The organism is Hymenobacter daeguensis, from assembly GCF_054780555.1.
In genome coordinates this window covers 1-41600 of sequence record NZ_BAAGWC010000035.1, presented here as the reverse complement: position 1 = coordinate 41600, position 41600 = coordinate 1, and the positions used below count along the sequence as shown (strand labels likewise).

The window sequence follows — 41600 nt, the reverse complement described above, 5'->3', positions numbered from 1 at the left end:
GGCGGGGCTGCGCACGGTGGCGTTTCGCAGTGCGGCGTGGGCGGTGGCGGCGCAGCTGTCGGCGCCGCCGGCGCTGGCAGCCGGGCGCGAGCCAGCCACGGCTGATGATAAATAGGGCGGCGGCTGCAACTAAGGTCCTGCTTGCATTCGTACCTCTAGCGCAGCCGGTGTGGCGTTGGTATCGGTGCTGCTGATTTCTGTCTTTCCCCGCGTTCCGGGTTTCGGGGCGCAATTCCCTTTTCCGAATGGCCAAGTCAACCACCAAAAAAAGCACCGAGCCCGAGCTGTTTACCACCACCGAGCCCGACGCCATACCGAATGCTGACCCCATCAGCGCCCCCGTGCCCACGCCCGCCAGGGCTACAAAGTCCGGCAAGGCCCCGCGGGCCAAAAGCAAAAAGGACAAGACCCCGCCCGCCGCGCCCGCGCCCCAGGAGGCAAGCCACACCGGCGCCACCGCCACCAACGACCACCCCACCGCCGAAGCCGGCTCGCCGGTAGCGCCCCCGCCCGACCGCCTCGACCAGATTTTCGAAGGCCTGAAGCAGAAGTCCACCGCCAAGCAGGCCATCTACCGCAACACCCAGGCGGCGTTCGACTGCCTGCGGCTGGTGTCGCAGGAGCTGGTGGTGGAGCTCACGCGCCGCCTCACGCCCCTCGATTCGAGCGTGGTGATTGAGTACCGCTCCATCAACGACATGGAGTTTCACATCCGGTTTTCGGGCGATTTGCTGGTGTTCGTGATGCACTCCAACATCGTCACCTTCCCCGACGAGTACGGCCCCATGCCCAGCAAGTACGTGGAGGCCGACTTCCGCCGCCGCTTCTTCGGCCACATCATGGCCTACAACTTCATGGCCGACAGCATCAAGTACCAGCGCCTGAACGACCCCGGCTACCTGGTGGGCCGCCTGCTGGTCAACATCGAAAACCACTACTTCCTCGAAGGCGTGCAGCAGCTGGAGCTGCCCGACAACGACATGTCCGACAACCTCATCACGCCCAGCGCCATGCGCCTCTTCGTGGAAAGCGCCATGATTGCGGCCGTCAACAACGACTTGGTGGCCCCGCTGCTGCCCGAAATCCAGAAAATCAGCGTCAAGCAAAAGCTCGAAAACCAGCAGGTGAGCCGGGGCAGCAAAGTGGGCTTCAGCTTCTCGGCCCAGCAGCAGCAGGTGTTTTAAATGATTAATGCCGAAGGGTTAATGATGAATGACCAGGCCTTTGTGTCATTCATCATCAACCTTTAGGCATTAATCATTCTTTTCCGTAGCCCACTTTCTGCCGCACTTTGGCCAATACGCCGGCGCCGTATGCCTGCGCCCGCTTCGCCCCGACAGCCAATCGGGCATCCAGCTCCGGCAGGTTGTTCATGTAGAAATTGAACTGCTCGCGCTCCGTGGCAAAGCGGCGCAGAATCAGCTCGTACAGCTCCTTTTTGGCGTGGCCGTAGCCGTAGCCGCCGGCCAGGTAGTGCTGGCGCATCGTCTCAACTTCGGCCGGCGAGGCCAGCAGCGAATACAGCTTGAACGTCACATCCGTGTCCGGATTCTTGGGCGCTTCGAGCGGGGTGCTGTCCGAAATAATGGTTTTGATGGCCTTCAGCAGGTCTTTTTCGGGCAGGAAGACGTCGATGATGTTGCCGTAGCTCTTGCTCATCTTGGCCCCGTCGGTGCCGGGAATGGTCATCAGCTGCTCATCGACGCGGGCCTTGGGCAGCACCAGCGTGTCGCCGTAGCGGTTGTTGAAGGCGCTGGCAATGTCGCGGGCAATTTCGAGGTGCTGAATCTGGTCTTTGCCCACGGGCACAAACTCGGCATCGTAGAGCAGGATGTCGGCCGCCATCAGCACCGGGTAGGTGAAGAGGCCGGCATTCACGTCCGAGAGCTTGTCCGATTTATCCTTGAAGCTGTGCGCGTTGGCCAGCATGGGATAGGGCGTGAAGCAGCTCAGATACCACGTCAGCTCGGTCACCTGCGGCACGTCGGACTGCCGGTAAAACAGGTTTTTCTCGGTGTCGAAGCCGCAGGCCAGCCACGCGGCGGCCACGGCGTAGGTATTGGCGCGCAGCACGGCGGGGTCGCGCACGGTGGTGAGCGAGTGCAGGTCGGCAATGAAGTACAGCGAGTCGTTCTGCGGGTTTTTCGACAGCTCGATGGCGGGCAGGATGGCGCCGAGCAGGTTGCCCAGGTGCGGGCGGCCGGTGCTCTGGATGCCGGTGAGAATGCGGGACATGGGAAATACGTAAGGTTTCAGCCGTGGGCTATTGTGGGCGTGCACAGCACGCGGCACTGGCGACGGGTTGCCGCTCCACCAGGAAGGCAAAGGGGCAGAGCGGCTGCAAAGGTATCAGGAGCCAGCTGCAAATCGAAACCGGCCCGCAGACATCAATCAGCCCCCTGGGCCGATGACTGGGCGCTGAAAGGAGTGTTGCTATTCAGCGCATGGATAACGGCCGGCAGGTCGTCGCTGGTAATGCGTTTCTCGTCCAGCAGGGTCACCAAATCCGGGCGTGAAGCGAGGTAGGGCCGCACCGATTCCCGAAATTGCTTGCCGCCACCCGTATAAAAGCTGCCCTGCACGGCCGTGGCTTCGGCATCGCCGGGCCGGCTTAGCAAATAGGCATTGTATTCGGAAGCCCCGCCATAGCTCATGCCGCCACCGGCACCCATCGACATGGGCGCGCCCACGCTGTACTTGTAATTCAGCAGTACCACCTGGCCACTATCGAGTTGCTCCGCAAAGCCGGCGTCTACATCAGCCCCGCCAAGCCCGCCTTTTACGTGGAAATTGCGTGCTACCACGTATTTATGACTGTTGGTTCGAAAGGTAACAACTTGCTCGGGGTTGAATTTCAAGGTTTTGCCATCTGCCGTTTTCACCAGCAGTTTGGAACCGCTCTGCAATTTGAGCTGGCCCTGCTGGCGCACATTTCGGCTGTCACTCAGCACATAAGAGCCGCTTTCAAATTTGTTACCGCCAAACAGCTGCGCCCAGCAAAGTCCCGGCAACAACATCGTAATAGTCAGCAAGAAGGCGCGCATTGTAAAAACAGAAAGGAGAAATTAAACGCTCAGGTTTTCCACGGCTTCTTCCTGCAGCTCCGTGGTTTCTTCCTTGCCAAGGTACTTGTCAATCAGAAAATGCGCCACATAGAGCACCGGCGTGAGCAGAATCGCCGCCGCGAACTTATACCAGTAGTTGGTATTGGCCACCGAAATAACCTGGTCGAAAGTCCAGTTGCCGAACACATAAAACGCCACGTAAAGCACCACAAACGAGTCGACCAGCTGCGAAACCAGCGTGGAGCCCGTGGCCCGCAGCCAGATGTAGCGCCCGCCCGTAGCCTTGCGCAAGGCCGCGAAAATGGTGGCATCGAGCACCTGCCCCACCGCAAACGCTACAATGGAGCCCGTGATGATGCCCAGCCCCTGCCGGAAAATGCTCTGGTAGGCAAAATCGATGTTGAACGGCCGGCCCAGGTTGTCCGTCTTGTTCACATCGAGCCAGAACGCGGCCGGCGGCAGCTTGGTGGTGAGGTAGATAACGCCGAAGGCAAACAGAATGAGCGCCATGGTGAGGTAGCTCACGCGCAGCACCCCGGCTTTGCCGAAGTATTCGTTGATGATGTCCGTGGTCACGAACACCACCGGCCAGATGAGCACGCCAGCCGTCAGGTTGTCGTCGCGGCCCATGAGGGGCAGCAGCGAGAATATCTTCACGCCGATGATTTCGGCCAGCAGCGCGTTCACAATGAAAATGCCGCTGAGCACAAGGTAAAGCTGCTGCTTTTTGTTGGCGAAGGTGTTCATGACGCAGCAACGCGCCACGGCGCGTTCAATCGTTGAATAATTAATCGGACCGGCGCAGGGCCGCCGCCCGCGGCCTGGCGCATTCCTACAAACTCACCACCAAGCCTTCCGTAGCCAGCTCCGCCCCGGGGAAAACGGCCTGCGCTTCGTCCAGCAGCGGTTCGAGGCCCTTGTAGCGACTCGAAAAGTGGCCGATGAGCAGGCGCTTGGCACCGGCGGCCCGGGCTATCTGGGCGGCCTGGCGGGCGGTGCTGTGGTGCGTTTGGCCGGCCCGCTCGCGCATCTCCTCCAGAAACGTGGCTTCGTGGTAGAGCAAGTCCACGCCCGGGATGAGCTCGGCCAGCGCCGGGGTGTAGAGCGTGTCGGAGAAAAAGGCGTAGCGGCGCGGGGGCGGCGCGGGCGTCGATACATCGGCGTGGCGCAGGCCGGGCTGCTGGTCGTCGGCGGGCAGGTCTTCGCCCTGGGCCAGGCGGGCCAGCTGCGCGGGCGTGAGGCCGGCGGGCAGCTTCTCCTTCACCAGGTTGGCGCGGCGCGGCTGCTCCGAAAACAGGTAGCCGGTGCACGGAATGCGGTGCCGCATGGGCAGGGTTGACACCGTAACGTTCTCGTCCTCATACACCACGGCATGAATGGTGGTGTCGACCGGAATAAACTCCATGGCGAAGCCGGCCTGCATCCCCGATACCCGCGCCTGCGTCACCAGCACCTCGTCGAGGCCGGGCGGGCCAATGATGCACAGCGACTGCGTGCGCCCCTGCAGGTGCATGGTGCTGAGCAGCCCGAACAAGCCAAAAAAATGGTCGCCGTGCAGGTGCGAGATGAAAATGGCCCGCACATGGTGCGGCCGCACCCGGTATTCGAGCATCTGCCACTGGGTGCCCTCGCCGCAATCTATCAGGTAGTTGGAAGCACCCACCGTGAGCACCTGCGCCGTGGGGTGGCGCCCGGCGGTAGGGGTGGCCGAAGCCGAGCCCAGAATCTTCAGCTCAAAAGTCATGCGTTGAGAAAAAGCGACAAGCTATAAGCTGCAAGCCGCAAGCCGTTGTCCTGGCTAAAAGCAGAACAGCAGCTTGCGGCTTGCAGCTTATAGCTTGCGGCTAAAAAATTATTCCTTGTCCGTCAGGTCGCGCTCGATGGCGTGCAAAAACACGCGGTCGATGCCTTCTTCTACCGTGGGCAGGATGTGCAGCACCGATTCCAGCTTGCTGATGGTGATGAGTTTCAGCACGTGGTCTTGCAGGCCGGTGAGCACCAGCAGGCCGCCCGTGGAGTTGCACAGCCGGTTGGCAATGAGAATGGAGCTGAGGCCCGACGAATCCGTGTACTTCACGTTGGTGAGGTCCAGTATCAGGTTGTTAATGCCTTCAGCGTTGAGCTTCACGAACTCCGATTTGAGGTCGGGCGCAACGGTGGTGTCGAGCTTCTTCTCCTCAATGGTGATGATGGTGTAGCTTTCTTTTTTATCAATCGTGTACTTCATACAGCGTTAGCAAGGAGGGTAAGAGAACGGCGAAGGTAAAGAAAAAACCCAAAATTTTGGGTGAACTGGTTTCTATTTTGCGGTGGGCCGGACGGCCGCGGGCGGTCCGGCAAAGGTCAGCGAAGCCCAGGTAGATTGCCAGTCGGCGCGGTCGCGCAGTTTGGCGGGCGAAACCCCCATTTCGACGGCTGCCAGCAGATAAGGGCCCGGCCCGGACAGTCGTAACAAAATTCGGCCATTTTGGTTGGCGCGGGTGGCGTAGTGCGTGGTGGGCAGGCCGCCGGGCTGCCGCTGCCATACCTGCACCATCGCCCCAAAGGCGGGCTTACCGGCGCGTAGCACCCGCACGGTCAGGGCTTTGTCGGCGGCCAGGCGGTAGGGGTTTTGCTCCGGCACCAGCTCCAGCGGCAGGCCGTAGACGCGGCGGCAGGCGCTGTCGGTGGCCGTGGAGGTAGCAGCCGCGTCGCCCACCTGAAGCAGGATTTTGGCGCAGCGGCGGTAGGTTTCGCGGCCGGGCTTGGCCATCTCGTCGCGTTCCTGGCGCAGCTTCAGGGCGTAGTCGAGGCCTTCTTCGCGCAGGTAGGCGGTAAATTGCTCAGCCGGCAGCTCGATGAAGGAATTAGTGGAGCGCAGCAGCACAACGTGCGTGCCGGGCTGCCGGAAGTAGAACGCCGTGCGAAACGTGTCGGTTTCGGCCGGACTGCCGGGCGTGAGGCTGGTGCTGTCGGCCGGGGTGGGGCCGAAGCGTACGAGGCGCTGGATTTTGGTGGCTTTGGTGGTCCAATGCTCGCCCTTAAAATCGGCCCCGATGAAGGTGTGCACACTCGCCGTCTGCCCCGGCTGGAGGCGGAAGCTGGGCGCTTCCAGCCAGAACTCGTGGGCGAGGACGGTGGTGGCTGAAACAAGAAAAGGAAGCAGCCTGAACAGCTTGGCCATTGTAAGCAAAACGACGGGCTTCTACTACTGCCGTTCCAGCGCCAGGGCATAGGCCCGGTCGTAGTACACGCGCAGGTTTTTCCAGTCAAACAGCTCGGCGTTGCTTTCCACGGCGTTGCGCTGCATGATGCGGTCGCGGCGGCCGAGCTGCACAAATTGCCAGAGCATGTCGCAAAGCTCATCGGCCGATTCGTCGAAGGACTTCTCCTGGCGGTGCACCACAAAAATGCCTTTGCCTTCAGGGTCGGGCACGTTTTGCAGGGCGTAGTCGCCGAAGCCCGACAGGTCGGAAGTAATGGCGGGCACGCCACGGGCCACGCATTCGAGCGGGGTGTAGCCCCAGGGCTCGTAGTAGCTCGGGAACACGCCCATGTGGCAGCCGCGCACAAACTGGCCGTACTCCATGCCCAGCAGGGGCGAGGCGGGCGACACAAAGTCGGGGTGGTACACCATTTTCACCCGGTCGTGGCGGTGGTTGAGCAGGTTGGACCGCCGCAGGTAGTTCAGGATGTCGTCGTTCTGGTCGTTCACCAGGTTGTGGGTGATGACCGGGGGCAGGGCGTTGGTTTTCCAGCTTTGGAGCTGGCGACGGTAGCGCAAGCGCCAGTAGTCGTCCACCATCGTGCTGAGCTCGGGCAGCTTGTGGTCCTGGCTGGCGGCGGCGGCGTAGAATAGCCGCTCGCCCACCTGCTCCTCGATGGCACGGCAGGTCTGGCGCACTTCTTCGAGCTGGGCGCGGCGCTCCAGCACCTGCGGATTGATGCTGGTGAAGGGCCGCTTGGTGATGAAAAACATCACCACCTGCACATCGATGCCGCTCTGCTGCAGGCGGTAGTTGAGGCGGGCCAGGGCTTCCAGGGTCAGGTCGAAGCCCTTGTTGTGGTATTCATAGCGGCCCGAGGTGAAGAAATACAGCGTTTTATCCAGGTCGAAGGAATACGACTGGAAGAAGTGGGCCATCACGAATTCGTGAATCTTGGCCTTGTACTGCTGGTGCAGGTTCTGGAACTCGTGCAGGGCCACGAAGCGCTCGATATTCAGGCCGTTCGGCAGCACGGCATCGGGAATCCGGTCCAGTAAATAGATGCATTCGCGCACCGTCAGCTCACTCACCGTGGTGAAAACGTGGCTGCCGTGGGCGGCGGCGCGCTCCATGCGCACGGCCGGCTCGATGTTGAAGTGCCGGGCCTCGTTTTCCCAGTTCACCCACATCAGGTGGTCGTAGAACGCCGGGTCGTTCATGGCCAGGTAGCGGCCCAGCAGCGTGGCGTGGGTGGTGAAGAGCAGGTGCGCGGGCACCTGCAGGCGGCGCAGGTCGGGGATGGCCACACCGGTCATCCACTCGTGGAAGTGGCCCAGCAGGCGGCGGCCCTGCAGCTGGGCCGCCACGTGCTGAAAGAAAATGGTGGTGAGGTGCCCGAAGGCAATGACCTGGTGCAGCAGGTCGTCGTTATCGGGCGAGGGGATGCCGTGGCGCTGCCAGAGGTCGGATTTGAGCTGGCCCAGCCGGTCGTAGGCCTGAAACGGGTTGATGAGCACCACGCGGGGCCGGCCCGTGATGAGCCAGGTGCCGTAGCACACGTCGTAGCCCTGGGCCCGCATGGTGCGCACGGCGGCCCCAAACGGGTCGGCGGCGGTGTGCACGGTCAGGTCGTCGAAGCTCTCGAACTCGCCCTGCGCCATGTGCGGGAAATAGGGGCCCACGAGGCAATACCGGTCGCCCCAGGCGGGCATGGTGGCCGGCACTTTGCTGCGGATAACCGTGTAGATACCACCCACTTGGTTGCAAACCTCCCAGGCTACTTCTACTAAAAGGGCATCGGGATGCAGCGCGTCGGGGGCGTGGGGGATGGATTGCATAGGGGTGGGAGTGGACTATCAGAAGAAAGAACGCGGCGAAAGGTAAGCCGGTTGCCGTTCAGAAACCACCGCCAGCAGCCTTTTTTGAGCAGCAAACGAGAAATTGCTCCGGGAGAGCCTCCCAAAACCTGGCCCCGCGCAGCCTGTCGGGGCGGCGGCAGGGGAGCAGAAGGGCAGAAGGGCGGGGCTTAGTGCAGCGCCCGCTTCTTGATGATGCCGCCCTGCGCGTCGTCGATGCGGTACTGCACGATGAAGGCGCGCGGGTCGACTTCCTGCACGGCGGTGCGCAGGCCGGGCAGCTCCAGACGCGTTACCACGGTGAACACGATGTCGCGCTCAATGCCCATCTCGCCACGCTTGCCGTAGCCCGATTTGCCCTGGTACATCGTCACGCCGCGCCCCAGCTTTTCGGTGATGACCTTGCGGATGGCGTCGCTGTATTCCGACACGATGGTGACGCCGGTGTACTGCTCGATGCCGTTGAGCACGAACTCCAGCACGCGGGCCGCCGCAAAGTAGGTGAGCATGGAGTACAGCGCCGGCTCGGTGCCCAGCACCAGCACCGCCACACCGAAAATAACAACGTTCAGAATCAGGATTAAGTCGCTGACTTTGAGCAGTACCAGGTAGCGGCTCACGAGCAGGGCGGCTATCTCGGTGCCGTCGAGCACGGCTCCGCCGCGCATGGCCAGCCCGATGCCGGCCCCAATGAACACCCCGCCGAAAATAGCCGTCAGCAGGCGGTCGGAGGTGACATCGGGGAAGTGCACGAAGGCCAGCACCAGCGCCAGGCCGCCAATGCCCAGTGCGCTGCGCAGGGCAAAGCGCCGGCCCAACTGCCGGTAGCCCAGCGCGATAAACGGCAGGTTGATAACCAGAATCAGGATGGAAAGCGGCCATTTAAAAGCCGCCGCCAGCAGCATGGATACGCCCGTGACGCCGCCGTCGATAAAGTGGCTGGAAAGCAGGAAGGACTCGAGGCCAAACGCCGCCGAAAATACTCCGGCGATGATAAAAAGAGCGTTTTTCAGCTCCGAGTTGGGGTTGTTGATGTTTTGGGCAGTGGGGGGAGTCGGGTCCATAAGCAGAAGAAAAGGTGGGGTAATAAAATGCAGGAACGCCGTTCCGGCTGCACACAGGAACGCCATGCCGGGCGCAGCTGAAGCACCGCTGCTGCAGGAGTCAACCCGTTTGGGCTGGACTACTGCGGCAAGCGAGATGCGGCGGCTACGCCCGGCATGACGTTCTACCGATGGGCTACCTGACAGAACGGTTGTGGCTTAGCCCTCCCGCGACAACACCAGCACGGCATAGGGGGCCAGGGCAATGCTGCCGTGGAAGGGGCAGCCGTCGTAGCCGCCCTGCTGCGCTTCGATGCCGAAGCTCTCGAAATCGCCGAAGTCCTCGTCGTAGCCTTTCCAGTCGGAGTTGAAGCGCACCTGCCAGAGGCCGGCGCCGGGCAGGCCGATGGTGTAGCTCTCGTAGGGCCGGTTGGCGAAGTTGGCCAGCACGATGGTGGTGTCGTGGGGGGCGCTGCCGTCGCCGTCGGCCCAGCGGGCGAAGGCAATGACCTTGTCCTGGTCGTTGACGTGGAACACGCGCAGGCTCTGGCCGCCCAGGCCGCGCGTGTGGCCGTCGAGGTTGCGGCGCAGGCGAATGAGGTCGCGGTGCATCTGCACGATGCCGGGGTGCTCCTTGGCGCGCTCCCAGCGCAGGCGCTGGCTGTCGTCGAAGCCCCGGTAGGCCAGCATTTCCTGGCCCTGAAACAGCATCGGAATGCCGGGCGCGGTGAGCACCAGCGCGGTGCCCAGGGTGGCGCGCTTCTTGGCAAACCAGCCCTGCGCGTCGCCGGGGGCCACGTCTTCGGTCACGCGGTTTTTGCCGTTGGCCACTTCGTCGTGGCTTTCGGTGTAGATGATGCGGCGGAAGGCATCGTTGTTGTAGCGCTCCAGAATGGCACCGGCCACGGCGCCCATGCTGCGGTCGGCATCGTTGGGCGTGGTGAGGGCATCGCGAATGGGATACACAAACGCGCCGTCCCACTGCGAATCGAAGCCCTGGCCGCCGTTGGCCACCGCTTCGGTAATGCCGGAGTTGCCGCGCATGTCTTCGGCGATGGTGATTTTCCAGGGCATTTGCTGGTCGATTTCGTCGTTAATCCACCGCATCAGGCTCCAGCCGTCGGGCAGGTCGGCGCCGGGGTCTTCCTCGCCCTTCACGTTGCGAATGAAGGCAATGGCATCGGCCCGCAGGCCATCCACGCGGTAGTCGGTGAGCCACATCAGGGCATTGTCGCGGATGTACTGGCGCACTTCGGGGCGGCCGTAGTCGGGGCGGTTGTGGCCCCAGGGCGTTTCGGCGCGCCAGTCGTTGTAGAAGTAGATGCCGCCGCCATCGTTCTCGCTCCAGCCGTCGAACTGCCAGAGGTCGAGGTCGCCGGGGCCGAAGTGGTTGTACACCACGTCGAGCACCACGGCAATGCCGTGGCGGTGGGCTTCCTTCACCAGCTGCTTGAAGGCCACCGGCCCGCCGTAGTCGCTTTCGAGCGCAAACGGATTTGCCGGATTGTAGCCCCACGAGCGGCTGCCGGGAAACTCCGTGGCCGGCAACAGCTCGATGCAGTTGATGCCCAAATCGCGCAGGTAGGGCAGCTTGGCGGCCACATCGGCAAAGGTGCCGACCTGGTCTTTTTCGGGCGCGAAAAAGGTGCCGACGTGCAGCTCGTAAATCACCAGGTCGTTCCAGGCTGGCATCTGGAAGTTGTCGTCTTCCCAATCAAAGCTGGGGTCGAGCACCACCGAAGAGCCGGAGGAATTCGTTACCTGCCGGGCGTAGGGGTCGTTGCGGTCAAATTCTTTGTCGCCGTTGGCGAGGTGGTACTTGTATTCGTCGCCGGGCTTGGCTCCGGCTACATCCACGGCCCAATAGCCGTTTTCTTCGTGCTGAAGCGGGTGGGCATCGGCCTTCCAGTCATTGAAGGAGCCAATGACGGACACCTTTTCGGCGTTGGGCGCCCACACCCGGAAGGTGGTGCCGCCCTCGTGCGGAATGGAGCCCATGCCCGGCTGCGGCGCGGCCGACTGCGGGGCCGCCGCGGGCTTTTTAGCCGGCGCTTTTTTGGCCGGAGCCTTGGCGGCGGTGGCTTTTGCCGGGGCTGGTTTGGGGGGAGTGGCTTCGGCGGCGGCGGCCGAAGGGTTGGAGGGGGCTTGGGGCGCGGCTTTGGCGCGGGAAGCGGGTTTGGAAGCGGAAGCGTTTGGCATTGATTAAGCAACTGCCCGCCGCCCGGGCAGCCGAAAATGCGGCCGGTACTGGGCGGTAGGTAATCCCGGCATACGGAATTGACCGGTTTTTGGCCAAAACCGGCTTGCATTGGTGCCCGGCCGCGCGCGCGGCCGGCTCTATGCAACCAATGCTATATTTGAGCCAGCCATTCATTTTGCCCCGCCTTTGGGTATGAATACCACAGAAACAGACCGGGCTGCCGGCGAACCAGTCACCCTTTACCACCGCCGCCACGCCCGGCAGCAGGTGGCCAAAGCCATCGGGCACGTCGGGCCGGCCGTGCTGTTGCTGCTGGGCATCATGCCCATGCTCACGGGCGGGGAGCGCCTCACGCTGATAAGCGGACTGGAAATAGCCATCGGCGCGCTGTATATCGGGCTGATGGTGCGCGAGCTGCGCCACCTGCGGCACAATCCGTTCCACCAGGAGCGGGTGGCCTGGCTGGAGCTGGCGGCGGCGGCCATACTGGCCATGGAGAGCTACCACATCTGGCACCGCCACCACGCAGCCGAGCTGGCCGGGGCCCCGCCCCGCGTGCACACGCTGCCGTGGCTGTATGCGGCGCTGGCCGTGGGGTACGTGGTGCTGGCCTTCCGGCTGCACAAGCTCAGCGGCCGGCGCTTTCTGCACCTGCACGCCGAGGGGTTTGCCGTGCGCACCCGGCACCTGAGCCCGGCCCACCACCTGCGCTGGGCCGATATTGCCGCCGTGGAACCCGAGGGCGCGGCCGATGTGCTGGTGCGCCGCCCCGATGGCCGGACGCACCGCGTTTCCTTCGCCAGCGTGCACGAAGGCGCCGCCCATCGCGACCGGCTGCTGGCCCACGCCCAGCAATACCTGGCTCATGGCGACGCCGGCGCGGCGGCAATGGGATAGCGCTTTCTGAACCGTGCGGCATCGAACAGCGGCGCGGGGTCGGGCAGCGGCTGGCTGAGGTCGGCGGGGGGGAAGAGGTGCGAGGCAGCGAAGTAGCCCAGCTGCCGGTAGCTCTCAAACTGGTCTTCGGAGAAAAACTGGTCGCCGGTGCTCTGGTGTGGGAATACGGGGTTCTGGTGGGCATATTCAAGCACGTCCACCGGCTCGTGGCCCGTGAGGGTGGCCTTGAGGTAGAGCAGGTGGCCGGTTGCAATGGGGGGGAGGCCTTCATCCGAGAGGGTGCCGGGCGTGGGGTCGTCGGGGTAAAGGATGGTGCCCAGGGCGGCGTGCGTGGGGGTGTGTTTTTGGGCATCGCGGTTGCGCAGGGCCGTGAGGTCGATGTCAATTTCGACCCCGAAATCGATGCGGCAGCGGCGGATGGCGTTGGCCAGCGCCTCAAAGCGCAGGTCGGCATCTTCTTCGCCATCGCACACGATGATGTAGCGGCAGCGGCGGCGCACCAGCTCGTACAGGCCCAGGTTGTCGAAGTGGCCGCCGTCGGACAGGCACACGTAGTCGTCGGTGGGCGTGGCCCGGCCAAACAGGTCTTTCAGCAGGTAGCCCAGGCCGGTTTTGGGGTTGGCGCTTTGCCAGCGGGCGCGGCGCGGGTTGCCCATCCACCAGCCCAGGCGCACGTTGAAGAGCGTGAGCAGAAACGCCGTGACGGGCGAGGAGTGGTAGCCCATGTTGGGGTTGGCCGCCGCGCCCGAAATGGCCATGACCGTGCCCACGTGCACGCCGCCCGCCCGGGGCCGGGCATCGGCATCGCCGCGGGTGCCGGGGGCCGGGTAGGCGTAGGCGTGGGTGGGCCGGAAGCCGTATTCGGCGTAGCGGCCGTCGGGGTGCTGCACGGGCACCATGCGGGCGAAGTCGAACCCGGCGTAGAGCGGCGAAAACACGAACGACTCGGCCTTGCGGTTCTGCTTGGCCAGCTCGCCGCCGCGCGTCACGTTCAGCGCCGTGTTGAAGAGCGGCAGCGGGCCGGAGTAGGGCGGGGGGGCCGTGCCGTCGGGGTTGGGCAGCGGGTGGTGGCGCAGGTGGCACAGGTGCAGGTCGTCGGCGGTGTCGAAGTCGGTGTAGGGGTTGGCCTGGCGCTCGTCGCGGGCCCGGGAGGCACCCAGGTAGGCCCGCAGCAGGCGGTTCTTGTAGAAGTGGTGCAGCGAAAACTCGTTCACGCCCACCCGCCAGGCCAGCAGCCAGCTGAGCAGAAACAAGCCCGCTATCAGGGCCAGCTGCACGCCCCAGTGCGGGTAGTGGTAGGCATCGGTGGGCAGCGGAATAGGCAGCCGCTGCACCTTCCCAAACCAGAGCGCCACCGCGGGCAACACCGCATCCAGGGTCCAGACCAGCAGCCCCAGCAGCCCCACAATGAACAGGTACGGGGCCACGCGGGCCACCAAATCGGTGGCGCTGGCCGTGGCCGACTTCGGCCCCGCGCTGGCCTGGGCGGGCGTGCGGCCGCTCTGGGCCAGCTTCACGCCGCCGCCCACCAGCGCCACCCACGCCCCCACCGTGGTGGGCCACGGCACGGAGCCGATGCTCAGCTTGATGAAGTAGGGCAGCAGCAGGCTGTACCCGGCCAGCAGCACCCAGGCCAGCACCGTGAGGTGGGCCTGCGCACCCAGGCGGCCCCACCATTCGCGGCGCTCGTCGGTGAAGGCCCGGCCCAGCAGGGCCATGCGGCCCGTCAGGGCCAGGCCCAGGGCCTCTACCGCCAGCGCCGGGCCAAACACCATGACGCTGGCCACCGCCAGGCGCTCCCGGTCCTGCATATCATTGAGGATGGAATACAGATTTGCGTAGTGGCTGGTGAGGTGGCGGAAATACCCGGCCAGCGCCAGCAGCAGCACCGCGCCGGCCCCCGAAGCCAGCGCCGAGGTAAGCCCAATCACCAGCCAGGCCCAGCCCGCGTGGGGCCGCTTCCACCTGAAGCACAGGTGGTAGCGCCCAAACGCCGCCACCAGCAGCAGCCAGCCGCACAGCACCCCGCTCACCCGCCAGAACCAAGCCGCCTGCTCGCCATCCTGCGGCGGCTGGAAGTAGGCGTAGGCCGCCAGGTGCCAGCCGGCCAGCAGCAGCACAGCCGGCAGAATGCCCGGAATGGGCAGCCAGGCCAGCCAGCCCGGCCCATCGGGCGAGGCCTCGCTGGCGGGCCGGTCGTACCAGCGCTGCTGCCAGCCGGCCAGCGCCGCCGCCACCGCCAGCAGCAGCAGGGCCATGCCCAGCGCATAGGGCGCGTGGAAGCTGCCCCACCACACCCACCGGGCCAGCAAAAAATGCGGCAGCAGCAGCACCGAGCACAGAAACAGCACCAGAATGAACTGATTCAGCAGGGCGTTGCGCAGCCAGGTGGTGCCCAGCGTCCAGGCATCGGTCGAGAAGATGCTGGCCTCGGGCGTGAGGTAGTTGCTGAAGCTGCGCAGCCAGCGCACCGGGCGGTTTTCCTCGGCCATCGGGTTGGCGGTCTGGCTGGGGTCGAGGCGCTGCTGGGTGGTGCGCACCGAGCCCAGCCGCTGAATGAGCGTGACCAGCCAGCCGCCCAGATACCCGCCGCCCGATACCGTCGACAGGTAGTCGAGCCGGGGCAGCCAGCCGCGCCGAGCCAGCGCCTGCACCGCCCCCAGCGCAAACGTGGCGCTGCGAATGCCGCCGCCCGACAGGGCCAGCCCCAGCAGATTGCCGGTTTCGGCCAGCCCAAACGGCCCCGGCCCCGGCCCGAACGGCTGGCTCAGGTCGGGGCCGGCGGTTTGGTCGGCCTGGTCCACGGCCGGCCCGGCGGCCTGGGAGGTTTCCGTGGGGGCTTCATCTTCCAGCTTGCTGCCCAGCAGCCGGGCCCGGCGGCGGCGGTAGATTTCTTCCAGCTCCCGCCCCAATACGTGCGTGAAGGGCACCGCCAGACTAGCCGCATCGAGGCCGTCGGCCACCAGCTCCGGGTTTTTCAGGAAGCGCTCCACCAGCTCGGCGTGCGCGCCGCCGCGGGGCACCAGGCCTTTGGCAGAAAGTACGTCCAGCACTTCCTTTTGCAGCAGCAGCTGAATGAGCAGGGGCTCGAAATAGGCCCGCTGTTCGGCCGTGCCCAGAATTTTGCAGATTTCTTCCCGCTGCGTGGGCTCGCGGTACAGCAGGCGGCGCAGCGCCCGCCGCCAGGCCGCCGGGGGCGGGGGCTTGGGCGCTTCGAGCAGGTAGGCAAAGCCCTGCTGGCGCTCCAGATGCCGCACCAGCTCGTGCGCCAGCTCCCGAAAGCCGGCCCAGATGCCAGGGTCGGTGGCCGGGCGGGGGGCGGCATCGGTGTTCAGCAGCTCGCTGGCCCGCAGCAGCAGGTGCAGGGGGACCCGGGCGGTGCCGGCGTCGGCCAGCGGGGCAGTGCTGGCCTGCACCAGGCGGGTGCGCCAGGCCCGCACGTCCTCAGCCGAAGAGTAGGTGCCGGCCAGCCAGTCCTGCATCAGCACCAGCACAGCCGTGGCCCGGGCGGCAATCTCAGCATTAACATCCATCGCGCTACGGAATTGGGTAGAATGAATCCGTAAGCAATATATGATATTTTAATTATTAAATTAAATAAATTCAATGCTGCTAAAGCCCGGTCCGCTCGCCTGCGGAGCGACAACGAGAATTTCACCGCGCCGCGCCAAACCTTTCGCCCGTGGCCGTGCGTTCTTTGCACTCCCAACCACCTACTGCCCCGTGCCCCGTCCCAAACCCGTCATTTTTGGTCTCTACGGCTGGTCGCCCGACTACGGCTTCCGCTACATTCACCCCGCCAACCGCCGCGCCTTCGAGCTGCTCGAACCCGTGGGCAAGCTCTTCGAAAAAATTGCCGAAGACGAAGAAGGCGAGTGGATTACCATTCGCTACGACGAGCAGCAGTTCCTCGTGCGGCCCGAGCTGTTTAAGGAAATCTACCACAAGCCCCGCTTCAGCTTCGGCGATGCCGTGGAGGAAGTGACGCCCCAGCCCGGCCAGTACCGCCACTTCGGGCACGTTTCCGACGTGTTCTGGAACGATGCCACCGATACGGCCACCTATCAGATTGTGGAGCGCAAGCGCAAGCTGCCCTACGTGTTTCGGGCCGATGAGCTGCGGGCCGACTGAGCAGCCCGACTGGCTGTGCCTTCTTCCTTAACTACTTCTGAAAAAACGCCACTCCATGGCTCTGCCCCGCCCCATCCCCAATTCCTACTGGGCCACCCCGCTGCTGCTGGCCTGCGAATACCCCGGCGACCGCACCGATGCCGCCGCCACGCTCAAGATTGACGCGCTGCTGGCCGCCGGCATCCGCGACTTCTACGACCTGACCGAAGCCAAAGAGCTGCGGCCCTACGAGGCCCTGCTGCAGCAGCGGGCCGCCCACTTCGGCCTCGGGCCGGAGGCAGTGCGCTACCGCCGTTTTTCGTGGCGCGACATGGGCGTGCCCACCCCCGGGCAGCTGGCTGAGGTGCTGGCCGCCCTGGCCGAAAGTGCCGCCGCCCAGCGCCCGGCCGCCGTGCACTGCTGGGGCGGCATTGGGCGCACCGGCACCGTGGTGGGCTGCTACCTGCAGCAGGCCCTCGGCCTGAGCGGCGAAGAAGCCCTGGCCCGCATTGCCCACGAGTGGCAAACGGTGGCCAAGGTAGACCGCTACCCGACCTCGCCTCAAACGGCCGACCAGTTTGCCTTTGTGCGGCAGTACCGGGCAGGTTAGCGGCCCGCCTACACCCCCAGCCCGATGGCCGCCACCACGCCTACCACGCCCAGCCCCAGCAGCAGCGCATACAGCGGCCCCACAAACTTCAGCCACTGGTCGAACCGGATGCCGCAGATGGCCAGAATGGCCAGCAGCGAGCCGTTGGTGGGCGTAATCAGCTCGCACAGCCCGGCCGCGTACTGAAAGCACAGCACCACCACCTGGCGCGAGAGCCCAATAATATCGGCCAGCGGGGCAAACAGCGGCATGGTGAGCGTGGCCTGCCCGCTCACGCTGGGCACGGGCAGGTGCAGGGCCGTTTGCACCACCATCATGCCCAGGGCTGAGAACACCACCGGCAGCTGCGCCAGCGGAGCCGACAGCCCCTGCACGATGGTATCGACGATGTGGCCCTGCTCCAGCACCACGAAAATGGCCCGCGCAAACCCAATCAGCAGGGCCGAAAAGGCAATGTCGCGGAAGCCCGTCACGAAGCCCTCGGCCGTGCCCGACAGGCCCAGGCCGCCCAGCAGCCCCGCGCCCACGCCCAACACGAAGAACAGCGCCCCCATCTGGTCGAAATCCCAGCCCAGCGCTACCACGCCGTAGCCGAAAATGCTGAAGCACACCAGCAGCAGCAGCAGCACCAGGCCGTGCCGGCCCGCGCCCCGGGCATCGGCCGCCGCTTCTTCCGCGGCAATGTCCGGGGCCACGCGGTGGCGGATGGCATAGCGCATGGTGCCCGCAATCCAGAGCCCCACGGCCGGCAGCAGCAGCGCCAGCCGGAACCCGCCGGCCGAGAGCAGCGGCAGCTGCGCCAGCTTCTGGGCAATGCCCACCTGAAACGGGTTTATCGGGCTAAACGCCGCGCCCACAATGGCCGCCCCCAGGCTGGCCGCCACCGCCGTCAGCACCGGGTAGCCCAGCCGGCGCATCAGCACCAGCAGCACCGGAATGAGGGGCACGATTTCTTCGCCCATGTTTTCCAGCGCCCCCATGGTGGCGAAAAGGATGCTGACCACGGGTATCACGAGCACCTCGCGGCCGTGGGCGCGGGCCAGCAGCCAGTCTACGCCGTGGCGCAGGGCGCCGGTCTGGTCGAGCACGGTGAAGGCCCCGCCGGCCAGGAAAATCAGGAAGATGACGCCCGCCGCGTCGGCCATGCCCTTGGGGATGTCCACCAGCATATCGAGCGGGCCCACGGGCGTGGCCGGCACGCGCTGGTAGGAGCCGGGCACCACCACCTCGCGGCCGGTGGCCTCGTTTTTCTGGCGGGCAAACTGGCCGGCCGGCAGCACGTAGCTCAGCGCCGCCGCCAATAAGATAAAGCCCACCAGCAGCACCAGCGGGTGGGGAAAACGGAAAGAATTCATTGTCAGGAGTAGGTAATCCGGGAACAAAAGAACGTCAGGCGGAGCTTGTCGAAGCAGCGCTACCGGAGAAGTAAGTCAATTACTCCGGCAATAGCGCTGCTTCGGCTGCGCTCCGCCTGACGTTCTTTTGTGCTTTAGTTCCGTTTCCTCTGCATGACCATCACCGCCTTCAAAGCCCTGCACCAGTGCCGCCAGACCGAGCATCTTGCCCGGCACGGCACCCGCCTGGCCGAGCGCCAGGAAGACAGCTTCGACCTGACGCTGTATGCCGTGGAAGGCTTTTATGCCGAAACCTGGCGCAGCCGGGGCGAGGAGCACATCCTCTTCATCCACGTTTTTCAGAAGCCCACCGGGCTGGGCGACTACCTGCGGCTGGTGAAGCTGCCGGAGCTGGGGTAGGGGCTCGCCCCCGCCCGCTGTTGAACGGCATCGTCGAACCGGCGCGAATGACGCCCGGGCCGGCCCTTATTCCCCCGGCCGGTCCACGTCCACGAGCTGGTCCTTGTTCTGCATGATTTGCAGCTCAAACTGCGTCATGGAGAAAGGCTCTTTGCCGTACTTCTCGGGCGAGTTGAGCTCGGTGAGGGGGTGGCGGTTGTCGATTTCGTACTCGTTGGCCACCAGCTCCACGGTGTTGCCTTTGGCGCTCAGCACCTTCAGCAGCGAGTATTTGGTGCTGTCGCCGGGCGAGCGCACGGTGTAGATGTCGCCGGCGCGGGGCGCGGCCAGGTAGGCCTTGTTGGCGCGGGCATCGCGGCTGCTGGCCAGCACGGCCACCACAATGCCCACCGCAATCAGGGCCAGGCCCGACCAGTGCCACCACGGGGCGCGGATTTGCTTTTTGAGGTCGGCCACGGCGGGCTGCAGCGGGGCGGGCGTGGCCTTGGCGTCCCAGGCCTGTTGGCAGTGGGTGCACTGCACCACGCTGGGCTTGCTGTAGGGAAAAAGCGGAATCCAGTAGATGTGGGCGTAGCGGCTGAACACGCTCAGCTGGAGGCTGTTGAAGGTGCCGCAGGCCGGGCAGGTCGCGCCCGGCAGCGGGACGGTGCGCACGAGGGCACCGTTGGTTCCGTAAAAAATCATGAATAGGAGATGGGCGTGCCGGCGGCGCTGTGGAAAAGAGAAGCGCTAAAGTTAAGCGCAGGGCAGGCGTACAACCTGCGCTGTGGCGCCCTGGGCAGGCATCGGCATTCGTTGCGGGGCGGGCAAACTAATCGGCCGTGCTACCTTGCCCGGCATGAAACGCCTCCTGCCGCTCGTTTTCGCCGTGCTCAAGTTCGCGTCCGGCTACTTCCTCATCAGCCCGGCCTACGAGCTGCACCGCGACGAATACCTCTACCTCAACCAGGGCCGGCACCTGGCCTGGGGCTACTTCGAAGTGCCGCCGCTCATTGCCGCGCAGGGCTGGGCGAGCCTGGCGCTGGGCGGCGGGACGTTCTGGGTGAAGTTCTGGCCGTTTCTGTGGGGCGCGGCCACGCTCTACCTCGTGATGCGGCTGGCGCAGCGGCTGGGCGGCGGCGGGCTGGCCACGGCGCTGGCGGGCACCTGCTACCTGAGCACGGCCTATGCCCGGCTCAACCTGCTGTTCCAGCCCAACTCGTTCGAGGTGTTCGGCTTCGTGTTCTGCCTGTATTGGCTGGTGCGGTATTTTCAGGAGGAAAAGCCCCGCTTGCTGTACCTGCTGGGTTTGGGCCTGGGACTGGGCTTGCTCAATAAATACTCCACCCTGTTTTTCATCGCGGCGCTGGGCGGCGCGCTGCTGCTCACGCCCTGGCGGCGCCTGCTGCTGAGCCGGCATTTCTGGGGGGCGGCCGGGCTGGGGCTGCTGGTGTGGGCGCCCAATCTGGCCTGGCAAATTGGCCACGGCATTCCGTTTCGGCACCACATGGCGCTGCTGCACGACAGCCAACTGGTCAACGTGTCGGCCCTCGATTTCTGGAAGCCGCAGCTGCTGATGTGCTTCACGGCGCTGTGGGTGTGGGTGCCGGGGCTGCTGGCGCTGCTGCTGGGGCGGGCGTTCCGGCCGTACCGGGCAGTGGGCTGGGTGGCGGTGCTGGGCGTGGGGCTGCTGTTCGCGCTGCACGGCAAGGACTATTACGCCCTGGGCTACTATCCGGTGCTGTTCAGCTTCGGGGCCGTGTGGTGGGACGCGCGTATCAAGCGTTTGGGAATGCGCGAAGGCGCGGCGCGGCGCCACGCGGCATGGAAAACCGTCCTTCCGCCCGTATTAGTGGCGCTGCCCATCCTGCTCATGCTGCCGCTGCTGCCGTTCATCTACCCGCTGCGGAGCCCGGCCGGCATGGCCGCCCTGCGCTCCCGATACGAAAGCCTGGGCCTCTACCGCTGGGAAGACGGCCAAAACCACGCCCTGCCGCAGGACTACGCCGACATGCGCGGCTGGCGCGAGCTGGCCGACCACACCTGGGCCGCCTACCAGGCCCTGCCCGATTCGGTGCGCGCACACACCCTCATTCACTGCGCCAACTACGGCCAGGCCAGCGCCCTCAACTACTTCAACCGCCACCGGCCCATGCCGCCGGCCAACAGCCTCAACGGCAGCTACCTGTTCTGGTATCCTGCCCGGCAGCTGCAGCAGTACCGGGCCGTCCTCATCATCGACGACGAATGGCACCCCGAGCTGGCCCCGCATTTTGCCGAGTACCGCCGCTTCGCCAGCATCACCGATGCGTATGCCCGCGAGCGGGGCACAACCGTCATCGTCGGCCTGCGGCCCGATGCCGCCGTGCAGGCCCGGCTATTATCGGAGTGGCAGAAAGAGCTGGCCGCCTGGCAGGGCGGCGGCTGGTGAGTAGCTAGTGCCGGGTAAGCAACGGTTATGCCGAGCGGGGCAAATTCTCAAACCCAAACTCCGCCACGCTCGCCCACGGCCCGCCCCGGTATTCCCACAGGTGCAGCCCCGTGCCCACGGCCTCGAACGGCGCGAAGCCGGCCTGCATGTCGGCCAGCAGCTGGTGGGCGGTGGCCGGGTCCACTTTGTTTTGAATGGTGACGTGGGGCTGGAGCTTCTGCTGGTCCTGGGGCGTGAGGTGCGGCGCGAAGGCGGCCTGCAGCTGGCGGTGCAGCGCCCGCAGCTCCGCGTTTTCCAGCGCGAAGGCCACGCCCCGGCCCAGGGAGCGCAGGCCCGTGACCTGCAGCATGAGCGGCGGCCGGGCGGCCGTCAGTTTCTGCAAGGTTGCGCTGATGCCGGCCAGCTCATGGCCGGGCAGGTGATGGAAAAGCGTGAGATGAGCAGCCAGGTAGTTGATTTTGGGCGGAAAATGCTGCTGGCGCAGGCCGTTGAAATACGTTTGGGTGGCCTCGTCCAATGCCAGGGTGAGGATGAGCGGAGCGGCTTCAGTAAACGGCATTATAAAGCGGAAAGCGGTGGATTTGTCGTTACGAAATCTGCCCGCCATCCGCCGGATGTGGCGCGGCAACGGCGTAATTTGCCGGCCCACTTTGCCAGCCGCCGCATGTCGCACACCGCCCCGTATTCGCTCCTCATTCAGCACGCCGCGCAGGTGCTCACCCTGGCCGGCGGCCCCCCCGACCGCCCCCTGGCCGGCCCCGACCTGGCCGGCTGGGCCATCATCGAGCGCGGCTACGTGGCCTGCCTCGACGATAAAATTGTGGCCGTGGGCCCGATGGACGCGCTGGACCTGGCCCGCATCGGCCCCGATACCCGCCTGCTGGACGCCACCGGCTGCGTGGTGATGCCCGGCCTGGTGGAGTGCCACACCCACCTCGTGTTCGGCGGCAACCGCGCCCACGAGTTCGAGCGCAAGCTGCGCGGCGAAAGCTACCTCGACATCCTGGCCAGCGGCGGCGGCATCCTGAGCACCGTGCGCGCCACCCGCGCCGCCTCGGAGGCCGAATTGCTGGACAATGCGCTGCACCACCTGGCGGGCTTCCGGGCCTACGGCGTAACCACCGTGGAGGCCAAAAGCGGCTACGGCCTCGACCGCGACACCGAGCTGCGGCTGGTGCGCGTGGCCCGCCAGGCCGGCCGGCAGCAGCCGGTGCGGGTGGTGCCCACCTTTCTGGGCGCCCACGTGGTGCCGCCCGAGTTCAGGGAAGCCGGCCCGCAGGCGTATGTGGACTTCATCCTGCGCGAGGTGCTGTCGGACCTGAAAGGGGAGGCGGCGTACGTGGACATTTTCTGCGAGCAGGGCGCGTTTCCGCTCGACGTATCGCGTTATTACCTGGAGCAGGCCCACAAGATGGGCTTCGGCCTGAAAATCCACGCCGAGCAGCTGCACGACCTGGGCGGCTGCGAGATGGCCGCCGCGCTGGGCGCCACCAGCGTCGACCACTGCGACTACCTCACGCCCGCTGCCGCCGCCCGCATCGCGCAGCAAACCCAGGGGCAAACCGTGGCCGTGTTGCTGCCGCTGGTGCCGCTGTTCCTGCGGCAGACCCAATACGCGCCCGGCCGCGCCTTCATCGACAACGGCCTGCCCGTGGCCCTGAGCACCGATTTCAACCCCGGCTCGTGCCCCAGCAAAAACCTGTGGCTGGCGCTGTCGGTGGCCTGCCTCAAAATGGGGTTCACGCCCAAGGAAGCTGTGGCCGCTGCCACCCTCAACGCCGCCTGGGCCATCGGCCACGCCGCCGACTGCGGCAGCCTGGTCCCCGGCAAGCGCGCCGACGTGCTGGTGCTGAACGTGGGCAGCGTGGCCGAAATCCCGTACTGGCTGGGCGAAAACCCGGTGCGCGACGTCGTCATCGGCGGGCAGTAGCCTGCATAACGAAATACAGAAAAAAGCCCTTCCGAAGCTTCGGAAGGGCTTTTCGTTTTCAGTGGAAAAGGAAGGGCAGGGCGGTTAGAGCTGGCGGATGCGCTGGATGATGTCGGCGGCGCTGAGGGCTTGCAGGGTGGGGGTGACAATGGTGCTGGCGGCCGTGTTGAAGCGCTGGGTGCCGTAGTAAAGCTGGCCGTTGTTCTCCTGCAGTACCACCGCCACAACGTCGGCACCGGAGGGCAGGCTAGCCAGCCAGAAGGTGGCCGATGCCGCCGATTGGAAGCCGCGGGCCAGGCCATTGTAGCCCACCGGGCGGAAGTACACCCGTGTGGTGATGCCGGCGGCAACGGGCACGGCTACCCCAACACTGACGGTTGGATTGTTGCGGTAAGCGCTCCAGAACTGGTCGATGTTCCAGTTGCCAATCGAGTCGAGCGGAATGGCCACCGAATAGTAGGGCGTGGTCGCCGTCGCCGGACTGGTAGTAGTGTTCACCCGGATTGGGTTACTGCCATTGGCGGCATTGGGGGTGAAGACCTGTAGCCAGCCCGACGAATCGGCCGGCGTGCCCGCCAGCGGACTGGCCGGCTGCTTCCAGAGGTACATGCGGGTGGTATCGAGGCCGGCGGTGGGCACGGGCGAGGTAAGCGTGAGGCGGTTGACGACGCCCGTGGGCGAAACCGGCGACATGCGCAGGCGCGTGCTGCCCTGCCACACCTGAATGGTGAACTCGCCGCCCGACACCAGCATCTGCCGCGATACCTGGGCCGTGGTCGGCATATCGGCCAGCATCATGTCGGCCACCGAATAAATCTCGCGCACCCGCAGCTCGGCCTGGCCGGTGGCCACGTTGCCGTTGGGCAGCACAAACGCATTCGGCCCAAACGCAACCCTGGCTCCTTGGGCTGTAGGGAGGCTCAGGGCCTGGCTGAGGTCGAAAGTGTAGCGCTGAAACGGTGTATATAGCCGCAAAGCAGCAAACGAGTTGGTGGCGGCAGCCGCCGGCGTCAGGCAGACCACTTCATCGTCTTTGCGGCAGGCCAGCAGCGAAACAGCGGCTAATAGGAAAAGGCAATACTTTTTCACGAAGCACAGATATGGAATGAAGGAAATATTGACCAGAATATCAGCGCAGGCCGCGTGAGACGCCCAGCAGCAGCCCCCCGCCAAACGGGTAGCGGGCATCGAAGCCCGACCCCGCCCGCGTGAGCGACGTGAAGCCGTAGGTGGCCTGGGGCTGGGCCAGCAGCTCCCACAGGCTGGCGGCCGGGCCCAGGCGGTAGCGCACATCCAGCCCCAGGCTGAGGGCCAGGCTCAGCGCCCGGTAGGGGCTGCCCGTCGGGTACCAGGTGCGGGTGGTGCAGGCGCAGGCCGTGCCTTCGGAGGTGGTGCCGCCCAAGTACACGCCCAGCTCTGCCCCGGCCAGCAGGGCCGTGCGCCACCGCCCGTGCCCAATGCCCAGGGCATAGCTGGCCTGCACCGGCACGGTGAGGTAGTTGTAGGTGTCGCGCCGATGAATCGTGCTTGCCTGAGCCGAGTCGTTGAGCAGGCTGACACCGTTAGCCAGCAGATAGTTGGGGTTGGTGGTTTGGTAAAGCCTGATTGCCAGCGCCGAAGCATACTGGCGGTAGCCCAGGCCGCCGGCCAGCGCCCAGCGGCCATTCAGCGTGCGCCGAAACTGTATCTGGCCACTGGGAGCCAGGGCCGGCCGCTCCAGCTCTACGATGGTGGATTGCGCGTATTGATACTGACCGGGACTGGTGGTGACGGGGGTGAGGGGATACGCCGGCACAGCGCTCCCCAGCTGCCGGTAGGTGAGGGCCGGGCCGGCCAGCACCTGCACCGACCAGCGCGGCAGCGGGGTAGCCGCGGGTTTGGTGGGCACAGTAGCGGTCGGCTGGAGCTGTGCCCGGACGGGGCCGGCGGGCAGCTCCAGCGCCACGGCCCGGGCTTGCAGCTGCGCCAGGGTTTGCGTGGGCTGCGCGGCGGCGGCGGCGGCGGCAGCATCTGTGTCTGTGGTTGGGTGGGTGACGATTGAAGTGCTGGCCATTGGCTTTACGGCAGCTGCTGCGGCAGATTGGCCGGCAGGAACCTGCGCAGTGGCCGGGTGAGCCACTGCGGCGCGGCCTTCAGCCCCTGCCAAAATGTGACGCTTGCCCGACTGCCCGGCCAGCAAGCTGGCTGCGGCTGCCGCCGACTGTGCCCGTCGGCCGGCCCATGTGCCGGAAGGACTGTTGGCTCCCGCCAATGCCGCCGAAGTGGCGGCGGCACCCTGTTTTTCGGGCGAGCTTACGGCTACGCCGCGTCCCGCTGCACTTTTGCGAAATGCCTGCGCGGCCCGGCCTGCCGCCGTGCCCGAAGAAGTGACCGCCGCGATGCCGGTGGCGGCCTCACCCGGCAAGTGCTTCCGGGGGCGGGCCGCCATTGGCTTCGCGCCAGTTACCAGCGTGCCGCCACCTGCCGCGGGCAGTACCGGCGTTGCTTTTGCCGCTTTGGCAACCAGCGAGGCCGCTACAGTGCCGTCTGGCCGGCCGGCCGGGGTTTTGCCGGTTTTCTCACCGTCGAGCTCCCGGCTATTGACGGCTGAAGTAACCGCTCCGGCCGCTGCGCCGGCCGCCGCTGCGCCCGGGCGCAGCCCGGCAGCGGGCAGGGGAGTCGTAGAAGCAGCCGGCGCGGCAGAAGGAGAATTATTGGGGCGGTGGCTGGTCGGCGGCGTTGACGTTGCGGTAAGCAGAGGGGTTTTGGCGGCTTCGCCGCCCAGCTGCTGGCCCTGCCACCAGCGCCAGCCCAATCCGCTGCCCGTTATCAGCAACAGCAGCAGCGCCACCACCGCTGCCCGCCGCCGCCGCCGGAGCTGCGGCGCGGCTACCGGCGGCGGCAGCTGCGCCCTGATGCCGGCCCACAGCGGCGCGGGCGGCTCCTGGCCGTAGTCGGCCAGCCGGTCGCGCAGGGCATCGTATAAGTCGTCGGGTTCGCGTTCGGTCATGGCAATTGGGGGTGGTGTTGGGCCGCCAGGCGGGTTTCGAGCAGCCGGCGGGCCCGGGCCAGCTGCGATTTGCTGGTGCCCTCGGCAATGCCCAGCAGCTCAGCTATTTCCTGGTGCGAGTAGCCTTCCACGGCGTAGAGGTTGAGCACCGTGCGGTAGCCGGGCGGCAGCGTGGCCAGCAGGGCCAGCAGGTCGGCCGTGGCCAGGTGGTCGAGGGCCGAGGGCTCGGCGGTGGGCAGGTCGGCGGCCAGCTCGTCGAGGGCATCGCCGGCGGGGCCGGGGTGGCGCAGGCGGTGCTGCTCCAGGGCGTGCAAGGAGGTGGTGACGGCAATGCGCCGCGCCCAGGCCTCAAACGGCCCCTGCCCCCGGTACTGGTCGAGGCGGGTGAAAATTTTTACGAACGTGTTTTGCAGGGCGTCCTCGGCGTCGTCCCGGCTGGGGCAATAGCGCAGGCACACGCCCATCAGGTTGTAAGAAAGCTTGTGATAGAGTTGGTACTGCGCCGCCGATTCGCCCCGCCGGCACGCAGCCAGCAGTGCCTCATCAACCAGGGTAATGGGTGGCGGCATGCAGTGGAAAATAGGAGTGAAGGCAAGCGGTACCGGCCCGCCTTATGCCCCCTTGACCGGCCGGCGGCCGGCGGGGTTGCGCGGGGCAGAAAATATTTCTGAAAATACTGCCTGCCGCCCGATAGTTTCTGAATCTTCGGGCTTTAGCCTCTCCGAATTAGCCGCTTTCGGCGTTACTTGCCGGCCCATTTTTCCCCTTTCCACACCCGATGAAAAAGCTACTACTGCTGCTATTGATTTCCAGCGCCGGCGTTGCCGCTGCCCAACCCGCGGCCACGCCCGCCCAGCGCGATGTGGTGAAAGAAGGCATCAGGCTCTACGACGCCGGCCGGTACGACGAGGCCGTGGCCAAGTACCAGCAGGTGCTGGCCGCTACCCCCGGTGAGCCCTTCGCCCTCAGCGAGCTGGCCCTGACCTACAATGCCATGGGCCGCAACAAAGAGGCCGTCGACATCTGCGAGAAGCTGCTGAAAGCCGACCCCGATTCCGACGAAAGCGTGTACGTGACCTACGGCAACAGCCTCGATGCCCTCAAGAAAACCAAAGATGCCTACCACGCCTACGAAACCGGCCTGAAGCACCATCCCAATTCGGCCTCGCTCTACTTCAACCTGGGCGTGGCGCAGGCTACCAGCGGCCAGACGCCGGCCAGCGTCGGCAGCTTTCAGCAGTCTGTGGCCCTCAGCCCCGACTATGCCAGCGCGCACATGAGCCTGGGCGTGATGCAGCTGGCCAGCCACGCCCGCGTGCCGGCCGTGCTGGCCCTGGCCCGGTTTCTGGTGCTGGAGCCGCGCGGCCCCCGCGCCGCCCAGCGCCTGCCGCTGCTCGACAAAGCCATGATGCAGGGCGTGTCGAAAACGGGCGACAAGGCCGTGCAAATCAATCTTTCCGAAGACGTGTTCAAGGGCCGCAACGGCAAAAAAAGCGGCCCCGACAATTTTGGGCCCGCCGAGTTGCTGCTGTCGATTTCCGGCGCGCAGGCCCTGTCGCCGGAAAACAAGCAGGCGACGGAGATGGAGCGGTTCAGCAAGCAGTTTGGCTCGCTGTGCAAAACCCTCGGCGAGCTCAGTGGCAAGCAGGAGGGCTTTGCCTGGAATTACTACGTGCCCTATTTTGCCGAGCTGGAAAAGAAGGGCTTCGTGCCGGCCTTTACCTACCTCGCGCACGCCTCCCAAACCGATGTGCCCGAGGTGCAGCAGTGGCTGGCGGCTCATCCCAACGAGGTGGCCGTGTTCCAGGAATGGTCGAAAAACTACGTGTGGCCGAAGGCGCTGAAGTAATTCCCGAAAGCCCGCCGAAAGAGTTGAAAAGTGTCAGCTACAAACCGGAGAAACCGCGAAATGATAAACGATGGCGAATTGCTGCTGCGCAGGACCGAAGCGGCTGATTTGGAACACTTCTTTGCGTTTCAGCTCGACCAGGAAGCCAACCACCTGGCCGCTTTCACGGCCAAAGACCCGGCCGATAAAACCGCATATCTGGCGAAATACACCAGCTTTCTGACCGACCCGACCATCAATATGCAGACCATCGTCGTGGGAGGCATTGTTGCCGGCAGCATCGCCAAATTTGAAATAGCCGGGGAGGCCGGAATTACTTATTGGATTGATAAAAAATACTGGGGCAAAGGCGTTGCCACGAAAGCCCTTGCAGCCTTCCTGAAAACCGAAACGGCCCGGCCCATTTTTGGCCACACGGCCTTCGATAACGTTGGCTCACAGCGCGTTTTGGAGAAATGCGGCTTTGTGAAAATTGGGGCAGATAAAGGCTTTGCCAATGCGCGGCAGGCAGAAATAGCGGAATTTATTTTCAGGCTGGCTCAGTAAGCCGGCGCCTGCATTCCGCCAGCTGACACCGCCGCCCCGCAATTCGCCCGGGCCGGCTATTTCGACGGCGCTTTCTTCTTGCCGGTGCTGGCGTTCAGCCGCTCCGGGTTGTCGGCCAGGAATTTGCCCCAGCTTTTGCCGCCGCTCACGCCGGCGTTGTTGCCCTTCTGGTAGTGGTGGCACATGGCCACCGACAGCGCATCCGTGGCGTCCAGAAACTTGCTGGCCTCGGCCACGGGCGGCAGCGTAAGCGTCTGGCGCAGCATGTGGGCCACTTGCTCCTTGGTGGCCGAGCCCGAGCCCGTGACGGACTGCTTCACCTTGGTGGGCGCGTACTCCACGTAGGGAATCTGGCGGCTGAGGGCGGCGGCAATGGCCACGCCCTGGGCCCGGCCCAGCTTGAGCATGCTCTGCACGTTCACGCCAAAAAACGGGGCCTCGATGGCCAGCTCATCGGGCAGGTACTCGTCGATGAGCTCCAGCATGCGGTCGAAAATCCGCTTTAGCTTTACGGCGTGATTCGACCCCAGCGCCTTCATGTTTATCACGTCGTAGCACAGCACTTCCACGCGCTGGCCGCGCACCTCAATCAGGGCGTAGCCCATAATCTGGGTGCCGGGGTCGACGCCCATGATGATTTTGGGCAGCAAATCCGGAGCGGGAGCGGGGCGGGGGCGAAGGGGAGCGGGCACGATGGGAGCGGAGAGCGGGAAGAGGGTAGCGGGCTTCCCCCACAAAGTTACGACCCGGGCCCGCCGCCAGGCGTTCCGGAGGCCCCGCCGCCCCCGCGCCGCTTTAAGCGGCTGGTGTTCTGGGGCAAGATTGGGGTGACGCTGCTTACGCTGGGCCTGCTCTACAATTCCATCTTTGCCGCGCCCGACACGGCGGCGGCCTGGCGCACCCTGCTCGGCACCACGCTGGGCGGGGCCGGGCGCGGACCGGTGCTGCTGGCCCTGGCCCTGGTGCCCCTCAACTGGGGCCTGGAAGCCTGGAAGTGGTACCGCCTGGCCCGGCACCTCGAGCCCGTCACGTTTGGGCGCAGCTTGCGGGCGGTGCTGGTGGGCCTCACGCTGGGCTTCGCCACCCCCAACCGCGTGGGCGACTACGCCGGCCGCATCATCGAGCTGAAAAGCCGGCGGGTAAGTGCGCTGGGGGCCGTTTTTCTGGGGCGCTACTGCCAGCTGGTGGCCACGGTGCTGGCGGGCCTGGCGGGCCTGCTCTACTTTGTGCTCACGTTTTACCTGCAAGGCTACCCAGCGGCCGGGCTGGGCGTGGTGGCCTCGGCGGTGCTGCTGAGCGTGCTGGTGCTGGTGCCCCTCTACCGCTCGCGGCTGCTGCTGGCGGCGCTGGGCGTGTGGCGGCCGCTGCGGCGGTTCCGGCCGGCGCTGGCCATCATGCCCACGTATCCGGCGCGGGCGCTGCACGCGGTGCTGGTGCTTTCGGGGCTGCGCTACGCGGTGTTTTGCGCGCAGTTTATGCTGCTGCTGCAGGCGTATGGCGTGGGCGGGCCGCTGGGGCCGGGGCTGGCGGCGGTGGCGGGCACGTTTTTGCTGAAGTCGCTGGTGCCCTCGCTCAACGCCCTGGCCGATGTGGGCGTGCGGGAGCTCTCGGCCACGCACCTGTTTGGCCTGCTGGGCCAGCCGGCGCTGCCGGTGCTCTCGGCCAGCCTGAGCCTGTGGGTCATCAACATTGCCCTGCCCAGCGCCGCCGGCCTGCTGCTGGTGCCCGGGCTGCGCGTGCTGCGCGAAAAGCGCGCCGGCCGATGACCGGCGCGGCAATCGGGTTGCTGGCCCTGCCCGTGGCCTACGCGGCCGTGATGGCCTGGCTGCGCGGCGGCTGGACCGCGTTGCGTAATGAGGAATTAGGAATGAGGAATGAAGCATTGACGACTGATAATTCCTCATTCCTCATTCCTCATTCTTCATTAAAATTTTCCGTCCTCATTGCCGCCCGCAACGAGGCCGAAGCCCTGCCTCAGCTCCTGCGCGACCTCCGGGCCCAGACCCTGCCCGCCGCCCGGTTCGAAGTCCTCATTGCCGACGACCACTCCGCCGATGCCACCGCCGCGCTGGTGGCCGCCGCTGCCCGCGAAACCGGTTTCGCCCTGCGCCTGATTGAGCTGCCCGCCGCGCAAACCGGCAAGAAAGCGGCCCTGCAAGCCGCCTTGCAGGCTGCCCGCGCCCCCTGGCTGGTGTGCACCGATGCCGACTGCCGCCTCGGCCCCGGCTGGCTGGCGGCTTATGCGCGGTTGATTGCGCAACAGCCGCAGGCCAGCTTCATCAGTGGCCCGGTGCTGCTCACCGGGCCCGCTTCCGCCTTCGCTGCGCTCATGGGGCTGGAATTTGCTGGCCTGGTCGGCGTGGGCGGCGCCTGCCTGGCCCGGCAGCAGCCCACCATGTGCAACGGGGCCAACCTGGCCTACCGCCGCACGGCCTTCGATGCCGTGGGCGGCTACCTCGACAACGACCACCTGGCCAGCGGCGACGACGAGTTTCTGCTCCACAAAATCCACGCGGCCTTTCCCGGCACCGCGCATTTCCTGGCCGATGGCGCGGCCATTGCCCGCACCGCCGCGCCCCCTACGCTGCGGGCGCTGCTGCGGCAGCGGGTGCGCTGGGCCAGCAAGTGGCGGCACTACCAGGGCGGCCCCTCGCGCTACCTGGCGCTGCTGGTGCTGGGCGCCAACGTGGCCCTGGCCGCCGGAGCCGTCGCGGCAGTGGCGTGGCCTGGGCTTTGGCCCGGGGTGCTGGCGGCGTGGGCCCTCAAGCTGGGGGCCGATGCGTGGTTTTTAAGTCCTGTGCTTGGGTTTTTGGGCCGGCGCAGGTGGCTGTGGGGCCTCGTGCCGCTGCAGCTGCTGTATGCGCCGTATGCGCTGGCCGTGGGCCTGGCGGGCCTGCGCGGCGGCTACGAGTGGAAGGGCCGGACGGTGCGGTAGCGGCAGGCGGCTGCCCGGTGCCGCTATATGAGCAGTTCAGGCCCTGGGGTCGTCGCCGACGTATTCCAGAATGTCGCCTGGCTGGCAATCCAGGGCTTTGCAGATGGCCTCTAAGGTGCTAAACCGAATGGCTTTCGCCTTTCCGGTCTTCAGGATAGAAAGGTTGGATAAGGTCAAATTGACTTTTTCAGAAAGCTCATTCAGAGAAATTTTTCGCTTTGCCATTACCACGTCTAGGTTTACAATGATGGGCATGGCGTTAGATGGTTAAATCATTTTCTGATTTCAGGTCGATGGCGTTCTGCACTATTTTTTCAAAGATGGCCGCCGCCGTTGCGAAGACGATGGCAACAAATGTCGTCATCATGCAAAGGGCGAGGAAGCCCGCCGGGTCGTCTTCTTTGTTGTGAAACAACCGGATGTACACCCCCGCCAGCACAATGAGGGCGCCGAGGCCGAATGCGCAATACTTGATGCTTTTCAGCGCATTCACGGAAGCGGCGGAGAAGACCCGGTTCTGGCCGATGTAGCCGAGCAGCCGGAAAGCCTTGTACAGCGCCACAAAAAAAGCAATCGACGCCGCGTATCCATACAGAATGAACGGGTCGGCATAGATGCTTGCCACATCCAGGCGGGCGGCCCGCCCCTCGGTGAGGGGAAGCCGAATCAGCAAGGCAAGCACCACCAGGCCGATAAGCACGACGACTGCTTGCAGAAAGACGATAGAACCCTTTTTCATGACGGCGTGATGAACTTGATAGGTAGCACAAATGTATCAGCTATTTATTGATAAGCAATAAATTTTATTCCTTTAACAAGGAATTACAATTGATAGTCGATAGGCCGCTTTGGGCCGAATGCAGCTGCCTTACGGCCCGGCAATGTCTTTTCCCACTAAGCAGCGCGCTTATTATTTCGGGCGGGTAAGGCCGATAATGACGCCAAAATCCCCATCCGTCTGCATCCAGCCGGCCGCCGGGGCGTAGGTGCGCGACACAAACCCGTCGAGGTAGAGCGCTTGCCGGCAGCCGGCTTGCCGGAAGTACTCGGCGAAATCGTAGAAATTGATTTTGCGGCGCGACATGGCCAGCAGCACGCGGCCATCGGGCAAAATGCCTACCCCGTTGCGCACTTGCCGATTGGCCGAGCCGGGCTGAAAGGCCGGGTGAATCCGGCCGTCGATAAGCAGCATGGGGCCCGATTGCGTGGCGTAGGCCACGCGGCCATTGCTGCGAAAATCCTCCGTGCGGCAGATGTGCGCCGTGTTGGCCGTCGTGGTGTAAAAAACGCCGTTGGGCTTCAGGTAAAAGTTGCCCGTGCCGCTGGCCGTGTCCAGCGGGGCTAAGCAGTTGTGCTGCGCAATGAACAGCCCCTGCGGCGAATAGCGCGGCGTAAACATGCCGCCGTTCATGGCAAAGACAAGCGTTTGCTCACGGGCTGCCAGCCAGCGCCGCAGGCTGCCCAGGCTGCCGAAACGGCGGTGCTGCTCGTCCTGCCAATAGAGCCGGAGGCGCACCCGGCGCAGGTCGGCCGTGTAGCTCACCATTGCCGGGGGCGGGCTGGCCGGGCGTACCCCCAGCCCCATGATAAACAGCAGCGCTGCGCAACAAAGAACAGCTAACGGGGCGTGGGGCTTGCTCATGCGGCGCTAAAATAGGCGCGGCAGGCGCAAGCGCTCCAGCTGGTCAGTCGCTCAGCCCACTTGCGTAAAGCGGCCCCACAGCGCATCGGCCCGGTTAAACACCGTGGGCGCGGTTTCCTGAATGGCATCGTGAAACCTGGCATCGTTGCCCGAGCTGCAGTGAATCACCTTTTTCATCTGCCCGTTATCCACTTCCGAAACAATGCCGACGTGGCCAATCTTGGCCCCCGCGCCATACACCACAATGCAGCCCGGCTCCGGCACCCGCAGCTTCTCAAAGATGCCGGCCGAGCTGTTCACGTCGGCCTCCATCGAATCGGTGAATATCCAGCCGCCGAATTTCTGGTAAAAGGGCAGGGTGGTGTTGCGGGACAGGCCCAGCACCCAGCACACAAACCCGCTGCAGTCGCACAGGTGGTCGGCCGTGGGCAGGGGCGCGGCCGGGTTGGTGCCGCCAAACCCCAGCTTGTAGCGAATTCCTTTGTTGACGGCCGACCGGGCCCGGGCCAGCAGGGCGCTGACTTTTACCGTGTTGACGGTGATGGCGGTAGCCGGCACATCGTCGGTGTTGGGAATGCGGATGAGCTGGCCGATGAAGATGCTGTCGACGTTTTTGATGTCTTTGTTGAAAGCCAGCAGCAGCTCCAGCGGAATTTTCTTCCGTTGCGCGATTTTCGCCAGCGTATCTCCTTTTTTTACCTTGTAGAACATGGGGGCTTGGGGTTTGGGCGTGAGAAAGAACGCAGGAGCGCCGCCGCGCCGGCTGGCAGCTGCCCGAAATACTGGCTGGTGCGCTACGGCTTGGGGCGAAGTCCCGCGCGGCGATGAATAGCAAGTAATACTATAAAGCATAAATATATGATTTATTGATTAAAAAGCTAATCCTTCTTTCTCCGGCTTACATTTGCTCAAACTCCGCACGCCTCTTTTTCCCGTGACTGACCCCGAATTCGACCTGCTCGACGAGCTCTATTTCGTCACCCCATTCCGCACCCTGCTCCAGAAAACCGGCCTGCCCGCCGCCGAGCTTGAGGAGCAGCTGCGCGCCCTCTTAGAGCAGGGCCTCGTCCGCAGCTACTGGCCCGACCCCGACACCGAACTGGCCTACGAAACCACCAGCTTCGGCGCCATTGCCCGCGATGCCTCCTACCTGGCTTCGAAGGAAGGCCTGCTGCAACACAACACCCGCTGAGCGTGGCAGCCCCGGCCGTACCGGCAGCACCCGCCCGCGCCGCAGCGGCAGCCCGCCCGCCGGGCTACTACGTGCGCCAGCGCCTGTGGCAAAACCGGCCCGCCGTGGCCGGGCTGGCGTTCATTGTCCTGTGCTCGGTGATAGCGCTGCTGGGCTACTGGGTGCTGCCCGACAACTCGCCCAACGCCAACCACGGCTTCGTGCAGCTGCAAAAGCAGCCGCCGGGCCTGCGGGTTGAGTTTCTGCGCCGGCCCTTGCCCGATTCTTCGCACAAGGCGGCGAATTTTCTCAGCACCTGGCTCACGGGCAAGGCGCCGGAGTTCGAGGAAACGCCCATTGCTACGGGTAGTTTCGGCATGATGAAAGCTGACTCAGTCGCCTTCCGTCCCTGGACTGCTTCTGATGCTTCGCCTGCTGCCGAGCAACGGGTTTCCGACGAACACGTCGAGTTTTCGAAACAAAATACCCGCACTTACTGGCTGGGCACCGACAAAGCCGGCCGCGACGAGCTGAGCCGCCTGCTGCTGGGCACGCGCATCTCGCTGGGCATCGGGCTGGTGGCGGTGCTCATTTCGCTGGTGCTGGGCATGGCCGTGGGTGCGGTGGCCGGCTATTTTGGTGGCTGGGTCGATTCGCTTCTGCTGGGCCTGATGACGGTGGTGTGGAGCATTCCGGGCATCATGCTGGTCATTGCCATTTCGCTGGCGCTCGACAGCAAAGGCGTGTGGGTGAGCTTCGTAGCCGTGGGCCTCACCATGTGGGTGGACGTGGCCCGCGTGGTGCGCGGCCAGATGCTGAGCCTGCGCGCGGCCACCTTCGTGGAGGCCGGGCGGGTGCTGGGGCTGCCCACCTGGCGGCTCATTGCCCGGCACCTGCTGCCCAACATGCGCGGGCCGCTCATTGTGCTGGCCACCAGCAATTTCGCCTCGGCCATTCTGCTCGAAGCGGGCCTGAGCTTTCTGGGCCTGGGGGTGCAGCCGCCCGCGCCCAGCTGGGGCCTCATGGTGAAGGAAGGCTACGACCTGCTGGGCACCCAGGCCGGGCTGTGGCTCACGCTGCTGCCGGGCACCGCCATTTCGCTGCTGGTGCTAAGCTTCAACTTGCTGGGCAACGGCCTGCGCGATGCCTACGACCCCAAAACGCCCGTGGCAGTGTAAGTTTGTAGTCCCGCGCGGGTTCTGTATTCGTTTTCGTTGTTTTACGCTTCCCTATGGCCGCTGCTCCTTCCTCTTCTGCGCAATCTGCTGCCGACCTTGCCACTGCCCAGCTGGCGGCGCAAAACGAGCAGCTGAAATTGCTGAAACGGCAGCTGCAGCTCAAGCAGTTCGAGCTCGATACGGTGCTTGGCGTGGCCCACGACATGACGGCCCGCGACCACTCCGTGGACGAGCTCTACCACATGCTGCGCCTCACCCTGCAGGGCCAGCGCAACGTGGTGAAGCTGGTGCTCTTCGTGAAGGAGGGCAATGATTTCCGGGTGCGCCTGTGCCTGGGCTGCGACCTGGGCACGGCCGAAAAGCTGCGCCTTTCGCCCCACCTGCTCGAAGGCGGCGTGACCCAGCCCCAGGCCGTGGAAGACCTGCTCCTGGGCCCCGACTGGGACCCCTACGAGCTGGTGCTGCCCATCATGCGGCAGCGCAAGGTGGCCGCCTACGTGTTTGTGGGCGGCCTGCGCAACGACTACGACCGCCAGCAGCTCATTCCCTTCCTCAGCTCGCTGGCCAACACGCTGATTGGGGCCGTGGAAAACCGCCGCCTGCAGGCCCAGCGCGTGGCCGATGCCGCCGTGCGCAAGGAAATCGAAATTGCCCAGGAGGTGCAGGCCATGCTGTTTCCCCGCACCCTGCCCAACGACCGGGACCTGGCCATTGAGCGCACCTACGTGCCGCACACCGAAATCGGCGGCGACTACTACGACGTGGTCGAAATCGATGCCGACCGCCTGCTGCTGTGCGTGGCCGACGTGAGCGGCAAGGGCGTGCCGGCCTCGCTGCTCATGTCGAACTTCCAGGCCGGGCTGCGCACGCTGCTGCGCCAGGGCGTGGCGCTGGCCACCATCGTGCCCGAGCTCAACCACTTACTGTTCCGCAACTCGGGCGGCGAGAAGTTTATCACGGCCTTTTTCGGCATCTACAACCGGCGCACCCGCTGCCTGCAGTTCGTGAATGCCGGCCACAACGACCCGCTGCTGCTGGCCGACAACGGCACCGTAACGCCCCTCAAGGATGGTACCGTCATGCTCGGCATCATGGAGGAGCTGCCCTTGCTGCGGGTGGGCGAAATTGCCATTCCGCCGCACTCGCTGCTGCTGCTCTACACCGATGGCCTGACCGAGGTATTTGACCAGCACAACAACGAGTTTGGCGAAGACGGCGTGCTGCACGTGCTGCATCGCAACCGCTACCTGCCGCTGCCCCGGCTGCACCAGGAGCTGCTGCGCAGCATCAACGCCTTCAGCGCCCACGACGCGCAGTTTGCCGACGATGTGACCATTCTGAGCTGCCGGTTTAAGTAGGCAGGACGATGCAGCCAGCCACGCTGATAGCGAAAATAGACCACACCCTCGTGTCAGCCTTCGATGAGTTGAACGGGTGGTTTGCTGCGCCGGCTGCTTTGCGAGCCTATCGGCCGGAACGTGGTGGCTGGACCATCGACGAGATTCTGGAGCATGTGACGCTTACGAATCATTACCTGCTCATTCTCATTGAGAAAGGAGCGACGAAGGCCCTCAAGAACCTTGGCAACCTGGATTTGGCGACGGAGCTGGCAAGCTACCATTTCGAGCAGAATAAACTCGACCAGATAGGCCGGCACCGCGCTTTCCCCTGGATTCGGCCCGAACACATGGAGCCGAAAGGAGCGCGAGCCAGTGCGGAAGTTGCCACCGCTTTGCAGCAGCAGCTGCACCAATGCCAAAGGGTTCTGGCGCGTTTGCCCAACGGCGAAGGGGTGCTGTACCGCACTACCATGACCGTCAATGCCCTCGGCAAAATTGACGTGTATGAGCTGGTGTACTTCCTGGCCAAACACGCCGAGCGTCACGTAACCCAGATTCAGCAAGCAGCAGCCGAATACCGGCAGCAAGGCGCTTAGGCTGCCAGCGTGTCATCGCCGGCGGCCAGCCAGGAATTGGCGCGCACCAGCAGCGCCAGGCAGATGAAAAAGACCGGGCCAATCTTGTCCACTTCCACCAGCTCGTTGAGGGTGAGGTGAAACGCGATGACGACCAGCGAAAGCACCGCCGCCAGCACCACGCGCCGCACCTCCGGCCGCTGCTGCGAGCGGTGGTAGAGGCTTTCGCCCGTGAGCATGGCGGTGGCAATGAGCGTGAGAAACAGCACGAAGCCCGGAATGCCCTGCTCGGCCAGCTGGAGCAGCACGTAGTTGTGGGTGGTCGATTTCTCGGGGTTGTCGCTCACGTAGGTGCGGAAGCTCTTCACCGTGTAGCGCTTATACTCGGGGTAGAAGGTGGCGGCCCCGCTGCCTACCAGGGGTTTGTCGCCAATCATGCGGGCGGCGGCCACCCAGCGGTACACCCGCTCCATGCCCGACACGTCCTGCATCTTGTAGGTAGCCTCAAGGTGTTTCTCGAAGTTCTTGCCGTTGAACACCGTGCGCTCGTAGTTGGGGGCGTATTCCATGTACCGGTCGCCGGTCACCACGTACACCACGCCCAGCGTCACGCTCACGGCAATGGCCAGCAGCACCACCCGCGTCAGGCGCAGGCGCACCACCCAGTAAAACAGCCCCGCGATGGGCAGCGACAGGATGGAGGCCCGGGTGAACGAGGTGAGCAGCCCAAACAGCAAAATGCCCAGCCCGATGCGCCAGGCCAGCCGCGCCGTCGCGCTCTGCGTGGCCCGGATGGCATACCACACAAACGGCACCAGCAGCGCCAGCATGGTGGCGTAGATGACGTGGTTGCGGAAAAACGGGTGCAGCGCCCAGTTGATTTTGGCAAAGCTGAAGCCCTCCGTGGCGTGGCGGCTGGCCACGTACAGCACCGCCAGGCAGGAGGCCGTGGTGTAGAGCGCCACAAAGCGCCAGGTGTCTTTCGGCTTTTGCACGATGAGCAGCGTGCCCAGCACAAACGGCGTGATGTACCAGAACTTGGCCAGCAGGTACTTGAACGACTTGACGGCATCGACCGAGAAAAAGATGTCGACAGCCGTCCAGAGCAGCATCAGGGCCAGGATAACCAGCAGCGGGTGCAGCCATTCGCGCTGCGGCAGCCGGCCGGTGCCCAGCATCAGCGCAATGCCCACGCAGGCCGTGAGCACCAGCATGAGCGGCTCGGAAGGCACGTCCATGCTCAGGCCGCCAAACAGGCTGATTTCCTGGCTGAAAGGCAACAGAAAGAACAGCGTGTAGTAAATCCAGCGCCACTCCACCAGCGCCACCAGCACGCCCACGGCCAGGCAGGCGGGCAGCAGCAGCGCCGGCATCTCGGCCAGGGCAGCAGCCGCGCCGCCCAGCAGCAGCAGCCCCACAAAGCCAATGAAAAGCAGCTGAGGTCCATCCAAGGACCGCAGCTGCTGGCCCAGTCGCTGGTTCACGGGCGGGTTCACGCGGGGCGCACGGCAGAAGGCCGGTTGTGGCGATACAGCTCCAACAGGGCAATGAACACAATGGACAGCGCGAAGGTGAACAGCACCGAGCCGGCCACGATGAGCCAGCGCACGGGCTTGAACTTCTTGGTGGCCGGGTAAGCCTTCTGCACCAGGTACAAGCTCGAAATGCGGCCTTTAATGCTCAGCTCGGCTGTTTCATAGGCGGAGCGGGCTCCAATCAGTCGCCCTTGCAGGTCGGCCACGCGGGTCGTGAACATAGAGAGCGAGTCGGCGCCGCGCACGTAGCTTTCCAGGTTCACGAGGTTGCCGCCATCGGCCCGGGTCAGGCCGCGCAGGCTACGCTTGAGGCCGGCCACATCGCCGCCGCTGGCTTCGGCCTTGCGCAGCGCGGCTTCGGTTTCGATGAGCTGCTTCACCATGTAGCGGCCCTGCTGCTCCAGCCCGAAGATGCCGTAGCGGTGGCGGGCGCCCACCAGCTCGCGGCGGCTGCGCTCGTAGCTGGTGCTCAGGTACTGGTAGCGCTGGCGGTAGAGGTCGAGCACCTGGCGGCGGTTTTCCAGGGTCAGCTGCTGGTTCACCGAGTCAATAATCTGCACCAGGGCATTGGCTACCCGGGCGGCCATGTTCTTGTCCTTGTCGCTGAAAGTCAGTTCGATGGCGTCCCGCTCGTTGTGCACAATGCTCAGGTTGCCCGTAAATTCGCTCAGCACGAAGTTATCGGTGGCATCATCGCCCGGCTTGCCGGCCTTGTAGTGCTTGTAGAGGTTGAACTTCTTGATAACCAGCTCGGCCACCGGCTGCGATTCGCCGATGGTGATGGCACGGTCCAGGTCTTCGGGGCGGCCGCTCAGCTCCAGCTTGCCGCCGTCCACCAGGCGGTCGGGGTCGGTGGTTTGGGGGTTGGTGGGAATGAAGATGGCCGTGGAGCGGTACACGTTGGGCAGCATCAGGGCCACCACAATGCTGACGATGGCTGCCAGAATCACGGCTCCGGCCACGAAGTATTTCCAGCGGTTGATAATGGGCCCCAGGCCCACCAGCGAGAAAGAAGGAGTTGACATAGAAACGAAAAGGGCTGCCGGTTCTCCGCTTCCGAATTGAAAGGCGCACGAAGCGGGAAGAGGGCAGGCAAAGATAGCCGGAAAATGCCCCGGCGTGGTAATTGCTACGCCTGCCCCGGCCCGGTGCGTAGCTTTGCGCCTCCCAACGCCCGGCGCGGGGATTTATTTTGGCTCTAGCTCTTTCGTCCCTATCAAACGGTTTTTCGGCAATATCAGCTTCGTCGTCCTGCTCAACCTGCTGGTGAAACCCGGCTGGGTGGTGGTCGAAAACCTGGTGCAGGACCAGCTGGGGCACGCCACGTTTGGCCTCATCACGGCGCTTTCGGCGCTGGCCATGGTGGTGGCCGCCATCTCCGACCTGGGCCTCACGCCCTACGCCGTGCAGCGCGTAGCCGCCGAGCCCAGCTTCATGGCCGAAACCTTTCCCACGCTGCTGCCCCTGCGCGGAGCGCTGAATTTTGTGGCCCTGGCCGCCATGCTGGCGGTGGGCTACGCGGTGGGCTACCGGGGCCCCGAGTTGCTGCTGCTGCTGGCCTTGGCCGCGGCGCTGCTGCTGGCGCAGTACGGCCAGTTTTTGCGCGGCACTCTGCAGGCCCACCAGAAGTTCAACACCGATGCCGTGCTCTCGGTGGTGGAGAAGTTTCTGCTGCTCGGGGCGGTGCTGGTGCTCATTCCGGTGGGCCTCACGCTGCCGCGCTACGTGGGCGTGCGGCTGGGCGCGGCGGCGTTCACCACGGTGCTCCTCTACGGGCTGATGACGCGCTTTTTTGGCCGCGTGAAATACCGCTGGCGCGCCCCGGTGGCCCGCACGGCCCTGCGCGCCAGCCTGCCGTTTGCCCTCATGACCTTGCTCTACGGCGTGAACGAGCGCATCGACATGCTGATGCTTGAGCGCCTGGCCTCGCCCACCGAGGCGGGTTACTACGCGGGGGCCTACCGCTGGGTCGATGCCGTGATGATGTACGCCTGGACCGTGCTGCCCCTGTTTTTTGCCAAGTTTGCCAGCGTGCCGAAGGATGCCGGCGCCCAGCGCCAGCTGCTGCGGTTCGGGCAGCGGGTGGTCACGCTGCCGCTGCTGTTTATTGTGGCGTTTGTGCTGTTTCGGGGCGAGGTCGTGTTCTGGCAGTTTCGCCACAGCAGCCCGGCCGAGGTAGCGCGCATGACCTTCTGCCTCAAGATATTGTTTGCCAACGTGCTGGTGCACGCCTTCTTCGCCATCTACAGCACCCTGCTCACCAGCACCACCCACGAGCGGGCCGTGAGCTGGCTGGTGGCCGGCAGCATCGTGCTAAACATTGGCCTGAACCTGGTTTTCCTGCCCCGGTTCGGGGCCGTGGCCGCCTCGGTCGATACGCTGATTTGTGCGGCGGCCGTGTCGGTGGGCTACCTCGTGCTGGTGGCGCGGCGCACGGGCGTGGGCGTGCCCTTCCGGCTGCTGGCGCGGCTGCTGCTGGCGTTTGGGCTGCTGTGCGGCGGGTGGTTTGGCCTGCAATACGGCCTGTACCTGCGCTGGTGGCTGGAGGCCGGCATCATGGCGGCAGTGTTTGGGCTGATTGTGCTCGGCACGGGCTTGGTGCGCCGGAGCGAGATTAGCCAGCTTATTCCCGGCAAAGGGAAGTAAAAACGCATTAACTAGGAAGTGTTAACAGTCACGCAACCAAAGGACGGTTGCGGCCAAGTGAATAAAGGCCAAAAAATGCGCATCCAATTTGTCATACCGGGTGGCCACCCGCCGAAACTGCTTGAGGCGGCTGA

General features: G+C 64.8%; 39 protein-coding genes and 1 pseudogene. 16 read left to right on the top strand and 24 right to left on the bottom strand.

Going from position 1 to position 41600, the window contains the following annotated elements; genetic code table 11:
- The first annotated feature begins 245 nt into the window (after positions 1 to 245).
- The gene (locus ACYVHT_RS21455; RefSeq protein WP_460557099.1) at positions 246 to 1184 is read left to right on the top strand and encodes a hypothetical protein; all 939 of its coding nucleotides are present in this window, start codon (positions 246 to 248) and stop codon (positions 1182 to 1184) included.
- Positions 1185 to 1257: 73 nt separating this feature from the next.
- Here the strand turns inward: ACYVHT_RS21455 and trpS are convergent, their stop codons facing one another.
- From trpS to ACYVHT_RS21410, 9 genes are all read right to left on the bottom strand, one after another.
- Complete coding sequence (gene trpS, locus ACYVHT_RS21450; protein WP_460557097.1) at positions 1258 to 2235, bottom strand: tryptophan--tRNA ligase; 978 nt, start codon at positions 2233 to 2235, stop codon at positions 1258 to 1260.
- A gap of 152 nt (positions 2236 to 2387) precedes the next feature.
- On the bottom strand, positions 2388 to 3044 hold the full coding sequence (locus tag ACYVHT_RS21445) for a hypothetical protein (RefSeq protein ID WP_460557095.1): 657 nt from the start codon (positions 3042 to 3044) through the stop codon (positions 2388 to 2390).
- 21 nt (positions 3045 to 3065) lie between these two features.
- Complete coding sequence (locus ACYVHT_RS21440; protein WP_460557093.1) at positions 3066 to 3812, bottom strand: VUT family protein; 747 nt, start codon at positions 3810 to 3812, stop codon at positions 3066 to 3068.
- Positions 3813 to 3897: 85 nt separating this feature from the next.
- The gene (locus ACYVHT_RS21435) at positions 3898 to 4809 is read right to left on the bottom strand and encodes a ribonuclease Z (RefSeq protein WP_460557091.1); all 912 of its coding nucleotides are present in this window, start codon (positions 4807 to 4809) and stop codon (positions 3898 to 3900) included.
- Between the two features lie 108 nt (positions 4810 to 4917).
- Positions 4918 to 5292 (bottom strand): STAS domain-containing protein, encoded by a 375-nt coding sequence (locus tag ACYVHT_RS21430; RefSeq protein ID WP_046246220.1) that lies wholly within the window; start codon positions 5290 to 5292, stop codon positions 4918 to 4920.
- Positions 5293 to 5364: 72 nt separating this feature from the next.
- Positions 5365 to 6228 carry a DUF4198 domain-containing protein gene (locus ACYVHT_RS21425; RefSeq protein WP_460557090.1) on the bottom strand — a complete coding sequence of 288 codons (864 nt, stop codon included), beginning with the start codon at positions 6226 to 6228 and terminating at the stop codon, positions 5365 to 5367.
- Positions 6229 to 6252: 24 nt separating this feature from the next.
- A complete protein-coding gene (locus ACYVHT_RS21420; RefSeq protein ID WP_460557088.1) occupies positions 6253 to 8088 on the bottom strand; it encodes a glycosyltransferase family protein in 1836 nt (611 codons plus the stop codon).
- Positions 8089 to 8276: 188 nt separating this feature from the next.
- Entirely contained in the window at positions 8277 to 9170 is an 894-nt protein-coding gene (locus tag ACYVHT_RS21415; RefSeq protein WP_460557086.1) for a YitT family protein, read from the bottom strand.
- A 198-nt stretch (positions 9171 to 9368) separates the two neighbouring features.
- Positions 9369 to 11348: an alpha-amylase family glycosyl hydrolase gene (locus ACYVHT_RS21410; protein WP_460557084.1), complete on the bottom strand. Its 1980-nt coding sequence runs from the start codon at positions 11346 to 11348 to the stop codon at positions 9369 to 9371.
- Positions 11349 to 11541: 193 nt separating this feature from the next.
- Here ACYVHT_RS21410 and ACYVHT_RS21405 point away from each other — a divergent pair, with 193 nt between their 5' ends.
- The gene (locus ACYVHT_RS21405; protein ID WP_460557082.1) at positions 11542 to 12246 is read left to right on the top strand and encodes a hypothetical protein; all 705 of its coding nucleotides are present in this window, start codon (positions 11542 to 11544) and stop codon (positions 12244 to 12246) included.
- Here ACYVHT_RS21405 and ACYVHT_RS21400 read toward each other — a convergent pair.
- Positions 12213 to 15779, bottom strand: a complete 3567-nt coding sequence (locus ACYVHT_RS21400) for a patatin-like phospholipase family protein (RefSeq protein ID WP_460557080.1) — start codon at positions 15777 to 15779, stop codon at positions 12213 to 12215. The two genes, ACYVHT_RS21405 and ACYVHT_RS21400, sit on opposite strands and share 34 nt — an antisense overlap.
- 190 nt (positions 15780 to 15969) lie before the next feature.
- On the opposite strand from ACYVHT_RS21400, the gene ACYVHT_RS21395 reads away from it, so the two are divergent.
- Together ACYVHT_RS21395 and ACYVHT_RS21390 are read left to right on the top strand one after the other, a co-directional pair.
- On the top strand, positions 15970 to 16377 hold the full coding sequence (locus ACYVHT_RS21395; RefSeq protein ID WP_460557077.1) for a DUF6960 family protein: 408 nt from the start codon (positions 15970 to 15972) through the stop codon (positions 16375 to 16377).
- A 55-nt stretch (positions 16378 to 16432) separates the two neighbouring features.
- Entirely contained in the window at positions 16433 to 16966 is a 534-nt protein-coding gene (locus ACYVHT_RS21390; RefSeq protein WP_460557075.1) for a protein-tyrosine phosphatase family protein, read from the top strand.
- 8 nt (positions 16967 to 16974) lie between these two features.
- Here ACYVHT_RS21390 and ACYVHT_RS21385 read toward each other — a convergent pair whose 3' ends face one another.
- Positions 16975 to 18321, bottom strand: coding sequence for a YfcC family protein (locus ACYVHT_RS21385; RefSeq protein ID WP_460557073.1), 1347 nt, complete (start codon positions 18319 to 18321; stop codon positions 16975 to 16977).
- 153 nt (positions 18322 to 18474) lie between these two features.
- Here ACYVHT_RS21385 and ACYVHT_RS21380 point away from each other — a divergent pair, with 153 nt between their 5' ends.
- Positions 18475 to 18720 carry a hypothetical protein gene (locus ACYVHT_RS21380; protein WP_460557070.1) on the top strand — a complete coding sequence of 82 codons (246 nt, stop codon included), beginning with the start codon at positions 18475 to 18477 and terminating at the stop codon, positions 18718 to 18720.
- 66 nt (positions 18721 to 18786) lie between these two features.
- Here ACYVHT_RS21380 and ACYVHT_RS21375 read toward each other — a convergent pair whose 3' ends face one another.
- Positions 18787 to 19404 (bottom strand): zinc ribbon domain-containing protein, encoded by a 618-nt coding sequence (locus ACYVHT_RS21375; RefSeq protein ID WP_460557068.1) that lies wholly within the window; start codon positions 19402 to 19404, stop codon positions 18787 to 18789.
- Between the two features lie 154 nt (positions 19405 to 19558).
- On the opposite strand from ACYVHT_RS21375, the gene ACYVHT_RS21370 reads away from it, so the two are divergent.
- On the top strand, positions 19559 to 21130 hold the full coding sequence (locus ACYVHT_RS21370; protein ID WP_460557065.1) for a glycosyltransferase family protein: 1572 nt from the start codon (positions 19559 to 19561) through the stop codon (positions 21128 to 21130).
- A 25-nt stretch (positions 21131 to 21155) separates the two neighbouring features.
- On the opposite strand, the gene ACYVHT_RS21365 is transcribed toward ACYVHT_RS21370, so the two are convergent.
- Complete coding sequence (locus tag ACYVHT_RS21365; RefSeq protein ID WP_460557062.1) at positions 21156 to 21689, bottom strand: 2'-5' RNA ligase family protein; 534 nt, start codon at positions 21687 to 21689, stop codon at positions 21156 to 21158.
- Between the two features lie 105 nt (positions 21690 to 21794).
- On the opposite strand from ACYVHT_RS21365, the gene hutI reads away from it, so the two are divergent.
- Positions 21795 to 23060: an amidohydrolase family protein gene (gene hutI, locus ACYVHT_RS21360; protein ID WP_460557059.1), complete on the top strand. Its 1266-nt coding sequence runs from the start codon at positions 21795 to 21797 to the stop codon at positions 23058 to 23060.
- A gap of 84 nt (positions 23061 to 23144) precedes the next feature.
- Here hutI and ACYVHT_RS21355 read toward each other — a convergent pair whose 3' ends face one another.
- From ACYVHT_RS21355 to ACYVHT_RS21345, 3 genes are read right to left on the bottom strand one after another with little or no spacing between them, the layout of a single operon-like run.
- Positions 23145 to 24149: a hypothetical protein gene (locus tag ACYVHT_RS21355; protein WP_460557056.1), complete on the bottom strand. Its 1005-nt coding sequence runs from the start codon at positions 24147 to 24149 to the stop codon at positions 23145 to 23147.
- A gap of 40 nt (positions 24150 to 24189) precedes the next feature.
- The gene (locus ACYVHT_RS21350) at positions 24190 to 26049 is read right to left on the bottom strand and encodes an outer membrane beta-barrel protein (RefSeq protein ID WP_460557053.1); all 1860 of its coding nucleotides are present in this window, start codon (positions 26047 to 26049) and stop codon (positions 24190 to 24192) included.
- The gene (locus ACYVHT_RS21345; protein WP_460557050.1) at positions 26046 to 26618 is read right to left on the bottom strand and encodes an RNA polymerase sigma factor; all 573 of its coding nucleotides are present in this window, start codon (positions 26616 to 26618) and stop codon (positions 26046 to 26048) included. Before ACYVHT_RS21345 ends, ACYVHT_RS21350 begins: the two co-directional genes overlap by 4 nt.
- Before the next feature lie 209 nt (positions 26619 to 26827).
- Between ACYVHT_RS21345 and ACYVHT_RS21340 the strand changes: the two genes are divergently transcribed.
- On the top strand, positions 26828 to 27898 hold the full coding sequence (locus ACYVHT_RS21340) for a tetratricopeptide repeat protein (protein WP_460557047.1): 1071 nt from the start codon (positions 26828 to 26830) through the stop codon (positions 27896 to 27898).
- 60 nt (positions 27899 to 27958) lie between these two features.
- The gene (locus ACYVHT_RS21335) at positions 27959 to 28444 is read left to right on the top strand and encodes a GNAT family N-acetyltransferase (protein ID WP_460557044.1); all 486 of its coding nucleotides are present in this window, start codon (positions 27959 to 27961) and stop codon (positions 28442 to 28444) included.
- A 56-nt stretch (positions 28445 to 28500) separates the two neighbouring features.
- On the opposite strand, the gene ruvC is transcribed toward ACYVHT_RS21335, so the two are convergent.
- On the bottom strand, positions 28501 to 29076 hold the full coding sequence (ruvC, locus tag ACYVHT_RS21330) for a crossover junction endodeoxyribonuclease RuvC (RefSeq protein WP_460557101.1): 576 nt from the start codon (positions 29074 to 29076) through the stop codon (positions 28501 to 28503).
- A gap of 174 nt (positions 29077 to 29250) precedes the next feature.
- Between ruvC and ACYVHT_RS21325 the strand changes: the two genes are divergently transcribed.
- Together ACYVHT_RS21325 and ACYVHT_RS21320 are read left to right on the top strand one after the other, a co-directional pair.
- Positions 29251 to 30210, top strand: a complete 960-nt coding sequence (locus ACYVHT_RS21325) for a lysylphosphatidylglycerol synthase domain-containing protein (protein ID WP_460557041.1) — start codon at positions 29251 to 29253, stop codon at positions 30208 to 30210.
- A complete protein-coding gene (locus tag ACYVHT_RS21320; protein ID WP_460557038.1) occupies positions 30207 to 31379 on the top strand; it encodes a glycosyltransferase family protein in 1173 nt (390 codons plus the stop codon). The genes ACYVHT_RS21325 and ACYVHT_RS21320 overlap by 4 nt, the downstream gene beginning before the upstream one ends.
- Before the next feature lie 36 nt (positions 31380 to 31415).
- Here ACYVHT_RS21320 and ACYVHT_RS21315 read toward each other — a convergent pair whose 3' ends face one another.
- The 4 genes from ACYVHT_RS21315 to ACYVHT_RS21300 all read right to left on the bottom strand — a co-directional run bounded on the left by ACYVHT_RS21315 (position 31416) and on the right by ACYVHT_RS21300 (position 33732).
- On the bottom strand, positions 31416 to 31634 hold the full coding sequence (locus ACYVHT_RS21315) for a helix-turn-helix domain-containing protein (protein WP_460557036.1): 219 nt from the start codon (positions 31632 to 31634) through the stop codon (positions 31416 to 31418).
- 4 nt (positions 31635 to 31638) lie between these two features.
- On the bottom strand, positions 31639 to 32118 hold the full coding sequence (locus ACYVHT_RS21310; protein ID WP_460557033.1) for a DUF2975 domain-containing protein: 480 nt from the start codon (positions 32116 to 32118) through the stop codon (positions 31639 to 31641).
- Positions 32119 to 32289: 171 nt separating this feature from the next.
- The gene (locus ACYVHT_RS21305) at positions 32290 to 33021 is read right to left on the bottom strand and encodes a phosphodiester glycosidase family protein (protein ID WP_460557030.1); all 732 of its coding nucleotides are present in this window, start codon (positions 33019 to 33021) and stop codon (positions 32290 to 32292) included.
- A 51-nt stretch (positions 33022 to 33072) separates the two neighbouring features.
- Positions 33073 to 33732, bottom strand: coding sequence for a C40 family peptidase (locus tag ACYVHT_RS21300; protein ID WP_460557027.1), 660 nt, complete (start codon positions 33730 to 33732; stop codon positions 33073 to 33075).
- Positions 33733 to 33955: 223 nt separating this feature from the next.
- On the opposite strand from ACYVHT_RS21300, the gene ACYVHT_RS21295 reads away from it, so the two are divergent.
- The 4 genes from ACYVHT_RS21295 to ACYVHT_RS21280 are packed head-to-tail and all read left to right on the top strand — an operon-like array spanning position 33956 to position 37306.
- Entirely contained in the window at positions 33956 to 34213 is a 258-nt protein-coding gene (locus ACYVHT_RS21295) for a hypothetical protein (RefSeq protein WP_460557024.1), read from the top strand.
- A gap of 2 nt (positions 34214 to 34215) precedes the next feature.
- Positions 34216 to 35370 (top strand): ABC transporter permease, encoded by a 1155-nt coding sequence (locus ACYVHT_RS21290; protein WP_460557022.1) that lies wholly within the window; start codon positions 34216 to 34218, stop codon positions 35368 to 35370.
- A gap of 53 nt (positions 35371 to 35423) precedes the next feature.
- The gene (locus ACYVHT_RS21285) at positions 35424 to 36728 is read left to right on the top strand and encodes a PP2C family protein-serine/threonine phosphatase (protein WP_460557019.1); all 1305 of its coding nucleotides are present in this window, start codon (positions 35424 to 35426) and stop codon (positions 36726 to 36728) included.
- An 8-nt stretch (positions 36729 to 36736) separates the two neighbouring features.
- Complete coding sequence (locus ACYVHT_RS21280) at positions 36737 to 37306, top strand: DinB family protein (protein ID WP_460557016.1); 570 nt, start codon at positions 36737 to 36739, stop codon at positions 37304 to 37306.
- Here ACYVHT_RS21280 and ACYVHT_RS21275 read toward each other — a convergent pair.
- Complete coding sequence (locus ACYVHT_RS21275; protein WP_460557013.1) at positions 37303 to 38769, bottom strand: O-antigen ligase family protein; 1467 nt, start codon at positions 38767 to 38769, stop codon at positions 37303 to 37305. The genes ACYVHT_RS21280 and ACYVHT_RS21275 overlap by 4 nt on opposite strands.
- A gap of 8 nt (positions 38770 to 38777) precedes the next feature.
- Positions 38778 to 39845 carry a GumC domain-containing protein gene (locus tag ACYVHT_RS21270; protein ID WP_460557010.1) on the bottom strand — a complete coding sequence of 356 codons (1068 nt, stop codon included), beginning with the start codon at positions 39843 to 39845 and terminating at the stop codon, positions 38778 to 38780.
- A 133-nt stretch (positions 39846 to 39978) separates the two neighbouring features.
- Between ACYVHT_RS21270 and ACYVHT_RS21265 the strand changes: the two genes are divergently transcribed.
- Complete coding sequence (locus ACYVHT_RS21265) at positions 39979 to 41466, top strand: MATE family efflux transporter (protein WP_460557008.1); 1488 nt, start codon at positions 39979 to 39981, stop codon at positions 41464 to 41466.
- Between the two features lie 21 nt (positions 41467 to 41487).
- Here ACYVHT_RS21265 and ACYVHT_RS21260 read toward each other — a convergent pair.
- A pseudogene (locus ACYVHT_RS21260) lies at positions 41488 to 41600 on the bottom strand (IS5/IS1182 family transposase); the annotation flags it as partial.

Coding starts and splice junctions, on each gene's coding strand:
- ACYVHT_RS21430 (WP_046246220.1), bottom strand. CDS start 5,292: ATGAAGTACACGATTGATAAAAAAGAAAGCTACACCATCATCACCATT.
- ACYVHT_RS21385 (WP_460557073.1), bottom strand. CDS start 18,321: ATGAATTCTTTCCGTTTTCCCCACCCGCTGGTGCTGCTGGTGGGCTTT.
- ACYVHT_RS21350 (WP_460557053.1), bottom strand. CDS start 26,049: ATGACCGAACGCGAACCCGACGACTTATACGATGCCCTGCGCGACCGG.
- ACYVHT_RS21400 (WP_460557080.1), bottom strand. CDS start 15,779: ATGGATGTTAATGCTGAGATTGCCGCCCGGGCCACGGCTGTGCTGGTG.
- ruvC (WP_460557101.1), bottom strand. CDS start 29,076: ATGGGCGTCGACCCCGGCACCCAGATTATGGGCTACGCCCTGATTGAG.
- ACYVHT_RS21335 (WP_460557044.1), top strand. CDS start 27,959: ATGATAAACGATGGCGAATTGCTGCTGCGCAGGACCGAAGCGGCTGAT.
- ACYVHT_RS21340 (WP_460557047.1), top strand. CDS start 26,828: ATGAAAAAGCTACTACTGCTGCTATTGATTTCCAGCGCCGGCGTTGCC.
- ACYVHT_RS21440 (WP_460557093.1), bottom strand. CDS start 3,812: ATGAACACCTTCGCCAACAAAAAGCAGCAGCTTTACCTTGTGCTCAGC.
- ACYVHT_RS21345 (WP_460557050.1), bottom strand. CDS start 26,618: ATGCCGCCACCCATTACCCTGGTTGATGAGGCACTGCTGGCTGCGTGC.
- ACYVHT_RS21285 (WP_460557019.1), top strand. CDS start 35,424: ATGGCCGCTGCTCCTTCCTCTTCTGCGCAATCTGCTGCCGACCTTGCC.
- ACYVHT_RS21365 (WP_460557062.1), bottom strand. CDS start 21,689: ATGCCGTTTACTGAAGCCGCTCCGCTCATCCTCACCCTGGCATTGGAC.
- ACYVHT_RS21405 (WP_460557082.1), top strand. CDS start 11,542: ATGAATACCACAGAAACAGACCGGGCTGCCGGCGAACCAGTCACCCTT.
- ACYVHT_RS21435 (WP_460557091.1), bottom strand. CDS start 4,809: ATGACTTTTGAGCTGAAGATTCTGGGCTCGGCTTCGGCCACCCCTACC.
- ACYVHT_RS21380 (WP_460557070.1), top strand. CDS start 18,475: ATGACCATCACCGCCTTCAAAGCCCTGCACCAGTGCCGCCAGACCGAG.
- ACYVHT_RS21320 (WP_460557038.1), top strand. CDS start 30,207: ATGACCGGCGCGGCAATCGGGTTGCTGGCCCTGCCCGTGGCCTACGCG.
- ACYVHT_RS21445 (WP_460557095.1), bottom strand. CDS start 3,044: ATGCGCGCCTTCTTGCTGACTATTACGATGTTGTTGCCGGGACTTTGC.
- ACYVHT_RS21310 (WP_460557033.1), bottom strand. CDS start 32,118: ATGAAAAAGGGTTCTATCGTCTTTCTGCAAGCAGTCGTCGTGCTTATC.
- ACYVHT_RS21455 (WP_460557099.1), top strand. CDS start 246: ATGGCCAAGTCAACCACCAAAAAAAGCACCGAGCCCGAGCTGTTTACC.
- ACYVHT_RS21375 (WP_460557068.1), bottom strand. CDS start 19,404: ATGATTTTTTACGGAACCAACGGTGCCCTCGTGCGCACCGTCCCGCTG.
- ACYVHT_RS21410 (WP_460557084.1), bottom strand. CDS start 11,348: ATGCCAAACGCTTCCGCTTCCAAACCCGCTTCCCGCGCCAAAGCCGCG.
- ACYVHT_RS21315 (WP_460557036.1), bottom strand. CDS start 31,634: ATGCCCATCATTGTAAACCTAGACGTGGTAATGGCAAAGCGAAAAATT.
- ACYVHT_RS21300 (WP_460557027.1), bottom strand. CDS start 33,732: ATGTTCTACAAGGTAAAAAAAGGAGATACGCTGGCGAAAATCGCGCAA.
- hutI (WP_460557059.1), top strand. CDS start 21,795: ATGTCGCACACCGCCCCGTATTCGCTCCTCATTCAGCACGCCGCGCAG.
- ACYVHT_RS21270 (WP_460557010.1), bottom strand. CDS start 39,845: ATGTCAACTCCTTCTTTCTCGCTGGTGGGCCTGGGGCCCATTATCAAC.
- ACYVHT_RS21425 (WP_460557090.1), bottom strand. CDS start 6,228: ATGGCCAAGCTGTTCAGGCTGCTTCCTTTTCTTGTTTCAGCCACCACC.
- ACYVHT_RS21390 (WP_460557075.1), top strand. CDS start 16,433: ATGGCTCTGCCCCGCCCCATCCCCAATTCCTACTGGGCCACCCCGCTG.
- ACYVHT_RS21305 (WP_460557030.1), bottom strand. CDS start 33,021: ATGAGCAAGCCCCACGCCCCGTTAGCTGTTCTTTGTTGCGCAGCGCTG.
- ACYVHT_RS21420 (WP_460557088.1), bottom strand. CDS start 8,088: ATGCAATCCATCCCCCACGCCCCCGACGCGCTGCATCCCGATGCCCTT.
- ACYVHT_RS21370 (WP_460557065.1), top strand. CDS start 19,559: ATGAAACGCCTCCTGCCGCTCGTTTTCGCCGTGCTCAAGTTCGCGTCC.
- ACYVHT_RS21280 (WP_460557016.1), top strand. CDS start 36,737: ATGCAGCCAGCCACGCTGATAGCGAAAATAGACCACACCCTCGTGTCA.
- ACYVHT_RS21415 (WP_460557086.1), bottom strand. CDS start 9,170: ATGGACCCGACTCCCCCCACTGCCCAAAACATCAACAACCCCAACTCG.
- trpS (WP_460557097.1), bottom strand. CDS start 2,235: ATGTCCCGCATTCTCACCGGCATCCAGAGCACCGGCCGCCCGCACCTG.